Annotated in this window: 50 protein-coding genes and 3 pseudogenes (1 of these 53 running past the window's edge); 33 read left to right on the top strand and 20 right to left on the bottom strand. The window is 71.5% G+C overall.

Annotated features, from left to right (window positions below):
• From pabB to N8I84_RS04920, 4 genes and pseudogenes are all read left to right on the top strand, one after another.
• Positions 1 to 584, top strand: partial view of an aminodeoxychorismate synthase component I gene (gene pabB, locus N8I84_RS04935; RefSeq protein WP_263228374.1) — the final stretch only. It extends 1549 nt beyond the left edge of the window; 584 of the gene's 2133 nt are visible here — the last part of the coding sequence; the start codon falls outside the window, past its left edge; the stop codon is at positions 582 to 584.
• Positions 581 to 2107 carry an AMP-binding protein gene (locus tag N8I84_RS04930; RefSeq protein WP_263228373.1) on the top strand — a complete coding sequence of 509 codons (1527 nt, stop codon included), beginning with the start codon at positions 581 to 583 and terminating at the stop codon, positions 2105 to 2107. Before pabB ends, N8I84_RS04930 begins: the two co-directional genes overlap by 4 nt.
• 92 nt (positions 2108 to 2199) lie before the next feature.
• Positions 2200 to 2622: pseudogene (locus tag N8I84_RS04925) on the top strand (FAD-dependent monooxygenase); the annotation flags it as partial.
• Between the two features lie 13 nt (positions 2623 to 2635).
• Complete coding sequence (locus tag N8I84_RS04920; RefSeq protein WP_263228372.1) at positions 2636 to 3433, top strand: aminotransferase class IV; 798 nt, start codon at positions 2636 to 2638, stop codon at positions 3431 to 3433.
• Positions 3434 to 3500: 67 nt separating this feature from the next.
• Here the strand turns inward: N8I84_RS04920 and N8I84_RS04915 are convergent.
• From N8I84_RS04915 to N8I84_RS04905, 3 genes and pseudogenes are all read right to left on the bottom strand, one after another.
• Positions 3501 to 3985, bottom strand: a pseudogene (locus N8I84_RS04915) (carboxymuconolactone decarboxylase family protein).
• A gap of 55 nt (positions 3986 to 4040) precedes the next feature.
• Positions 4041 to 5357, bottom strand: coding sequence for a N,N-dimethylformamidase beta subunit family domain-containing protein (locus N8I84_RS04910; RefSeq protein ID WP_390898851.1), 1317 nt, complete (start codon positions 5355 to 5357; stop codon positions 4041 to 4043).
• Between the two features lie 341 nt (positions 5358 to 5698).
• On the bottom strand, positions 5699 to 6820 hold the full coding sequence (locus N8I84_RS04905; protein ID WP_390899020.1) for an AI-2E family transporter: 1122 nt from the start codon (positions 6818 to 6820) through the stop codon (positions 5699 to 5701).
• Between the two features lie 277 nt (positions 6821 to 7097).
• On the opposite strand from N8I84_RS04905, the gene N8I84_RS04900 reads away from it, so the two are divergent.
• Positions 7098 to 8843: a GAF domain-containing sensor histidine kinase gene (locus N8I84_RS04900; protein ID WP_313884233.1), complete on the top strand. Its 1746-nt coding sequence runs from the start codon at positions 7098 to 7100 to the stop codon at positions 8841 to 8843.
• Between the two features lie 37 nt (positions 8844 to 8880).
• On the opposite strand, the gene N8I84_RS04895 is transcribed toward N8I84_RS04900, so the two are convergent.
• Complete coding sequence (locus tag N8I84_RS04895; RefSeq protein WP_263228369.1) at positions 8881 to 9582, bottom strand: response regulator; 702 nt, start codon at positions 9580 to 9582, stop codon at positions 8881 to 8883.
• A 237-nt stretch (positions 9583 to 9819) separates the two neighbouring features.
• Positions 9820 to 10284 carry a cyclic nucleotide-binding domain-containing protein gene (locus tag N8I84_RS04890; RefSeq protein ID WP_263228368.1) on the bottom strand — a complete coding sequence of 155 codons (465 nt, stop codon included), beginning with the start codon at positions 10282 to 10284 and terminating at the stop codon, positions 9820 to 9822.
• 289 nt (positions 10285 to 10573) lie between these two features.
• Between N8I84_RS04890 and N8I84_RS04885 the strand changes: the two genes are divergently transcribed.
• The 6 genes from N8I84_RS04885 (at position 10574) to N8I84_RS04860 (ending at position 17470) form a co-directional block, all read left to right on the top strand.
• Complete coding sequence (locus N8I84_RS04885; protein WP_263228367.1) at positions 10574 to 11461, top strand: universal stress protein; 888 nt, start codon at positions 10574 to 10576, stop codon at positions 11459 to 11461.
• A gap of 159 nt (positions 11462 to 11620) precedes the next feature.
• Positions 11621 to 13999, top strand: coding sequence for a phosphoketolase family protein (locus N8I84_RS04880; RefSeq protein WP_263228366.1), 2379 nt, complete (start codon positions 11621 to 11623; stop codon positions 13997 to 13999).
• 320 nt (positions 14000 to 14319) lie between these two features.
• Complete coding sequence (locus N8I84_RS04875; protein WP_263228365.1) at positions 14320 to 15387, top strand: zinc-dependent alcohol dehydrogenase family protein; 1068 nt, start codon at positions 14320 to 14322, stop codon at positions 15385 to 15387.
• A gap of 19 nt (positions 15388 to 15406) precedes the next feature.
• Complete coding sequence (locus tag N8I84_RS04870; protein WP_263228364.1) at positions 15407 to 16093, top strand: helix-turn-helix domain-containing protein; 687 nt, start codon at positions 15407 to 15409, stop codon at positions 16091 to 16093.
• 51 nt (positions 16094 to 16144) lie between these two features.
• Entirely contained in the window at positions 16145 to 16867 is a 723-nt protein-coding gene (locus tag N8I84_RS04865) for a CBS domain-containing protein (protein WP_263228362.1), read from the top strand.
• A 24-nt stretch (positions 16868 to 16891) separates the two neighbouring features.
• Positions 16892 to 17470 (top strand): Rv1733c family protein, encoded by a 579-nt coding sequence (locus tag N8I84_RS04860; protein WP_263228361.1) that lies wholly within the window; start codon positions 16892 to 16894, stop codon positions 17468 to 17470.
• 67 nt (positions 17471 to 17537) lie between these two features.
• On the opposite strand, the gene N8I84_RS04855 is transcribed toward N8I84_RS04860, so the two are convergent.
• From N8I84_RS04855 to N8I84_RS04845, 3 genes are all read right to left on the bottom strand, one after another.
• Complete coding sequence (locus N8I84_RS04855; protein ID WP_390899019.1) at positions 17538 to 18158, bottom strand: CBS domain-containing protein; 621 nt, start codon at positions 18156 to 18158, stop codon at positions 17538 to 17540.
• Positions 18159 to 18239: 81 nt separating this feature from the next.
• A complete protein-coding gene (locus N8I84_RS04850) occupies positions 18240 to 18695 on the bottom strand; it encodes a Crp/Fnr family transcriptional regulator (protein WP_263228359.1) in 456 nt (151 codons plus the stop codon).
• A 273-nt stretch (positions 18696 to 18968) separates the two neighbouring features.
• The gene (locus tag N8I84_RS04845; protein ID WP_263228358.1) at positions 18969 to 19226 is read right to left on the bottom strand and encodes a DUF1876 domain-containing protein; all 258 of its coding nucleotides are present in this window, start codon (positions 19224 to 19226) and stop codon (positions 18969 to 18971) included.
• A gap of 196 nt (positions 19227 to 19422) precedes the next feature.
• On the opposite strand from N8I84_RS04845, the gene N8I84_RS04840 reads away from it, so the two are divergent.
• Positions 19423 to 19974: a hypothetical protein gene (locus N8I84_RS04840; protein ID WP_263228357.1), complete on the top strand. Its 552-nt coding sequence runs from the start codon at positions 19423 to 19425 to the stop codon at positions 19972 to 19974.
• A gap of 203 nt (positions 19975 to 20177) precedes the next feature.
• Here N8I84_RS04840 and N8I84_RS04835 read toward each other — a convergent pair whose 3' ends face one another.
• The 3 genes from N8I84_RS04835 to N8I84_RS04825 all read right to left on the bottom strand — a co-directional run bounded on the left by N8I84_RS04835 (position 20178) and on the right by N8I84_RS04825 (position 22238).
• On the bottom strand, positions 20178 to 20738 hold the full coding sequence (locus tag N8I84_RS04835; protein WP_263228356.1) for a hemerythrin domain-containing protein: 561 nt from the start codon (positions 20736 to 20738) through the stop codon (positions 20178 to 20180).
• Positions 20739 to 20916: 178 nt separating this feature from the next.
• Complete coding sequence (locus N8I84_RS04830; protein ID WP_263228355.1) at positions 20917 to 21537, bottom strand: L-threonylcarbamoyladenylate synthase; 621 nt, start codon at positions 21535 to 21537, stop codon at positions 20917 to 20919.
• 170 nt (positions 21538 to 21707) lie between these two features.
• Positions 21708 to 22238 (bottom strand): pep a2, encoded by a 531-nt coding sequence (locus N8I84_RS04825; RefSeq protein WP_263228354.1) that lies wholly within the window; start codon positions 22236 to 22238, stop codon positions 21708 to 21710.
• Between the two features lie 237 nt (positions 22239 to 22475).
• Between N8I84_RS04825 and N8I84_RS04820 the strand changes: the two genes are divergently transcribed.
• The 6 genes from N8I84_RS04820 (at position 22476) to N8I84_RS04795 (ending at position 31216) form a co-directional block, all read left to right on the top strand.
• Positions 22476 to 22721, top strand: coding sequence for a DUF5133 domain-containing protein (locus N8I84_RS04820; RefSeq protein ID WP_263228353.1), 246 nt, complete (start codon positions 22476 to 22478; stop codon positions 22719 to 22721).
• A gap of 84 nt (positions 22722 to 22805) precedes the next feature.
• Positions 22806 to 24851, top strand: a complete 2046-nt coding sequence (locus N8I84_RS04815) for an alpha-1,4-glucan--maltose-1-phosphate maltosyltransferase (protein WP_263228352.1) — start codon at positions 22806 to 22808, stop codon at positions 24849 to 24851.
• Positions 24848 to 26581, top strand: coding sequence for a maltose alpha-D-glucosyltransferase (gene treS, locus N8I84_RS04810; RefSeq protein WP_263228351.1), 1734 nt, complete (start codon positions 24848 to 24850; stop codon positions 26579 to 26581). The genes N8I84_RS04815 and treS overlap by 4 nt, the downstream gene beginning before the upstream one ends.
• 44 nt (positions 26582 to 26625) lie before the next feature.
• Positions 26626 to 28011 (top strand): maltokinase N-terminal cap-like domain-containing protein, encoded by a 1386-nt coding sequence (locus N8I84_RS04805; RefSeq protein WP_263228350.1) that lies wholly within the window; start codon positions 26626 to 26628, stop codon positions 28009 to 28011.
• Positions 28008 to 30227: a 1,4-alpha-glucan branching enzyme gene (glgB, locus tag N8I84_RS04800; protein ID WP_263228349.1), complete on the top strand. Its 2220-nt coding sequence runs from the start codon at positions 28008 to 28010 to the stop codon at positions 30225 to 30227. The genes N8I84_RS04805 and glgB overlap by 4 nt, the downstream gene beginning before the upstream one ends.
• A 194-nt stretch (positions 30228 to 30421) precedes the next feature.
• Positions 30422 to 31216 (top strand): SigB/SigF/SigG family RNA polymerase sigma factor, encoded by a 795-nt coding sequence (locus N8I84_RS04795; RefSeq protein ID WP_263228348.1) that lies wholly within the window; start codon positions 30422 to 30424, stop codon positions 31214 to 31216.
• A 232-nt stretch (positions 31217 to 31448) separates the two neighbouring features.
• On the opposite strand, the gene N8I84_RS04790 is transcribed toward N8I84_RS04795, so the two are convergent.
• The gene (locus N8I84_RS04790) at positions 31449 to 31802 is read right to left on the bottom strand and encodes an ANTAR domain-containing protein (RefSeq protein WP_263228347.1); all 354 of its coding nucleotides are present in this window, start codon (positions 31800 to 31802) and stop codon (positions 31449 to 31451) included.
• Positions 31803 to 31941: 139 nt separating this feature from the next.
• On the opposite strand from N8I84_RS04790, the gene N8I84_RS04785 reads away from it, so the two are divergent.
• From N8I84_RS04785 to N8I84_RS04760, 6 genes are all read left to right on the top strand, one after another.
• Positions 31942 to 32607, top strand: coding sequence for a UdgX family uracil-DNA binding protein (locus N8I84_RS04785; RefSeq protein ID WP_263228346.1), 666 nt, complete (start codon positions 31942 to 31944; stop codon positions 32605 to 32607).
• A gap of 84 nt (positions 32608 to 32691) precedes the next feature.
• Positions 32692 to 32901 carry a hypothetical protein gene (locus tag N8I84_RS04780; protein ID WP_263228345.1) on the top strand — a complete coding sequence of 70 codons (210 nt, stop codon included), beginning with the start codon at positions 32692 to 32694 and terminating at the stop codon, positions 32899 to 32901.
• Positions 32902 to 32931: 30 nt separating this feature from the next.
• A complete protein-coding gene (locus tag N8I84_RS04775; protein WP_263228344.1) occupies positions 32932 to 34392 on the top strand; it encodes an aminotransferase class I/II-fold pyridoxal phosphate-dependent enzyme in 1461 nt (486 codons plus the stop codon).
• A 193-nt stretch (positions 34393 to 34585) separates the two neighbouring features.
• Positions 34586 to 35266 carry an ABC transporter permease gene (locus N8I84_RS04770; protein ID WP_263228343.1) on the top strand — a complete coding sequence of 227 codons (681 nt, stop codon included), beginning with the start codon at positions 34586 to 34588 and terminating at the stop codon, positions 35264 to 35266.
• Entirely contained in the window at positions 35263 to 35934 is a 672-nt protein-coding gene (locus N8I84_RS04765) for an ABC transporter permease (protein WP_263228342.1), read from the top strand. The genes N8I84_RS04770 and N8I84_RS04765 overlap by 4 nt, the downstream gene beginning before the upstream one ends.
• Complete coding sequence (locus N8I84_RS04760; protein ID WP_263228341.1) at positions 35931 to 36866, top strand: ABC transporter substrate-binding protein; 936 nt, start codon at positions 35931 to 35933, stop codon at positions 36864 to 36866. Before N8I84_RS04765 ends, N8I84_RS04760 begins: the two co-directional genes overlap by 4 nt.
• 167 nt (positions 36867 to 37033) lie before the next feature.
• Here N8I84_RS04760 and N8I84_RS04755 read toward each other — a convergent pair whose 3' ends face one another.
• Complete coding sequence (locus N8I84_RS04755; RefSeq protein ID WP_263228340.1) at positions 37034 to 37489, bottom strand: MarR family winged helix-turn-helix transcriptional regulator; 456 nt, start codon at positions 37487 to 37489, stop codon at positions 37034 to 37036.
• Positions 37490 to 37557: 68 nt separating this feature from the next.
• On the opposite strand from N8I84_RS04755, the gene N8I84_RS04750 reads away from it, so the two are divergent.
• Entirely contained in the window at positions 37558 to 38022 is a 465-nt protein-coding gene (locus tag N8I84_RS04750; protein WP_263228339.1) for a hypothetical protein, read from the top strand.
• Complete coding sequence (locus N8I84_RS04745) at positions 38019 to 39632, top strand: multicopper oxidase family protein (protein WP_263228338.1); 1614 nt, start codon at positions 38019 to 38021, stop codon at positions 39630 to 39632. The genes N8I84_RS04750 and N8I84_RS04745 overlap by 4 nt, the downstream gene beginning before the upstream one ends.
• Here the strand turns inward: N8I84_RS04745 and N8I84_RS04740 are convergent.
• The 7 genes and pseudogenes from N8I84_RS04740 to rhaI form a co-directional block, all read right to left on the bottom strand.
• A complete protein-coding gene (locus tag N8I84_RS04740) occupies positions 39622 to 40731 on the bottom strand; it encodes an ABC transporter ATP-binding protein (protein ID WP_263228337.1) in 1110 nt (369 codons plus the stop codon). The genes N8I84_RS04745 and N8I84_RS04740 overlap by 11 nt on opposite strands.
• 22 nt (positions 40732 to 40753) lie before the next feature.
• The gene (locus N8I84_RS04735; RefSeq protein ID WP_263228336.1) at positions 40754 to 41395 is read right to left on the bottom strand and encodes a LutC/YkgG family protein; all 642 of its coding nucleotides are present in this window, start codon (positions 41393 to 41395) and stop codon (positions 40754 to 40756) included.
• Positions 41392 to 42876: a LutB/LldF family L-lactate oxidation iron-sulfur protein gene (locus N8I84_RS04730; protein WP_263228334.1), complete on the bottom strand. Its 1485-nt coding sequence runs from the start codon at positions 42874 to 42876 to the stop codon at positions 41392 to 41394. Before N8I84_RS04730 ends, N8I84_RS04735 begins: the two co-directional genes overlap by 4 nt.
• Positions 42873 to 43628 (bottom strand): (Fe-S)-binding protein, encoded by a 756-nt coding sequence (locus tag N8I84_RS04725; RefSeq protein WP_263228333.1) that lies wholly within the window; start codon positions 43626 to 43628, stop codon positions 42873 to 42875. Before N8I84_RS04725 ends, N8I84_RS04730 begins: the two co-directional genes overlap by 4 nt.
• A 74-nt stretch (positions 43629 to 43702) precedes the next feature.
• Positions 43703 to 45090 (bottom strand): annotated as a pseudogene (locus N8I84_RS04720) (rhamnulokinase).
• A gap of 53 nt (positions 45091 to 45143) precedes the next feature.
• Positions 45144 to 47183: a bifunctional aldolase/short-chain dehydrogenase gene (locus N8I84_RS04715; protein ID WP_263228331.1), complete on the bottom strand. Its 2040-nt coding sequence runs from the start codon at positions 47181 to 47183 to the stop codon at positions 45144 to 45146.
• Between the two features lie 149 nt (positions 47184 to 47332).
• Positions 47333 to 48493: an L-rhamnose isomerase gene (rhaI, locus tag N8I84_RS04710; protein ID WP_263228330.1), complete on the bottom strand. Its 1161-nt coding sequence runs from the start codon at positions 48491 to 48493 to the stop codon at positions 47333 to 47335.
• Positions 48494 to 48762: 269 nt separating this feature from the next.
• On the opposite strand from rhaI, the gene N8I84_RS04705 reads away from it, so the two are divergent.
• The 7 genes from N8I84_RS04705 (at position 48763) to N8I84_RS04675 (ending at position 56326) form a co-directional block, all read left to right on the top strand.
• On the top strand, positions 48763 to 50280 hold the full coding sequence (locus tag N8I84_RS04705; RefSeq protein ID WP_263228329.1) for a sugar ABC transporter ATP-binding protein: 1518 nt from the start codon (positions 48763 to 48765) through the stop codon (positions 50278 to 50280).
• Positions 50277 to 51347 carry an ABC transporter permease gene (locus tag N8I84_RS04700; protein ID WP_263228328.1) on the top strand — a complete coding sequence of 357 codons (1071 nt, stop codon included), beginning with the start codon at positions 50277 to 50279 and terminating at the stop codon, positions 51345 to 51347. Before N8I84_RS04705 ends, N8I84_RS04700 begins: the two co-directional genes overlap by 4 nt.
• Complete coding sequence (locus tag N8I84_RS04695) at positions 51340 to 52329, top strand: ABC transporter permease (protein WP_263228327.1); 990 nt, start codon at positions 51340 to 51342, stop codon at positions 52327 to 52329. The genes N8I84_RS04700 and N8I84_RS04695 overlap by 8 nt, the downstream gene beginning before the upstream one ends.
• A gap of 30 nt (positions 52330 to 52359) precedes the next feature.
• Positions 52360 to 53442: a rhamnose ABC transporter substrate-binding protein gene (gene rhaS / locus N8I84_RS04690; RefSeq protein ID WP_263228326.1), complete on the top strand. Its 1083-nt coding sequence runs from the start codon at positions 52360 to 52362 to the stop codon at positions 53440 to 53442.
• A 19-nt stretch (positions 53443 to 53461) separates the two neighbouring features.
• The gene (locus tag N8I84_RS04685; RefSeq protein WP_103845436.1) at positions 53462 to 53782 is read left to right on the top strand and encodes an L-rhamnose mutarotase; all 321 of its coding nucleotides are present in this window, start codon (positions 53462 to 53464) and stop codon (positions 53780 to 53782) included.
• Between the two features lie 17 nt (positions 53783 to 53799).
• The gene (locus tag N8I84_RS04680; RefSeq protein WP_263228325.1) at positions 53800 to 55212 is read left to right on the top strand and encodes a BNR repeat-containing protein; all 1413 of its coding nucleotides are present in this window, start codon (positions 53800 to 53802) and stop codon (positions 55210 to 55212) included.
• Between the two features lie 79 nt (positions 55213 to 55291).
• Positions 55292 to 56326, top strand: coding sequence for a LacI family DNA-binding transcriptional regulator (locus N8I84_RS04675; RefSeq protein ID WP_263228324.1), 1035 nt, complete (start codon positions 55292 to 55294; stop codon positions 56324 to 56326).
• The last annotated feature ends 14 nt before the right edge of the window (positions 56327 to 56340 follow it).

Below are 56340 nucleotides of genomic sequence, written 5' to 3'. Positions count from 1 at the left end.
TCAAGGGCACCGCCCCCCGCGGGGAGAACCCGGCGCAGGACGCACGGCTGCGGCACTCGCTGGCCGTGGACGACAAGACCCGCGCCGAGAACCTCATGATCGTCGACCTGCTCCGCAACGACCTCGGCCGGGTGTGCGAGACCGGATCCATACGGGTCACCCGGCTCATGGCCACCGAGACGTACGCCACCGTGCACCAGCTGGTCTCGACCGTCGAGGGGCGGCTGAGCGAGGGCACGGACGCCGTGGACTGCGTCCGCGCCTGCTTCCCGGGCGGCTCCATGACCGGCGCGCCCAAGCTGCGCACCATGGAGATCATCGACGGCCTGGAGACCGAGGCCCGCGGCGTGTACTCCGGCGCCCTCGGCTACTTCGGCTGCGGCGGTGGCGCCGACCTGAGCATCGTCATCCGCACCGCCGTCATCGCCGGCGACGAGCTGCACCTCGGCGCCGGCGGTGCGATCGTCCTCGGCTCCGACCCGGCCGCCGAGTACGACGAGATGCTGCTGAAGACCGCCGCCCCGATGCGCGCCTACCGGGAGCACACCGCCGCCCCGGCCACCGAGGAGGAGCCGGCCCGATGACGACACCCCAGGCCACGCTGATTCCCGCCGACGCCGAGGCGCCCGGCAACCTCGCGGCCCAGCTCGCCGCGCTCGCCGAGCGGCGCGCGTGGACCGACCGGCCCGCCTTCCACCAGGGTCACCGCACCTGGACCCACGGCCAGGTGCACGACCTCGCGGCCCGCGCGGCCACCGTTCTCGCGGACCGCGGGGTCGGCCCCGGCGACCGGGTGCTGCTCGCGCTGCCCGACTCCGTCGCCTGGGTGACGGCGTTCCTCGGCACCGCGCGACTCGGTGCCGTCGCGGTCCTGGTCAACCCGGAACTCACCCCGCCCGAACTGAAGTTCATGGCGGAGGACACCGATGCCGTGCTGTGCGTGACCGGGCCGGGCCTCGACGACCGGTTCCCGCGCCGCGTCCGGCTCGGCGCCGACCAACTCGTCGCGCTCACCCGGACCGCACCGCCCACGACCGCCGCCCACCAGGCCGACCGGCACACCCCGCTCTACATCCAGTACACCTCCGGAACCACCGGCCGCCCCAAGGGAGTTGTCCACGGCCACGGCGACCCCAAGGCGTACCACGACCTCATCGGCCGCCGGCTGCTGCGGATCACCCCCGACGACGTCACCCTCTCGGTGTCGAAGCTGTTCTTCGCCTACGGCTTCGGCAACGCCTTCGTCTTCCCGCTGTTCTCCGGCTCCTCGGCGGTCCTGGTGGACCGCCATCCGAACCCCGCCGTCGTGGACGAGCTCGTCGTACGCCACCGGGTGACCCTGCTCTACTCGGTGCCCTCCCAGTACGCGGCTCTGGTCGCGGAGCGGGCGGACGGGCACGAGGCGTGCTTCGCCTCCGTCCGGGCCGCAGTGTCGGCCGGGGAGGGCCTGCCCGCCGGTCTCGGCCGGCGCATCACCGATCTGCTCGGCGCCCCCGTCCTGGAGCAGATCGCGTCCACCGAGGCCGGACACGCCTTCTGCGCCAACAGCTTCGACCACGACCACCCCCGCACCGTCGGCCGGCCCGTGCCGGGCTTCGAGGTGGAGGTGCGCGACCACGCCGGACGCCCACTGCCCGACGGCGAGGAGGGTGAACTGTGGGTGCGCGGGCCGACGGTCACGCCCGGCTACCTGGGCCGGCCCGAGGAGACCGCCCGCACCCTCGTCGGCGGCTGGCTGGCCACCAGGGACCGGGCGCGCCGCAACCCCGACGGCACCTTCACGCATCTCGGCCGCGCGGACGACATGGAGATGGTCGGCGGCATCACCGTCTCCCCCTTGGAGGTGGAGGCACTGCTGCGCACGCACCCGGCGGTGAAGGAGGTCGCGGTCGCCGCCGTCACCGACCACCGGGGCGCGGGCCGGCTGCGCGCCTTCGTCGTCCCCGTCACCCCGATACCCGTCGGCCTGGAGGCCGACCTCATCTGCCTGGCCCGCGAGAACCTCGCCGCCTTCAAGGTGCCCCGCGGCGTCAGCTTCGTACCGTCGCTGCCCCGCACCCCCACCGGCAAGCTCCGCCGTCACCAGGTCCGCCGGGGAGCGTGGTGACCATGGCAGACGCACGCGCCTTTCACCTGGGCCCGGTGTTCCGGCGGGCGGCGAACCGCCATGGAGCGGTCTTCGTCACCCTGGACCGGCCGTACGAGGACCGCGTCCTGTGGGTGTCGACGTACCGCTTCCTGCGCAAGGTCGCGGCGGACTTCACCGACTCGCAGTACCGGGTGCTGCTCGCCGGTGAGGCGGCGCACCTCTTCCCGCCGTTCGGCGCCCGCGGCATGAACAGCGGCATCGCGGACGCGGCGGCGGCCGCCGAGGCCGTCGCCGCCGGAACTGTGGCGGCGGTCGCGGAGTACGCCGCCGCGCGGCGGACGGCGGCCCTGTTCCACAGCGCCGCCGCGGGCACGGCTCTGGCCCGTCTGCGGCCCGGGCGCCGGATCGTCCGGGTCGGACAGCGTGCCGCCGCCGCGCTCGCCCCCGTCCTGCCGTGGTGCGGCGCCTGGCTGGAGCACGCCCCGTACGGGCCCCGCAACGGCTCGCCGGCGAGCGCCGGCCGCAGGTACTGAGAAAGGAACCTCCATGATCCGACCGGCCATCGCCGAGGGCCTGCTCACGTGGACACCCGCCGACGGGCTGTCCGCCGGACCCGACACGGGCGAGCGGCTGCTCGTCGCCGACTCCTGGCTGCTGCGCGACGGACGTGTCCGGGGCTTCGAGCGCCACCGCGAGCGTTTCCTGCGCGCCTGCGCCGGCTGCGACGGGCCGCCGCTGCGCCGGCTCGTGGAGTTCTGGCAGGACATGACCGCCGCGCTGCCGCGCACGGGGGAGTGGTTCCCGCGGGTGGAACTCGCCGCTCAGCCGCCTCGGTTGAGGCTGCGGTTGCGTCAGGCCCCGCCGCTCGCGCCGGATGTGCGGGTGTGGGCGGTGGGTCAGCCCGACCCGCGGACCGTGCCTCGCCGCAAGGGCCCGGACCTGGACCGGCTGGCCAGGATCCGCAACCGGGCCTCGCTGCACGGCGCCGAGGAGGCCGTGCTGATCACCCCGTCCGGGGTGGTGCTGGAGGCCGCCCACTCCAGCGTGGTGTGGTGGGAGGAGGACACCTTGTGCCTGCCCTCACCGCACCTGCCCGTCCTTGCCGGGGTGACCGCCGCCCTCGTCCAGGAACGCGCCGCCCGGACCGGCGTCCGCGTGGCTCACCGCGAGCGCGCCGTCGAGGAACTCGACGGCCGCGAGGTGTGGCTGGTGAACGCCCTGCACGGCATCCGGCCCGTGACGGAGTGGACGGAACGGTCCATGACGGCGGGGGCCGCCGCACGCGCGCCGGAATGGCGGGGCTGGCTCGACGACGTCATGGAGCCGTTGCCGGAAAGCCACTGAATTCCATCAAGAGGCACCGGGACCCGATTTCGGGCCCCGGCGCCGCACAAGTCGTTTTCGGAGGAATTCACTTCCGGGTGGGCTGATAGGCCCCCGGGGCCATGCGGGTCGAAATCGCGATCCGGTTGTACGCATTGATGACGGTGGCCGCCCAGATCAGCGCCGCGGTCTGCGCCTCGTCGAAGACATCCGCCGCCTCGGCATGGACCCCGTCCGGGACGTGCCCGTCGTGCACCAGGGTCACCGCCTCGGTCAACGCCAGTGCGGCACGCTCCCGTTCGGTGAAGAACGGCGTCTCCCGCCAGGCGTTCAGCGCGTAGATCCGCTGCTCGCTCTCACCCTGGGCGCGGGCGTCCTTGGTGTGCATGTCGAGGCAGAACGCACAGCCGTTGATCTGCGAGGCCCGAATGCGGATCAGTTCCAGGATCTCCGGTCAACCTTGGCGTCGAGCGCCGCGGAAACTGCGGCCTGGTGCAGCGCGCCCATGGCACCCGACACCTCGGGAGTAACGCGCTTGAGGGAGACGCGGGAAGGAGATTCGCTTTTGACCATGGGGCGACTCTATCCTTGAAATGAGGACCGGCCGGCGGGAAACCCGGAATTCCTTTCACGTCGATCCCTTGTACACCTGCTTCACGTTCGGGCGCGGCGCGGGCCGATGGCGGGCGGCCGGGCCCAGCGCGAAGGCGTGCAGCAGGTTCTCCGTCGTCCGGGTGACGAAGGCGCGGGTGCGGGCGTCCATGCCGTGGTCGTGGCCCCCGTCCGGGGTGCCTGCCATCAGGGCCTCCACCCAGCGCATGGTGCCGGTGGCGAAGACCCCCGCCCCGCTCGGCACCGTGTAGTACGCCGAGTCGCTGGTGCTGCGCCGGCCGTTGCACACCAGCGACGAATGAGCCGTGATCTCCAAGGGCTCCGGGACGGGGGCGCCCGGGGTGACCCGGTCGTACTCCACACCGACCAGATGGCCGAAGCCGTCCCCGGGGCGTACACCCGTCCCCTCGTGCAGCCAGTGGTCAGCCGCGTGCACGACGTACGGCGCGTCCGTCGGATACCCCTCGTACAGCACGCCCGTCATCGACGACTCCGGGTCGGCCCCCGGGGCCTGACGGAAGTCCGTCGTCACCAGCGTGGGGTGGGTGCTGTAGCAGGGGTCGGCGCGGAAGGAGGACTTGTAGCAGACCACCGTACGGTCGGGGCGCGCCTCGCCCTGCTCCAGCCGGACCCGGCGGAAGCAGGTGTTGGCACCGAGGAAGGCCACGTTGGTGCCCGCGTCGCGGGCCTGGGTGACGTGCCGGCGCTGCTCCGGGGTCCAGTACTCGTCGTGACCGAGGCAGATGACGGCCCTCGCGCCCCGCAGCACCGCCGGGTCGCGGTGCACGTCCGTCCCGGTGGTGTAGGCGAGGGGAATCCCGAGCCGTTCGGCCAGCACCACCGCCGCCCGCTCGTACACCAGGAACTTCTCCGCGCCACTGGAGTCGTAGGGCCGGTCGAAGCTGACGGCTAGGGACCGGGCGGCATACGCACCGGAGGGACCCTCGTAGAGGCTGTAACCGCCCCACCGGTTGTACGCCTGCCAGGTCGCCGGGGCGTGCATCAGCACCGTCCGGCCCGCGCCCAGCGTGGAGCGCACGATCAGCGGGACGTACCGCTGGTGGCCGCCCTCCGCGTCCAGTCGCAGCAGATACGCGCCCTCCGGCCAGCCCGCCGTGCTGAAGGCGAGCGTGCGCTTCCAGTCGGTGCGGACGGTGCGGGTGCCGGACGTCAGGTGCGGCTCCGCCTGGACGCGGCCCGGTATGCGCCCGGAGGACCAGACCAGCCGGGCCTCGGCCCCGCCGTACCAGCCCACGCGGAAGGCCGAGACACGGAAGGAGGACGCGGTCGTCGACACATACAGGCCGCACTCCTCGCCCGGGGTCACGCTCACCCGGTCCGCATACCCGACGACGGCCGTCGCGGGACCTTGGGAGCGGATACGCCAATCGCGTGTCCCGGCGCGGTCCCGCTCCGCCTCGGGGCGGTACGAAGCGGCCGCCGGCGGATGGTCGTGTGCGGAAGGGGCCGGGTCGCAGGCGGCGGCCGACGCGGCGAGCCCGGCGCCCGTGCACGCTTGAAGGAAGGTCCTGCGCCGCAGCCACGGTGTGTGCTCCGTCCCGTGCCGCGGGATGTCTCGCCGGTCAGAGCCCACATCGCCTCCCCTGCGTCCGGCTCGGGTGCCCACCGCTGCCTCCGCGAGTCAGCGTGGCACAGCACGCGGGGGCGCGCGCCTCAAGGAGGCGCCGGGCGCAGCGCCTGCAGCACCGCCCAGGCGACGGACACGAACGGCACGGCCACCACGGCGCCGACCACGCCCGCGACGATGGAGCCCGCGAGGACGGAGACGGCGACGACCAGAGGGTGCAGGCGGACGGCCCAGCTCATCACGAGGGGATGCAGGACGTGCCCCTCGATCTCTCCGATGACGACGATGAGCAGCACCACGGCCGCCGCCGTGATCGGGCCGCGCCCGGCCAGGGCGACCACGGTGGCCACAGCGAGCGCGACAGGCGAGCCGACCAGCGGCACGAACGTGGCGAAGAACTCCAGCAGGGTGAGCGGCAGCGCGAGCGGCACCCGAAGCAACAGCAGGACGATGCCGACGAGGATGGCGTTGGTGCCGGCCACGATGATGATGCCCCGCGTGTACCCGGCGAAGGTCCGCCAGGCCGCGTGCCCCGCCCGGTCCCACGCCGGTCGGGCACCCCGGGGGAGGAGCTGGTCGCGTATCCAGGACCACAGGCGTTCGCCCGAGTGGATGAAGAAGACGGCGAAGAACAGCGCGAGGGCGAGCCCGGTGACCAGCTCGACGACCCGGCTCAGGCCGCTGAGTGCGCTGCTGAACACGGCCGCCCGGTGGGACGAGAGATACGAGCCGATCTGGTCCTGGAGATGCGAGAGACTCTTGTGACTGAGCCGGAACGGCGGGCCCTCGAGCCATCGTTCGATCCTGTTGATCCCTCCGCGGAACTCCCCGGTCAGTCTTCCCCACTCGCCCGCCACCGCCTCACCCACGAGGGCGAACAGGGCGAGCAGGAGCAGCAGGCTCCCGACGAGGGAGACCGCGACGGTCAGGGGCCGAGGCAACCAGCGGCCGAGCAGGTCGGCCAGGGGGCGCAGCACCGAGGTGATCACCAGTGCGAGGAACCACGAGACGGCGATGAGCTGGAAGCGGCCCAGAATGGTGAAGATGCCGTAGACGACGAGCCCGACGAGGACCAGGCGCCAGGCGTAGGCGGCGGCGACGCGCAACCAGGGGACGACACGCTCGGCCGCGGGCACCCGTTCGGCGGCCCGGGCGCGCGGAGGGAGGCGTACGGACGGGGACGGCCGGCTGCCCCGCACCCCACTCACCCCGCGCCGCCCCGGCCCCGTCCCGCCCGCGTCCGCCACCACACCTCCCGCGCGCCGACTGCCGGTCACCTGCTGAAGTCAGTAGGCACCAACCGCACACGGGCCGCCACACCACGCGCCCCTACGGCCGACGCGACGGCCGCGCCCCGCGCACACCGCCGACGAGTCACTCCGAGTGAGCGCAAGAGCCGCCGTCCGGGCGGAAAGTCAGTATCGTGAGGGCGGGAGAGTCGCCGTTGACCCGCACCCTGTCTGCGTGATCCGGTCGGAGGAATCGATGAGCGGGGAAGCGCGCGGGCGGTCCGAGCAGCACCTGCCCCAGCTCCGGCTCGACGAGCTGCTGGACGAACTGCAGGCCCGCATCGACGCGGCACGCGGCACCCAGGACCGGGTGCACCGCCTCCTTCAGGCCGTCCTGTCGGTCGGACGCGAACTCGATCTGGCGCAGGTGCTGCGCAGCATCGTCGAGGCGGCCGTGGTGCTCGTGGACGCCGAGTACGGCGCGCTGGGCGTCATCGGCGACGACCTCACGCTCTCCCAGTTCCTCACCGTGGGGGTCAGCGAGGACGCGCGGACCAGGATCGGAGCGCTGCCCAGTGGGCACGGCATCCTCGGCGAGCTGATCCGCCATCCGGAGCCGCTGCGCCTGTCCGAGATCTCCGACCACCCGGCCTCCTACGGCTTCCCGGCCCATCACCCGCCGATGCACTCGTTCCTCGGCGTGCCGATAAGGGTCCGCGACCAGGTGTTCGGCAACCTCTACCTCACCGAGAAGCGCGGCGCCGAGGAGTTCGACGCCGAGGACGAGGCCGTGCTCTCCGCACTGGCGGTGGCGGCCGGCGTCGCCATCGAGAACGCCCGGCTCTACGAGGAGACACGACTGCGTGAGCGCTGGGTGAGGGCCAGCTCCCAGGTCACGAGCGCCCTGTTGTCGGGTGCCCCGAGTGCGGACGTGCTGGAGCTGATCGTCGAGCAGGCGCGCCGGATCGCCTCCGCAGAGGTCGGCATGATCGCCGAACGGGTCCCCGGGGAGGACGTGCTGCGCCCGCTGCTCGCGGTCGGTTTCGAGGCCGACAGACGCCGCGGCCTCGTGATGTCCCGGCAGGACGGTTTCGTGGAGGCCGCGCTGAGCACCGCCGAACCGGTGGTCAGCCCCGACATCCGGCGCGATCCCCGGATCGACCCGGAATCGGCGCTGTGGGCCGGGCTCGGCCCCGTGGTCGGTGTACCGCTGGTGGCGAGCGGCAAGTCCATCGGCGTCCTGGTGCTCGGGCGCATCGCGGGGCGCACCCCGTTCACGGACACCGATGCCGGCCCCCTGCTCGGCTTCGCGGGGCAGGCGGCGCTGGCGCTGGAGCTGGCCGAGCGGCGCCGGGACGCCGAGCAGATCACCCTGCTCAAGGACCACGACCGTATCGCCCGCGATCTGCACGACCTCGCGATCCAGCGGCTGTTCGCGGCCGGCATGACCCTCCAGAGCACCCAGCGCTTCGTCGACCACCCCGAGGCCGCCGAACGGCTCTCGCGGACCGTCGACGACCTCGACGAGACCATCAAGATCATCCGTTCCACCATCTTCGGGCTGCGCGCACACGGCGACCGGAGGCAGGAGGAGTCCGGGCTGCGCAGACGGGTGTCGGAGGCGGTGACGGCGTCGGCCGACTCGCTGGGCTTCACGCCCGCGCTGCGCATCGAGGGCCTGGTGGACACCGACGTCCCGGGCGACGTCGCCGACGATGTGACCGCCGTGCTCGGGGAGGCCCTGAGCAACGTGGCCCGGCACTCCGGGGCACGGGCCGTGGACGTCCATCTGCGGCTCGGCGGGGGCGAGCTGACCCTCACGGTTGCCGACGACGGCTGTGGCGTGCCCGCCGGTGCCGTCCGCAGCGGCCTGCGGAACCTGGAGGAACGGGCCGTCGCCCTCGGCGGCACGCTCGGCGTGGGGGAACGCCCGCAGGGCGGCGGGACACGGCTGGTGTGGTGTGTTCCGGTGCGGGCGGGTGACGGGGCGGTCAGCGGGTGACTGGCGGTGCGGCGTCCCGAAGCGCCTACGGTACGGCTCAGCGGGCGGTGCGTTCCGCCGATTCGGACGGTTCCAGATGGGTGGCGAGGACTGCCGCCTGGACGCGGCGCTGCACGCCCAGCTTGGCCAGCAGCCTCGAGATGTGGTTCTTGACCGTCTTCTCCGACAGATAGAGCCTCTTGCCGATCTCCCGGTTGGTCAGCCCGTCCCCGATCAGCGCGAGGATGTCACGCTCGCGCGGGGACAGGCTCGCCAGTTCGGGTGACAGGGCCGGCTGCTCGGCGGGGTCGGCGCGCAGCGAGTGCATCAGCCGCGCGGTCGTCGCCGGGTCGAGCATCGACTGGCCGGAGGCGACGGTGCGGACCGCGGACACCAGGTCGGAGCCCCTGATCTGCTTCAGGACGTACCCTGAGGCGCCCGCCATGATCGCGTCGAGCAGCGCGTCCTCGTCGTCGAACGAGGTCAGCATCAGACAGGCCAGCTCCGGCATGTGGCTGCGCAGCTCACGGCAGACGGTGATGCCGTCGCCGTCCGGCAGGCGCACGTCGAGGACGGCCACATCCGGCCGCACCGCCGGGCCACGGGCGAGCGCGTGTTCGACGGTGTCGGCGTCCCCGACCACCGAGATGTCGGGTTCGGCGTCCAGCAGGTCGGCCAGGCCACGCCGCACGACCTCGTGGTCGTCCAGCAGGAACACCCGGATCGGGTCCTGCTCGCTGAAGGTGCGCGCCTCGGCCATGACGACTCCTCGTTCCCCTGTCGAACCTCTGCCGAAGGACGGACCGCCGGCCGCCCACTGTCGACGATCATCACGCGCCTCGCCCGCACGCACTAGGGCCGACCGGCCCAAGTCGCCGCCGTGCGCCCTTCTCGGCCCACACGCCGCGGACCGGCAGCCCAGCGGCGAGCCGTCCCCGGAGGGACCGCCGTCCCTCGGAGGGACCGTCCCCGTCACCACGCCCTTGCCGGGTCCTCGTCACCCGAAGCTGCCGCTGCCGTAGGGGGCGTACAGGTCCAGCAGCCGGGTGCGTTCCGAGCCGAGGCGGTGGGACAGGATGCCCCCCATCCACTGGGCGACCGCGAAGCCGAGCACCGGGTCGTCCTGGCACATCGAGCGGACCGCTGCGGCGTCGAACTCGTACGCCCGCACCGGTGTCGTCGTCTCGGCGCCCAGGTGCCAGGCGTGCGGCCCGAACAACCAGGACCATCCGAGGAGTTCGTCGTGTCCCAGGGTCTCGATGACCGCGGCGCGGCGGCCGGGCACGTGCAGATCGAGGTCCACGGTGCCGGAGCGGATGATCCAGAAACGGTCGGCGCGTCCGCCCTCCACGCACAGGCGGGTTCCCTGTGGGAAGGACACCTCACGGGCGCTGCGCATCAGCCGCTCGCGGTGCGCGAAGGGCAGCGCGCGCAGCATGCTGGTCGCGGGGGGAGCGTTCATCACGGCCTCCAGGGGGCGGCGTGGGGACCCGACGCTCCCAGCGTGACCCCGCCTCCCGTTTCCGGGCCATGGGCCACACGGCCCCCGGGCCGGGACGTCCGGCACCGCGTCGGCGACCCCGGCCACCTGGGGTCATGGGCCCGGCCGGGGCACCGGGAGGTGACGGGCCGGGCGTGGGGGCGTTGGGCCGTTGGGCCCCCTGATGGGTCCCTGCGGCCCCTGCGCGCGGCGCCGTTCCCGCGCCAGGCTCGACGCAGGAACAGCAGAGCCCGGACAGGAGGTGCGCGCCATGGTCCGGCCGGTCACCGCGGGAGTCGACGCGTCCGGCGAGAGCCTCGCGGCCGCCCACTGGGCCGCCCGGGAGGCACTGCGCCGGGGAGCGCCGCTCCACGTCGTCCACGCCTGGAGGCGGCAGCCGCTCCCGGCGCCGTCCGGCGGGTACGGGGACGACCGGCGCGAGCTGGGGGAGCAGATCCTGGAGCGGGCCGTGCGCAGCGTGCGCGCCGCGCATCCGGGGCTGGAGGTGGAGGCACTTCTGCCGGCCGAGTCCCCGGTGACCGCGTTGCTCGCCGCGGCCGGGGATGCGGAGATGCTGGTGCTCGGATCCCGTGGTCTGGGCCGCGTCGCCGGGTTCGTGGTCGGCTGGGTGTCCCAGCGTGTCGTCGCCAGGGCAGCGCGCCCCGTGGTGCTCGTACGCGCCGGTGAGGCCTCCGCCGATGAGCACCTTCCGGCCCTGGACGGCGTCTCGCCCGAGGAGATCCCCGAGATCCCCTACCGCGACGTCGTGCTCGGGCTGGACCCGCGGCACCGGCTCGACGAGCCGATCGAGTTCGCCTTCGACTCGGCCCGCCGCCGCGGCACCGCGCTGCACGTGGTGCACGCCGTCGGCGACGTCCATGCGCACGCGGCCGGGGGGCCGGAGGTGCTGGCCGAACAGGAACACCTCGTGAACGCAGCGCTGCGGCCCTGGCGCGAGAAGTTCCCCGGGGTCCCGGTGTCCGAGACCGTCTCCACGGGCCGCCCCGCCCCGCAGCTGGTGCGTGCCTCCACCCGCGCCTGTCTCGTCGTCGTGGGGCGCCGGACGCGGGACGGCGTGTTCGGCCCGCACATCGGCTCCGTCGCGCACGCCGTGCTCCACCATGTGGCCTGTCCGGTCGCCGTCGTCCCGCATGCCTGACACCGGCCTCGGGACGGCGGTCCACCCCGCTGCACCGTGCCGTCTGCCCGGTCGCCGTCGCCCCCCGGCGGACGGGACCGGCGGCGTTCGTATCCCCGCGCAACGGGTACCCCAGCCCGCCGCGCCCGATGAACACCCCGACGACGTGTGGAGTCACCGATGCCCGACGCCGAGCACCCCGGCACCGTACTGACCGACGAGGAACTGCGCACCCTTGACGCCCACTGGCGGGCCGCCAACTACCTGGCCGCCGGTCAGATCTACCTGATGTCCAACCCGCTGCTGACCGAGCCCCTCAGGCCCGAGCACATCAAACCCCGCCTCCTCGGCCACTGGGGCACCTCGCCCGGGCTCAACCTCGTGTACACCCACCTCAACCGGGTCATCAAGGCGCGCGACCTGAACGCCCTGTGCATCTGGGGGCCCGGGCACGGAGGGCCGTCCGTGTTCGCGGGCTCCTGGCTGGAGGGCAGCTACAGCGAGACCTACCCGGACGTGACACGGGACGCGGAGGGGATGGCGAAGCTGTTCAAACAGTTCTCCTTCCCGGGCGGCGTACCCAGCCATGTCGCACCGGACGTGCCGGGCTCCATCCACGAGGGCGGCGAACTCGGCTACTCGCTCGCCCACGCCTACGGAGCCGCCTTCGACAACCCGGACCTGGTGGTCGCCTGCGTGATCGGTGACGGCGAGGCGGAGACCGGTCCGCTTGCCGCCTCCTGGCACTCCAACAAGTTCCTCGACCCCGTCCACGACGGCGCCGTCCTGCCGATCCTCCACCTCAACGGCTACAAGATCGCCAACCCCACCGTCCTGGCCCGGCTCCCGGAACCCGAACTCGACGAACTTCTGCGGGGGTACGGCCACGAGCCGATCCACGTCACCAGCGACGACCCCCTCCAGGTGCACCGCGCCATGGCGGAGGCCTTCGACGCCGCCCTGGACCGCATCGCCGAACTGCAGCGCACGGCACGCGAGGACGAGGGGGCCGAGCGGCCGCACTGGCCGGTGATCGTGCTGCGCACCCCCAAGGGCTGGACCGGGCCCGCCGAGGTGGACGGCGAACCGGTCGCCGGGACCTGGCGCTCGCACCAGGTGCCGCTGGCGGGTGTCCGGGAGAACCCCGAGCATCTGCGCCAGCTGGAGGCCTGGCTGAAGTCGTACCGGCCCGAGGAACTCTTCGGCGCCGACGGCCGCCCGCGTGCCGACGTGCTCGCCTGCGTGCCCTCCGGTGCCCGCAGGCTCGGCGCCACCCCGCACGCCAACGGCGGGCTGCTCGTGCGGGGTCTGCCCATCCCGTCCCTTGACGACTTCGCGGTACCCGTCGAGAAGCCGGGCTCGGCCCTGCACGAACCCACCCGCGTCCTCGGCGCCCTGCTGCGACAGATCATGAAGGACACCGCGACGCGGCGGGACTTCCGCCTGGTCGGCCCGGACGAGACCGCCTCCAACCGGCTGCAGGCCGTCCTCGACGCCAGCGGCAAGGCCTGGCAGGCCCAGGTGCTCCAGGTCGACGAACACCTCGACCGGCACGGCCGTGTGATGGAGGTCCTGTCCGAACACCTCTGCCAGGGCTGGCTGGAGGGATACCTCCTCACCGGCCGCCACGGGCTGTTCTCCTGCTACGAGGCGTTCGTGCACATCGTCGACTCGATGGTCAACCAGCACATCAAGTGGCTGAAGACCTCCCGGCGGCTGCCCTGGCGCGCCCCCATCGCCTCCCTCAACTACCTGCTGACCTCGCACGTGTGGCGCCAGGACCACAACGGCTTCTCCCACCAGGACCCCGGCTTCGTCGACCACGTGCTCAACAAGAGCCCGGAGGTGGTCCGGGTCTATCTGCCGCCGGACGCCAACACACTGCTGTCCGTCGCGGACCACGCCCTGCGCAGCCGCGACTACGTCAACGTGATCGTGGCGGGCAAGCAGCCGTGCTTCGACTGGCTGTCCCTGGACCAGGCCCGCGCCCACTGTGCGCGCGGCGCCGGGATCTGGGAGTGGGCGGGCACCGAGAACGGCGCAGAGCCCGACGTGGTCCTCGCCTGCGCCGGAGACGTGCCGACGCAGGAGGTGCTGGCCGCCGCGCAACTACTGCGCAGGCACCTGCCCGAGCTCGCGGTCCGAGTGGTCAACGTGGTCGACATGGCCCGGCTGATGCCGCGCGAGGAACATCCGCACGGCATGTCGGACTTCGAGTACGACGGTCTGTTCACCGCCGACAAGCCCGTGATCTTCGCCTACCACGGCTACCCGTGGCTGATCCACCGCCTGGCCTACCGCCGCACCGGCCACCGGAACCTGCACGTGCGCGGCTACAAGGAGGCCGGGACCACGACCACGCCGTTCGACATGGTGGTCCGCAACGACCTCGACCGCTACCGCCTGGTCATGGACGTCATCGACCGCGTCCCCGGCCTCGCGGTGCGTGCCGCCGCCGTGCGCCAGCAGATGGCCGACGCCCGCACCCGCCACGAGGCGTGGATCCGCGATCACGGTACGGACATGCCGGAGGTCGCGGACTGGACCTGGGCGTCCTGACCCCACCCGTCCGGGACCGGGGACCTCCTGGGGGCAGGAGCGGCCTCCGGAGCGGCGGACGTGGCCTCCGGAGCAGCAGGCGTGACCTCCGGAGCGGCAGGGGCGCGCAGAGGGGTACTCGAAAGGCCCGTTCGCATCCAGTTCGTGCGGTCCGCCAGGGCCGGCCGGTGATCGGGGGCCGACCGGCCCAAGCAGAACCCCGCAAGGTGGGACAAGCTGGATGTGATGGGGAAGTCCGGCTCGACGCCGGATGTACCGCCGTACCGGCTTCCGGACGGTCCCCGGGCCCTGGCGCCCGGGGGGAGGAAGGAAGGATCGTCATGAAGGGCTTCGTCTTCCACGGCCCGGGAAAGTCCGCCTGGGAGGAGGTCCCGGACCCGGACATCAAGGAATCCACCGACGCGATCGTGCGCGTCGAGACCACCACCATCTGCGGGACGGATCTGCACATCCTCAAGGGCGACGTGCCCGAGGTGCGCCCCGGCACGGTGCTGGGGCACGAGGCGGTCGGCGAGATCGTGGAGGCCGGACGGGACCTGCACGCCGTGCAGCCGGGGGAGCGCGTCCTGGTCTCCTGCATCACGGCCTGCGGCCGGTGCGGCTACTGCTGGGAGCGGACGTACGGCCAGTGCCGCGGAGGCGGCGGCTGGACCCTCGGGCATGTCATCGACGGAACGCAGGCCGAGTACGTCCGGGTGCCCCACGCCGACCTGTCCGTGCACGCCATGCCCGGCACGGTCGACGGCAAGGACGCCGTGCTGCTCGCGGACATCTTCCCCACCGCCTACGAGGTGGGCGTGCTCAACGGACACGTCCGCCCCGGGGACAGCGTGGTCGTCGTCGGAGCCGGCCCCATCGGGCTCGCGGCGATCGCCACCGCCCGGCTGTTCGCCCCCGAGCGGATCGTCGCCGTGGACCCGGCCGCGATGCGGCTGGACGCCGCCAAGGGGCTCGGCGCCGACGCCCTGGCCGACCCCGTCGACGCCCAGGAGCTGATCGCCGACCTCACCGACGGACTGGGCGCGGACGTGGTCATCGAGGCGGTCGGCGTGCCGGAGAGCTTCGAGCTGTGCACACGCGTGGTGCGGCCCGGCGGGCACATCGCCAACGTCGGCGTGCACGGGCGGCCCGTGACCCTGCACCTGGAGGACCTGTGGAGCAGGAACGTCACCATCACCACCGGTCTGGTCGACACCTACTCCACGCCCACACTGCTGCGGATGGCGGCCGCCGGCCGGCTGCCCACCTCGTCGCTGGTCACGCACACCTTCCCGCTGGACCGGATGGAGGAGGCGTACGACGTCTTCGGCCGGGGCGCCGACACCGGCGCGCTCAAGGTCGTACTGGGCGGGGAGCAGCACGAAGTCGTCGCCGTCCGGGCGACCTGACCGAAGGAAGTGACGCGCCATGCCCACACACGCATCGCCGGACGCGGTGGAGGGTCACCAGGGTCACCACCCACCCGGCAATCTCGGACGCCGGATCGCCCTGCGGCGCGAGGAGCTCGGACTGTCCCGCAAGGAGGCGGCGTGCCGGGCCGGCATGGCCTCCAGCTATCTGCAGTACCTGGAGGAGCAGCCCACCGCGGCGCCCGGCGTCAGCACCCTGCTGAGGCTGGCCGGCGCACTGGAGACCACCGTGCTCGAACTCACCGGCGGGGACGTCGACCTTCCGCCCGGCCTCGGACAGGCCGGAGGGCACCCGAATTTCACCGAACTCAGCATCCGGGAGTGCCGGGACCTGCTGCGCACGCACGGCGTGGGGCGGCTCGCGGTGCCCACGGAGTCGGGGCCGGTGATCGTTCCCGTCAACTACGGCGTCGTCGGCGGCTCGATCGTCTTCAGGACCGCCCCCGAGGCGGTGCCCTCACAGGCCGCCGACTCCCAGGTGGCCTTCGAGGTCGACCGCATCGACGGATCGTTCAGCCAGGGCTGGAGTGTGCTGGTGTGCGGACACGCCCGCACCGTCACGGACCCCGACTCCGTACGGCGGTTGGAGGAGCAGGCGTACAGCACGCCGTGGGCGGGCGGGCAACGTGACCTGTGGATCCGTATCGATCCCCACAGAATCACCGGACGGCGCATCACCGTGTGACCGGGCCGGCGGCCCTCACCCGGACGCCTGTGGCACCGATCGGAGGACACCATGCACGGCACCCCCCACCTCGTCGGCGACGTCATGACCCGCAGGGTCGTCGCCGTCGGCCACGCGGCGACGTTCAAGGACATCGTCAAGGCCATGGGACAGTGGAAGGTCAGCGCCCTGCCCGTCCTGCGGGAGGGCGACCGGGTCGTCGGCGTCGTCTCCGAGGCCGACCTGCTGCGCAAGCAGGAGTTCCGCGACGGCGAACCCGGCCGGTACGCGTCGCTGGAGCGGGCGGCCGACCTCGCGAAGGCCGGCGCGGTGACCGCCGAGGAGCTCATGACCGCGCCCGCCGTCACGGTCCACGTGGAGGCGACCCTTGCCCAGGCCGCCCGGACCATGGCCCAGGCCAGGGTGAAACGTCTCCCGGTGGTCGACGACGGGGGCACGCTGCTCGGCATCGTCAGCCGCTCCGACCTGCTCAAGGTGTACCTGCGCGACGACGAGGACATCGCCGAGGAGATCCGCCGCGAGATCGTCGCCCGTCTGTTCCCCGCCCCGTTGGAGCCGATCCGCGTGGAGGTGCGGGACGGCGTCGTGCGGCTCACCGGCCGGGTCCGCGACACCGGTCTCGTGCCCGTCACCGCACGGCTGGTGCGGGGCGTCGAGGGCGTGGTGGACGTGGACTGCGTGCTCATGGGGCCGCCCCGGGTCCCGGACCTCGAGGCCGACTTCCCGCAGGACGAGGTGTCGCGGTGGCCCCGCAGAGCCGACAGCGTCACATGACGCGCCCCGAGAAGGTGACGACCGATGGCGACGACCTGTCGTACGGCGGGGACCAGGGTGTGGCTGTGGCGGTGGCGGCGCAATCCGCTGCTGCGGCGCAGCGACCGCTTCGAGGCCTGGATCGTCCTCGTCACCTGGTTGCTGGTCCTGCTGGCCGGGGTGCTCGCGGGGAGAGCGGGGGCGGGCGCCGTGGAACACGGTCTGGCCGTGCGGGCCGCCCACTCCCACCCCGTGCGGGCGGTGCTGACCCAGGACGCGGCGAGAACCACGGAAGACGTGCACGGCTACGGCGACGGCGGCGTGTGGGCGAACGTCCGCTGGAGCGCACCCGGAGGCCCGCACACGGGTCTGGCGAGGGTCGAGCCCGGGCTGAAGGCGGGAGACCCGGTCACCGTGTGGACGGATGGCGCCGGGAACCTGGTGTCCAAACCGGCCACCGGAGCCGAGACACGGTTGCAGGCGTCGCTCGTCGGCACGATCGTCGGGTGCGGTGCCGCGGGCGGGGTACTGGCCTGCGGGTGGCTGGTGCGCGGGCGCCTGGAGCGGCAGCGCATGGAGGAATGGGCCCGGGAGTGGGAGTGTGTCGGGCCGCAGTGGCGGTAGGGACCGGCTGAAGCGGGGGCGCCTGTTGCCGCGCGCGGCCCGCTGAAGCGGGCGGTCTGGTCGGTGGTCAGCCCGTCCCGGCTCCGGAGAGGTGGCAGTCCACGTCGACCACTCCCTCGACGGCACGCGCCAGCCGGACGGCCATGGGGATCATGGTCGTGTCGCTCACTTTCCCCGTGAGGGTGACGACACCCTCGGCGACCAGGACGTGGATCGGTTCCACGGGTGCGGGGAAGAGGACGTCGACCATGTCGCGGCGTATCTCGTCGGCGATGTCGTTGTCCTCCCGCAGGAACATCTTGAGCAGGTCGGCGCGGCTGACGACGCCCTCGAGCAGACCCTCGTCGTTGACCACGGGGAGCCGCTTCACCTTGCGCAGGGCCATGATGCGAGCGGCCTGGGCGAGGGTCGAGTCGGCGTGCACGGTGACCGCCGGAGCGGTCATCAGCTCGCCCGCGGTCAGCGCCCCGGCCTTGGCCGGGTCGGACAGGCGCCGCACCTGCCTGTACGGGTCCGGATCGCTGTCGCGGCACTCCTCCTTGGGCAGCAGGTCGGCCTCGGAGACCACGCCGACCACCCGGCCCTCGCCCTCCAGCACGGGCAGCGCGCTGACCTTCCACTGCTCCATGAGCTTGACGATGTCCTTGAACGGGGCGTCACGGCCGACGGCGACGACGGTGTGCGTCATCACGTCGCTGACGACATGCGGGCCGGCGGTCACGGTTCCTCCTCGGGCTCGGACGCGGTCCCCGGCGGTCGGGCCCGGCCCTCAGGGGCTGCCGCTGCCGTAGGGGCCGTACAGGTCGAGCAGCCGGATGCGGGCCGCGTTGAGCCGGTGGGCGAGGACCTGGCCCACCCAGACGGCAACGGCACGGCCGAACTCGGGGTCCTCGGCGCACATCGCCCGCACGGTCACCGCGTCGAACTCGTAGGCCCGCACCGGGGACATGGCCTCGGCACCCAACTGCCAGACATGCGGTTCGAAGTGCCAGGACCAGCCGACCAGTTCGCCGTGGCCCAGCGAGTCGATGACGGCGGGCCGTCGGCCCGGCACATGCACGTCCAGAGCCACGGTGCCGGTCCGTACGATCCAGAACCGGTCGGCCCGCCGGCCTTCCTCGAACAGCCGGGTCCCCTCGTCGAAGGAGACCTCGCGGGCGATCCGCATCAGCCGCTCGCGGTGCTCGGCGGGAAGGGCCGCGCCCACGGTGGTGACAGAGGCCATGGCTTCACTGTCCTTTCGTTCCTGCCGCCGCGAAGGCCGGGCAGGCCGCACTCGGCGCCGGGACTCACTCGGCGCCGGGACTCCACAGGACGCACGACGGGGCGGGAAGGACCCATCCGGTTCTCTCGGATCCTGATTGCGCGGTGCGCGGCCGCCGGCCGCTTCTCCGCGTCTTTCGCAGGTCCTTCCCGTCATCATCAGCACACCACGCACCCGCCGCGACCACCAGGGCCGATCGGCCCCATGGCCCTCCGGGTACGCGGAGGACACCCGTCACGGTTCGGCAGGGCCCGCCATCTGGACGATGTCCTCGGAGGCGACGTCGTGCAGCCGGATGGCCAGGTCCTCCAGCGCCCGGCTGGCGGCGAGCTCGTCGCCGATCTCGGGAATCGGCCGGTCGACGGGGTTGCGCCGGGCCGCGCCTCTGCCGGCGACGGTCGACGCGTCAGGCGCCCTCAGCACGGCGCGGGCATGGGTGTCGTCGCCGTCCTCGGTGATGTAGATGTCCACGGTCCACTGCTTGGCTTCCATTGGGATCACTTCCCCGCACCACGAGGTGTTCGTCCCTCTTCTTCGGCTTCTTCCAGCCTGCGCCTGTCTCCAGGCCCGGTCCACACCGGTGTGCCGCGGTCATGGGCCGCACCTGTGACGGAACACACCGTTTGGCGGGCTCCCCATGTGATTGGCGCCATTTCTCCGTTTCCGGCCGGCCGGTAGCGTGACGCCGATGTCAGCCGATCTGTCCCCCGTCATAGCCGCCACCACCCAGTGGCTGCTGCGCTCCTATCCCGGGACCGGAGGAGCCCTGGGCGCCGCCCTCGCCGAGGCCCAGGCGTCCCAGGCCGTCATGGTCGCCGCCTGGCTGCGCTACCCCACCGAGGCCGACGCGGCCCTCGTCGTGTTCGTCGGGCCCGGCGGCTCCGACCGCCTGGACTGGCTGGCCGGAGCGGAGGCGGCAGCCGTCGACGAGGCCGACGCCGGCTGGCGGACCTGGGTGGACGAGGTGGTCGCCAGCTGGGCGGCCTGCCTGCTGACCACGCCGTCCCTCGCCCGCGACGCCGTCTCGGCACTCGACGGCGGCGAGCACACCCGGGGGCTGGTGTTCGACTTCCGCAGGCTCACCGACCCCGGTGAGCAGGACCACCGGGCGGCGCCCCTGCTGCGCCACCCCGACCTGCTGGCGCCGCTCGTCGGCCTGCACCGGGACTCCCTCGTGCAGCGACTGCACGGCGAGCCCGTGGACGAGGGCGGCCCTGTCGGGGACCCGGTCGCAGGCTGACGCGGGTCCGGGGGCGGCTGCTCCCGTCGCGTCCAGGTCGGCGGTTCCGGTGCCCAGGCGGGCGGCTCGGTGTCCAGGCCGGCTGCGCTCCCGTGTTCAGGCGGGCTGCTCCCGTGTTCAGGCGGGCTGCTCCCGTGTTCTGGCGGGCCGCCCCGGCGTTCGTGTTCTGGCGGGCCGCCCCGGCGTTGAGGCTGCTTGCGCGTTCAGGACCGGCCGCGGCCGGTGACGAAGTCGCGGACCCGGTCGACCAGGCCCGTCCCGGGCGCGAGCAGCTTGTTGAGCGGAGGCGTGTCGGGAGCCGCCGGGTGGGGGCGCGTGGGGGCCATTTTCTTGGCGGTGCGGATCTTGTCGCCGAGCTGGTCGAGCATCTCCTGGCCGCAGGCCTGCCGCAGCCTGGGGAAGAGGTTGTTCTCCTCGTCCTGGACGTGCGAGGTCACCTCGTTCTTCACGGTCATGAACGTCCGGTCGAACTCGGGGTCCTCCACGGAGCACCCCTCCAGCTGTTTGAGGGCCTCCTCCACCCGCGCGTGGTCGGCGAGCTCCTTGTCGGCGATCGCGCCGCCGCCCTCGACGTGCTCCCGCACCGCCGGGTACAGGTACTGCTCCTCCGCGACGGAATGCCGTACGAGTTCGATCGTCATCTCGTCGGCCAGCTTGCGGCGGTCCTTGTGGCCGCTGGGCAGCGACTCGATCCGCTGGAAGAGGCTTTCCACCTCCCGGTGGTCGGTGGTGAGCTCGGCGATGACGTCGCCACCGTGTGCCATAGCGGCCTCCCTGTGACGTGGCTGATGTGTGGGGCGGACGGCTGTCCGGGCTGCTTGCGGCAGCCCTGAACCGCCCGGACATCATTTCCCCGGACAAACAGGGTGTTAACGACACCCGCCCGTAGTCCCCGGATCGGCCGAACGGCCACCTCACCGGTGCGGCTGGGGGAGCACGACGTCACTCGAAGCGCGAGGTGTCGCCCGCTCCCTTGCGTACGATCTCGGGCTCGCCCCCGGAGAAGTCGATGACCGTCGTCGGTTCGGTGCCGCAGTCCCCGGAGTCGACCACGGCGTCCACGACGTGGTCGAGGCGCTCCTTGATCTCCCAGCCCTGGGTCAGCGGCTCCTCCTCGCCCGGCAGGAGCAGGGTGCTCGACAGCAGCGGCTCGCCGAGCTCGGCCAGCAGCGCCTGCGCCACCACGTGGTCGGGGATGCGCACCCCGACCGTCTTCTTCTTGGGGTGCAGCAGCTTGCGCGGCACCTCGCGGGTCGCGGGCAGGATGAACGTGTAGCTGCCGGGCGTCGAGGCCTTGATCGCGCGGAACACGTCCTTGTCGACGTGCACGAACTGGCCGAGCTGCGCGAAGTCCCGGCAGACCAGTGTGAAGTGGTGGCGCTCGTCGAGTTGGCGGATCGCCCGGATACGCTCCATGCCGTCCCGGCTGCCCAGCCGGCACCCCAGCGCGAAGCAGGAGTCCGTCGGATACACCACGAGCGCACCGTCACGGATGCTGTCGGCGACCTGGCCGATCGTGCGCGGCTGAGGGTTGTCGGGATGAACGTCGAAGTACTTCGCCATCCGCCGAGTGTCGATCACGCGGGGGTGCGCTGTCCACGTGACCGGGCCTCGGGCGCGCACGTCCGTGGTCGGGAGCCCTTGACGGCGAGTCAGGCTCCCGGCTTCCGTCGGGTCCGAGGTCACCGGGCGGCGGGGTGTGCCGCCCGGCAGGGTCCGGCTTGCCGCGGTGGTCAGGCGGGGGCCGCGACCGGCTCGCGCCGGCCGTCCCTCGCGGCCTCCCGCTCCCGTCCCGTGGCGTCCGCCGTGAGCGGCAGTGCGCGCGGGAGGGGGCGCGTCTCGCGCAGACTCGGCGCGGGGGCCACCGGCACGAGCGCAGCGGGATCGCCGGCCCGGGCCCGTTGCGAGAACCAGATGATCTTTCCGCCGGCGTCGGTGGCGCAGCAGCCCCAGCCGTTGCTCAGCGCCGCGATCTGCGCCAGACAGCCGCTCGGCGCGTAGTGCGGCCGGATGTCGCGCTCGCTGTCCTGCACAGCGGTGATCAGGTGGTGACCGTTCCACCACATCTCGATGGTGGTGTTCTTGTCCGCGGCGTGGGCGTCGATCGTCCGCAGCAGCGCTTCGGCGCACTGGCAGACGGGTTCGACGAGGATCTCCAGATCCCAGTAGCGGAGGTGGGCGGCCAGGATCCGCCGGACGTGCCCGATCCGCTCCGGGCTGACCTCGACGTCGAGGTGGTAGTAGCAGGGCGCTGCGGTCTTCATTGTCGTTGGCTCCTCACCGGCGAAGCTCTCGCTCCTCCTCGCCCCTGCGGGCCGGGCCCCGATCACGAAGCGTGAGCGGTCGTCGCTCTCGAGTCAGTCCCAGAGTGCGAGCACTACTCCATTCGTGCAACAGGAAGCCCTCCAGCCCCAGTGGTTGAATACCGAACAGGACGCTGAGTGATGGGCCGTGCACCATAGGTGAAACACTCAGCGCTGAGAGCGGAGGTGACCGGTGCCATGCCCCTGCCGGCCAGAGCCGAGGTCGCCAGACATCTCGAGCGATATCGGGAGTGGGAGCGCCTGATGCTCGCGTCCCCCGACAACCGGGAGGTGCGCGGCACCTTCGAGAGCACCGGCTACAGCCTGTGCGTGCTCATGGGGAAGCGCTGCGCACGCGAGGCCGCCGACGCCGCCGAGCTGTATCTCCGCACACACAGTGAGCGAACCGCACGTCCATCCCCGGCAGCTTCGACGGACGGGTAGGCAGAGCGCCGTACGCAGCCCTGGACCCATGACCGCAGAGCCGGCGCCCACCGAGCTCGACGACGGCGAAGGAGGCGAAGACGGATGGAACCGCAGACCGCACACCGGGACGGGGCGAGCCCTGCCGCCGGGGGCGCGAGGGCCGCGATCGGACGCATACCGATCGCGGACGTCCGTCCGGCCGTCGACGGCGGCCGACGCCCCGCCAAAGCGGTGGAGGGGGAGACCTTCCAGGTCACCGCCACGGTCTTCGGTGAGGGGCAGGGTGCGATCGGCGCCAACGTCGTCCTCTGCGACCCCGAGGGCCGCCCGGGCCGGTGGACGCCGATGCGCGAGCTGGAGCCCGGCAGTGACCGCTGGGGCGCCGAGGTGACCCCGCTGTCGGCCGGTCACTGGACCTACGCCGTGGAGGCGTGGAGCGATCCGGTCACCACCTGGCGCCGGCACGCCCGGATCAAGATTCCGTCCCGCATCGACGTCGCCCTGGTCCTGGAGGAGGGCGCCGACCTCTACGAGCGCGCGGCCGGAGCGGTGCCGCAAGGACCGCTGCGGGACCTGCTGTGCGCGGCAGCCCGCGCCCTGCGCGACGAGTCCAGCGCACCGGTCGCCCGTCTCGCGGCTGCGCTGACTCCCGAGGTGGATGCGGTGTTGGCGCGGTATCCGCTGCGTGAACTGGTGACGTCTTCTGATGCGTTGCCGTTGGTGGTGGAGCGGGAGCGGGCGTTGTTCGGGTCGTGGTACGAGTTCTTCCCGCGTTCGGAGGGGACTTCGGAGCGGCCGCACGGGACGTTCCGTACGGCGGCGCGGCGGCTGCCGGTGATCGCGGGGATGGGTTTCGATGTGGTGTATCTGCCGCCGATCCATCCGATCGGGACGACGTTCCGCAAGGGGCCCAACAATTCTCTGTCGGCGGGGCCGGGGGATGTGGGGGTGCCGTGGGCGATCGGGTCGCCGGAGGGCGGTCATGACGCGGTGCATCCGGATCTGGGCTCGGTCGAGGATTTCGACTGGTTCGTGGGGCGGGCGCGGGAGGTGGGGCTGGAGGTGGCCCTGGATTTCGCGTTGCAGTGTTCGCCGGATCATCCGTGGGTGGACAAGCATCCGGAGTGGTTCCGGCATCGTCCGGACGGGTCGATCGCGTATGCGGAGAATCCGCCGAAGAAGTACCAGGACATCTATCCGGTCCATTTCGATGCGGACATGGACGGGTTGGTGGCGGAGACGCTGCGGGTGCTGCGGTTCTGGATGGGGCATGGGGTGCGGATCTTCCGGGTGGACAATCCGCACACCAAGCCGGTGGTGTTCTGGGAGCGGGTGATCGGGGACGTCAATGCCACGGATCCGGATGTGATCTTCCTGGCGGAGGCGTTCACGCGGCCGGCGATGATGCACACGCTGGCCAAGGTGGGGTTCCAGCAGTCCTACACGTATTTCACGTGGCGGAATTCGAAGCAGGAGCTGACGGAGTATCTGAGTGAGTTGTCGGGGGAGGCGGCGGCGTACATGCGGCCGAACTTCTTCGTGAACACTCCGGACATCCTGCATGCGTATCTGCAGCACGGGGGGCGGCCCGCGTTCGAGGTGCGGGCGGTGCTGGCGGCGACGCTGTCGCCGACGTGGGGGGTGTACTCGGGGTACGAGTTGTGTGAGAACGTGCCGCTGCGGGAGGGCAGTGAGGAGTATCTGGACTCGGAGAAGTACCAACTCAGGCCCCGGGACTGGGAAGCCGCCGAACGCGAGGGCCGCAGCATCGCGCCCCTCATCGCACAACTCAACGCGATCCGACGGCAGCACAGCGCCCTCCACCGGCTCAGGAACCTGCACTTCCACCAGACGGACAACGACGCGGTCATCGCGTACAGCAAGCGCGCGAGCGCCGACGCCGACACGGTCGTGGTCGTGGTCAATCTCGACCCTCACCACTCCCAGGAGGCGACGGTCTCGTTGGACATGCCGCGGCTCGGCCTCGACTGGCACGAGACCGTACCGGTGCGCGATGAGCTCACCGGTGTCATCTACCACTGGGGCAGGGCCAACTATGTACGTCTGACGCCGGGCGACAGCCCCGCGCACGTGCTGACCGTCCTGCGACCGTCCTCACCGCAGATCGGAGGGTCACCCACACGATGATCGTCAACGAGCCCGTTCCGGACACCTTCGAGGACACTCCCGCCGCGGAGCGCGACCCGGAGTGGTTCAAGCGTGCCGTCTTCTACGAGGTCCTGGTCAGGTCGTTCCAGGACAGCGATGGGGACGGCGTGGGCGACCTCAAGGGGCTGACCGCGAAGCTGGACTATCTGCAGTGGCTGGGCGTCGACTGCCTGTGGCTGCCGCCGTTCTTCAAGTCCCCGCTCCGGGACGGCGGTTACGACGTCTCCGACTACACGGCGGTGCTGCCGGAGTTCGGGGACCTGGCGGACTTCGTGGAGTTCGTCGACGCCGCCCACCAGCGGGGCATGCGCGTGATCATCGACTTCGTGATGAACCACACCAGCGACCAGCACCCGTGGTTCCAGGAGTCGCGCGCCAATCCCGACGGCCCCTACGGGGATTACTACGTCTGGGCCGACGACGACAAGCAGTTCCAGGACGCGCGGATCATCTTCGTCGACACCGAGGCCTCCAACTGGACCTTCGACCCGGTCCGCAAGCAGTACTACTGGCACCGGTTCTTCTCCCACCAGCCGGACCTCAACTATGAGAACCCGGCCGTGCAGGAGGAGATGATCTCCGCCCTGAAGTTCTGGCTGGACCTCGGCATCGACGGCTTCCGTCTGGACGCGGTGCCGTACCTCTACCAGCAGGAAGGCACCAACTGCGAAAACCTTCCGGCGACGCACGAGTTCCTGAAGCGGGTCCGCAAGGAGATCGACGCGCAGTACCCCGACAAGGTGCTGCTGGCGGAGGCGAACCAGTGGCCGGAGGACGTGGTCGACTACTTCGGCGACTACGCCGGCGGCGGCGACGAGTGCCACATGGCCTTCCACTTCCCGGTCATGCCGCGCATCTTCATGGCGGTGCGCCGTGAGTCCCGCTACCCGGTCTCGGAGATCCTGGCCAAGACCCCGTCGATCCCGTCGAGCTGCCAGTGGGGCATCTTCCTTCGCAACCACGACGAGCTGACCCTGGAGATGGTCACCGACGAGGAACGCGACTACATGTGGGCGGAGTACGCCAAGGACCCCCGCATGCGCGCCAACATCGGCATCCGCCGCCGGCTGGCCCCGCTGCTGGACAACGACCGCAACCAGATCGAACTGTTCACCGCGCTGCTGCTGTCCCTGCCCGGCAGCCCGATCCTGTACTACGGCGACGAGATCGGCATGGGCGACAACATCTGGCTCGGCGACCGGGACGCGGTACGCACCCCGATGCAGTGGACCCCGGACCGCAACGCCGGTTTCTCCTCCTGCGACCCGGGCCGCCTGTTCCTGCCCACGATCATGGACCCGGTCTACGGCTACCAGGTCACCAACGTGGAGGCGTCGATGTCGTCGCCGTCCTCGCTGCTGCACTGGACCCGGCGCATGATCGAGATCCGCAAACAGAACCCCGCGTTCGGCCTCGGCTCCTACACCGAACTGTCCTCCTCCAACCCGGCCGTGCTCGCCTTCCTGCGGGAGTACAAGGACGACCTGGTGATGTGCGTGCACAACTTCTCCCGGTTCGCGCAGCCCACCGAGCTGGACCTGCGCCAGTTCGCGGGCCGGCACCCGGTGGAACTGATCGGCGGGGTCCGCTTCCCCGCGATCGGAGAACTGCCCTACCTGCTCACCCTCGCAGGCCACGGCTTCTACTGGTTCCGCCTCCGCAAGAACGTCCCCCAGGCCACCAAGGTCAACGTGTTCGTGACCAGTTGAACCAGGGCCGCTGACGTCGGCCGGCACGGAAAGGACGCGAGGCCATGCCGAAGACCCAGACCGCAACGCTCAGCCAGGACGGCATCGGTCCCGCCTCGCTGCTGCCCTCGCTCTCCGGTCTGCTGCGGGAGTGGTTGCCGCGCCAGCGCTGGTTCGCCGGCAAGGGACGGCCCGTCACGGACCTGACCCTGCTGTCGGTGTCCGAACTGCACCCCGGCTGCCTGCACGTCCTGGTCCGCGCCGACTGCACCGGGCGCTCGCCGACCGGCGTGCCGGGGTACGACTGCTACCAACTGCTCCTCGGCACCGGAGAGTTCCTGTCGCCGCGGGTCTCCCCGGCGGTCCTCGGACGGGCGAGCGAGGGTCCTCTCGCGGGGCTGCTGGTGTACGACGCCCTCCAGGACCCGCGCTCGGCGTCCCTGCTCCTGGAACGGCTGCGCACGCCGGGCTCCGCGGGCGCCCTCCGCTTCGAACGCGACAGACGGGTGACCATACCCACCGGGCTCGCGCCCCGCCTCCTCGAAGCCGAGCAGTCCAACTCCTCCCTGGTGTACGGCGACGCCTACATCCTGAAGGTCTTCCGCCGGGTGCGACCCGGGATCAACCCCGACCTGGAGGTGCCCTGGGCCCTGGTCCGGCAGGGCTGCACCTGCGTTCCCGCGCCGGTGGCCTGGTTCCGCACCTCCAGCCCCTGGGACGCGACGCTCGGCGTGCTCCAGCCCTTCCTCCACGGTGCCGCCGACGGATGGACGCAGGCGCTCGCCGCCCTCGCCGCCGGGCGCGAGTTCACCGAGGAGGCGTACGAACTGGGGCGGGCCACAGCCGAGGTGCATCTGGCCCTCGCCGCCGCGTTCCCCGTCGACCCCCAGGGCCCGCCCGACACCGGACCCCTCACCGCCGGCATGGTCGAGCGGCTGCGGGACGCCACCCACTCCGTACCGGAACTGCTGCCGTACGCCCACGGGCTGCGCTCCGCCTTCACGGAACTGGCCGCGCTCGACAGACCCCGGCCCGCCCAGCGCATCCACGGCGATCTGCACCTCGGCCAGGTGCTGCGGGCCGAACGCCGTTGGCACGTGATCGACTTCGAAGGCGAACCGGCCCGCCCGCTCCCCGAACGGCGCCGCCCGCAGTCCCCGGTCCGGGATGTCGCGGGCATGCTCCGCTCCTTCGACTACGCCGCCCATGCCCGCCGGCCGTGGCAGCCCGAGTGGGCGCTGCGCTGCCGCGAGGCGTACTGCGCGGGCTACGCCGCCGAGGCGGGCTGGGACCCGCGGGCGGAACCGGCGCTGCTGCGTGCCTATGAGACGGACCGCGCCGTGTACGAGGTCGTGTATGAGGCCCGCCACCGGCCCGACTGGCTGCCGGTGCCCATGGCGGCGATCGCGCGCCTCGCCCGACGCCCCCGCGACAGGAGGCCCACGCCGTGACCACGCACACCGCATCCCCGCCCCCGCTCGCCTCGCCGCACCTCGGCACCCCGGCACCCGCACCCGTGCCCGCCGGCGACCGGGAGCGGCTGCTGGCCGGCACCCACCACGATCCGCATTCCGTGCTCGGCGCGCACCCGGTGCCGGGCGGGACGGTCTTCCGCGCGCTGCGACCGTGCGCCCTCTCGGTCACCGTCGTCAGCGGCGACGCCTGGGCCGAACTGCACGACGACGGCGACGGCTTCTTCTCGGCCCTGCTGCCGGTGCGGGACGTACCGGACCACAGGCTGCTCGTGGCGTACCCGGACACCGTCCAGGAGACCGACGACCCCTACCGTTTCCTGCCCACGCTCCGCGAGTTCGACCTCCACCTGATCGGTGAGGGACGCCACGAGGAGCTGTGGAAGGCGCTGGGCGCCCACCCCATGACCCACCAGGGCGTGACCGGCACCCGCTTCACGGTGTGGGCGCCGAACGCCCGAGGGGTCCGGCTGTGCGGGGACTTCTGCCACTGGGACGGCCGCGCGTACCCCATGCGCTCGCTCGGTTCCTCCGGGGTGTGGGAGCTGTTCGTGCCCGGCCTCGGTCCCGGGACGCGCTACAAGTTCGACATCGCGCGACCCGACGGCAGCCACACCGTACGCGCGGACCCCATGGCCCGCCGCACGGAAGTGCCGCCGGCGACCGCCTCGATCGTGACCGAGTCGGCGTACGAGTGGCACGACGAGGCATGGATGGCGCATCGCGGGGACACGCCGGTGCACGAGGCGCCGTTCTCGGTGTACGAGGTGCACCTGCCGTCCTGGCGGCCGGGGCTGTCGTACCGGCAACTGGCCGAACAACTCCCCGCCTACGTCAAGGAGCTGGGCTTCACCCACGTCGAGTTGATGCCGATCGCCGAGCACCCCTTCGGCGGGTCCTGGGGCTACCAGGTCACCGGCTTCTACGCGCCCACCGCCCGCCTGGGCACCCCCGACGACTTCAAGTACCTCGTCGACGCCCTGCACCGGGCCGGCATCGGCGTCCTCATGGACTGGGTACCGGCCCACTTCCCGCGCGACGACTGGGCGCTGGCCGAGTTCGACGGACGCCCGCTGTACGAGCACCAGGACCCGCTGCGCGCGGCCCACCCCGACTGGGGAACCCTGGAGTTCGACTACGGGCGGCGCGAGGTGCGCAACTTCCTGGTCGCCAACGCCGTGTACTGGTGCGAGGAGTTCCACATCGACGGCCTGCGCGTGGACGCCGTCGCCTCCATGCTCTACCTCGACTACTCCCGCGAGCCCGGCCAGTGGACCCCGAACGAGCACGGCGGCCGGGAGAACCTGGACGCGGTCGCCTTCCTCCAGGAGATGAACGCCACCGTCTACCGCCGCTGCCCGGGCGTGGTGACCATCGCCGAGGAGTCCACCGCCTGGGACGGCGTCACCAGACCCACCGACCAGGGCGGCCTCGGCTTCGGCCTGAAGTGGAACATGGGCTGGATGCACGACTCCCTCGTCTATGTGTCCAAGGACCCCATCCACCGCAGATACCACCACGACGAGATGACGTTCTCGATGGTGTACGCCTACAGCGAGAACTACGTCCTGCCGATCTCCCACGACGAGGTGGTGCACGGAAAGCAGGCCCTGGTGTCCAAGATGCCGGGCGACTGGTGGCAGCGGCGCGCCAACCACCGCGCCTACCTGGGCTTCATGTGGGCGCACCCGGGCAAGCAACTCCTCTTCATGGGCCAGGAGTTCGCCCAGGGCGGCGAGTGGTCACAGGCCCAAGGCCTCGACTGGTGGCTGCTGGATCCGGAGTACGGGGCGGAGGCGGACCACCGGGGCGTGCGGGACCTGGTCCGCGACCTCAACACGATCTACCGCCGCACCCCGGCCCTGTGGCAGCGCGACACCGACCCGTCCGGGTTCCGCTGGGTCGTCCCGGACGCCGCCGACGACAACGTGTTCGCGTTCCTGCGCCACGACGCGGAGGGCGGCCCTCTGCTGGCCGTGTCGAACTTCTCGCCGGTCGTCCGCCACGACTACCGCCTGGGCGTCCCGGACGACGTCCCCGCCTGGCAGGAGGTGCTGAACACGGACGCGGCGGCGTACGGCGGCAGCGGCGTCCGCAACCCGGCCCCCCTCGCCTCCGAACAGGGTCCCGGGCACGGTATCCGTCTGACCCTTCCGCCCCTGGCCACCGTATGGCTGCTTCCCGCAGTCGGGTGAGCGCCGACCGTCACTCTGTCCGAGAAATTGTTTGTCGTCCAGAAAGTCGGGAATGGGCTGATTAGTGCTTCGGACAGGAGGCACGTCCGTGGGAGCTGGCTCACCGGCCCCGGGTGTGTTCCTCGTGCCTGTTCCGTGAGTGCGCCCTCCCATGGTGACTGTCCAATCAGCCCCTCGAGGGAGTTGAAAAGCACATGCGCATCACGGTCAAGGCCAAGCAACACCCGCACGACGACGCCCCTGACACCACCGACGCCTTCGCTCAGCTGCGCGGGCTGCCCGACGGCCCAGAGCGGCAGGCGCTGCGCGACGAGATCGTCCGGTCGTGGCTGCCGATGGCCGAGCGCATCGCCCGGCGCTACAGAGGCAGGGGCGAGTCCGTCGAGGATCTGTGCCAGGTGGCCGCCCTCGGGCTGGTCAAGGCGGTCGACCGCTATGAGCCGGCGCGCGGCTACGCGTTCGAGAGTTATGCCATTCCCACCATCACCGGTGAGATCAAGCGGCACTTCCGGGACCACATGTGGGTCCTGCACGTACCGCGGCGTGTTCAGGACCTGCGCAACCGGGTGCGGGCGGCCGTCAAGGAGATCGGACAGGAGACCCCGGGGCACGGCCCGACCGTCGCAGAGATCGCCGAGCACGCGCACCTCAGCGAGGACGATGTTCGGGTGGGACTGGAAGCCATGGACAGCTTCACCGCGCTCTCCCTGGACGCGGAGGTCGCCGGCAGCGACGACGGCTACGCGCTCGGCGACGCCCTCGGCGACTCAGACGCCGGCTACGACCTGATCGTCGACCGGGAGGCCGTCAAGCCGTGTCTGCGCTCCCTGCCCGAGCGCGAGCGAACCATCCTCTATCTGCGCTATTTCCGGGGGATGACCCAGAGCCGCATCGCGAGCCAGCTCGGCATCTCCCAGATGCACGTCTCGCGCCTGCTCAGCGGATGCTGTGCGCGTGTGCGTGAGGAGGCCCTTTCCGACAGCGCCTGATGCCCGGACCCGGCCGATCCGTCCTGCCCGTTCCGCTCTGCCGATCCGCCCTGCCGATCCGCCGCGGCATCGGTTCGCATCGCATTCGGCCGCCCGAGCCGCTTGTCGACCGGACGGCCGTTTGCGGTGGGCTCACTGCCGAACCCTCCCGGGAACGGTTGGCCAGTGCGCCGACACCTTTCCGGACTATCCGCGAGAGGGTGTTTGAAACACGACGCCGGCACACGCGGCGTCAGTGCTGCGGCGGACCCTCCGGCAACTGCGTGGGGCCGTAGCGGTCGAGCGTGTCCTCCAGAAGGACGCGCAGGTCGTCCGGCAGATCCCCGTCGCGGCCCCAGATCAGTATCATCTCCGCGACATTGCGCAGTTTGATGTTCGCGTGCTGCGAGACCTCCCGCAGCACCTCCCATCCCTGGCCGGGCGTCACATGGCCCAGGGCGACGAGCATGCCGATGGCCTGGTCCACCGTCGCGTGCGAGGTGACGGCCTCCTTCAGCTGGCAGATCTCCTCCTCCAGCTGGAAGATCCGTTCCGCCTGGGAGGTGGTGTCCGGCTCGTCGTCTCCCGGACGGGCTTTCGAGGTCATCGTCCCCTCCGGGCTGCTGTGGTCTTCGCCGATGTCGGGCTTCCTCCATCGTCCCCACCGCGCCAGGGGTGTGCGAGCCGGGAGAAGGGGTACTGCGGGGACCGGGTCAGGACCGTGGGCCGGGGAGGTGAAGAAAGTCATGAGCCGTACCGAGGACGCCCGGGCGAGCGCGTACGACGCGACCCCGTTCCTGCCGGACGGCGGTGACCTCGCCGCATACCGGCGTGCCGCCGCCGACTGCCATGGCTGCCCCCTGTACGAGAACGCCACCCAGACCGTGTTCGGCCAGGGGGACGGCTCGGCGCGGGTCGTGCTGGTCGGCGAGCAGCCGGGCGACCAGGAGGACCGCCAGGGCGAACCCTTCGTGGGCCCGGCCGGACGCCTGCTGGACAAGGCGCTGACCGATGCCGGCATCGACCGCGGCACCGCGTACGTCACCAACGCGGTCAAGCACTTCAAGTTCACCGTCGTCCCCGAACGCGGCAAGCGGCGCATCCACAAGGCGCCCAGCCTCCGCGAGATGGGCGCCTGCAAGCCCTGGTTGCGCGCCGAACTGGAACTGATCCGGCCCGACGTGGTGGTTGCCCTGGGCGCGACGGCCGCCAAGTCGCTGCTGGGCGGCTCCTTCCGGGTGAGCAAGGACCGCGGGAGCCTGCTCCCGCTGCCCGGCTCCGAGGACGAGCGGTACGTCGTCGCGACGGTGCACCCCTCGGCGATCCTCCGCGCCGACGACCGGGAGGCGGCGTACGCCGGGCTCGTGTCCGACCTGAAGGTGGCGGCGCGGGCGCTGAACGGGCGGGCCTGAGCTGAAGCGGCGGTGCGGGCGCCGAATGCGTGAGCGGCGGCTCCGGCCCGCCTGATCGGGCGATCCGCGGGTACCCGGCCCGCCATGAGCACGATCCTGTCGCGCCTGCCGTGGCGCAAGAAGCCGACCCGTACCGCCACCGAGGAGGTTCTTCAGGAGGTGAAGGAGCAGGGCCGCGAGGACGACACCGACACCGGCGGGGGCACCGGGGGCGGCGCGGGCGACCCGATCACCCCGAGCCGCCAGGCCAACCGGAAGACCGCCGAGGGACGCCCCTCCGACCGAGAGCCGTGACCGACCGCTCGAACGAAGGAGGGAACACCCGTGGACCAGACCCGAGTGCCGATTCTCGAAGCCCTGCGCCGCTACCACGAGCGCGGGGAGCTCGCCTTCACCCCGCCCGGGCACAAACAGGCCCGCGGCGCCGACCCGGAGGCCAGAGAGCTTCTGAGCGACGTCTTCCGCTCCGATGTGCTCGCCTCGGGCGGTCTCGACGACCGCCGCATGACCGGCGACGTCCTGGTGCGGGCCGAGGAGCTGATGGCGGACGCCGTCCACGCCGAGCACACCTTCTTCACCACGTGCGGCAGTTCGCTGTCCGTGAAGGCCGCGATGCTCGCCGTGGCGGGGCCGCACGAGCAGCTCGTCGTGGGCCGTGACGCCCACAAGTCGGTGGTCTCCGGACTGATCCTGGCCGGCATCGAGCCCGTCTGGGCCGACCCCCAGTGGGACGAGCGGCAGCGCTTCGCGCACGCACCCTCACCGGAGGCCTTCGCCGAGGCCCTCGACCGCCACCCCGAGGCGCGCGGCGCCCTGGTCACCAGCCCGACCCCGTACGGCGGCTGCGCGGACCTGGCCGCGATCGCCGAGGTCTGCCAGGCACGCGGAGTGCCGCTCATCGTCGACGAGGCGTGGGGCGCGCACCTGCCCTTCCATCCGGATCTGCCGTCCTGGGCGATGGACGCCGGCGCGGACGTCTGCGTGACCAGCATCCACAAAATGGGCAGCGGCTTCGAACAGGGCTCTGTCTTCCATCTGCAGGGGCCTTTGATCGATCCCACGACCCTGAAGTCACGTGCCGACCTGCTGGGCACCACCAGCCCCTCCGTCCTCATCTTCGCGGGACTCGACGCCTGGCGTCGCCAGATGGCCCTGCGCGGCAAGGACCTGCTGGACGACGCCCTGCACCTGACCGAGCAGGTCCGGGCCGCCGTCGAGGAGATCCCGGGCCTGGAGGTCCTCGGGCGCGACGACCTGGTGGGCCCCGGCCTGTCCGCGGACTACGACCCGCTGCCCGTCACCATCGACGTCAGCGGCCTCGGCACGAGCGGCTACCGCGCCGCCGACTGGCTGCGCGCCGAACACCACATCGACATGCACCTCTCCGACCACCGCCGGATCAGCGCACAGCTCACCTTCGCCGACTCGCCCGACACCGTCCGGCCGCTGCTCCAGGCCCTGCGCGACCTCGCCGGGCACGCCGACGAGCTCTCGGCCGGTCTGACGCACCCCGAGGTGCCGACGGGAGACGGGATGCGCCTCGAACAGGTGCGCCTGCCGCGTGACGCGTACTTCGGGCCCAAGGAGTCCGTGCCCCTGGAGCAGGCGGCAGGCCGGATCTGCGCCGAGATGATCACGCCCTATCCGCCGGGCATCCCGGCCGTCCTGCCGGGCGAACGCCTCACCGAGCCAGTACTGCGCTATCTGCGTACGGGCCTGGAGTCGGGCATGAACCTCCCCGACGCCGACGACCCCCAGCTGGACACCATCAGCGTGAGCCGCTGAGCCGTCCCGCACGCGCACGAGGGGCGGCCCCGCCCTGGGGCTGCCCCTCGGGTCGTACGCAGCTCACGCGTGCCGCGGCTCCCCCCCCGCCCCGCACGCACGACGCCTCCGTCGCCACCGCGGTGCGGACGGCGACACCCCGACGGGCCACCACAACGAGCGGGGCCCCTCGCCCGCCCGGTCCCATGGACGTGTGACCACGCCCCCGGACGACTGCCTCGCCCGCAACGAGTGGATCTGCGGCGCCTACCTGCGCACCCGCCGCCACATCCTCCTCGACGCGGTGCTCCAGCATCTGCAGCTGGTCACGGCCTCCGTCGTCATCGGCCTGCTCGTCGCGGTCCCGCTCGCGGTCCTGGCGCGCCGCATGCGCCGGGCCGCCGCACCCGTCCTCGGCGTCACGACGGTCCTCTACACGATTCCGTCGCTGGCCATGTTCTCGCTGCTCCTGCCCCTGTACGGGCTGTCGGCGACCCTGGTCGTCACCGGACTCGCCCTGTACTCGCTCACCCTGCTCGTCCGGAACATCCTCGCCGGGCTGCGCGCCGTTCCCGAGGAGACCCGGCAGGCCGCCCTCGGCATGGGCTACGGGCCGATCCGGCTGCTGCTCACCGTGGAACTGCCGCTCGCCCTGCCCGCCGCCATGGCCGGCCTGCGCATCGCGACCGTCTCGTCGGTGTCCCTGGTCACGGTCGGGGCGGTCGTCGGCTTCGGCGGTCTCGGCAACCTCATCTACGCGGGCATGAACACCTACTTCAAGGCGCAGGTGCTGACCGCGTCCGTGCTGTGCGTGCTGATCGCGGTGGCCGCCGACGTGCTGCTGCTCGCTGTGCAACGGCTCGCCACCCCCTGGGCGAGGGCGAGAAGCCGATGAGGACCCTCGGAGACACCTGGGACTGGCTCACCGACCCGGCGCACTGGGCGGGCGACGACGGCATCGGGCACCGGCTGCAGCAGCACCTCGTCCTGACCGCCGTCTGTCTTCTCGTCAGCTGCCTGATCGCACTGCCCGTCGCCCTCGTCCTGGGTCACCTCGGCAAGGGCGGCGCACTCGCCGTCAACCTCTCCAACGTCGGCCGCGCCGTCCCCACCTTCGCCGTACTGGTGCTCCTGCTGCTCACCCCGATCGGCGCTTGGGGCGACGGCCCGACCGTCGTCGCTCTCGTGCTGTTCGCGGTGCCGCCGCTGCTGACCAACGCGTACGTCGGCATGCGGGAGGTCGACCCCGACGTGGTGCGGGCGGCGCGGGGGATGGGCATGACCGGCCGGCAGATGCTCCTTCACGTGGAACTGCCCCTGTCGCTCCCCATGGTGCTGGGCGGGGTGCGCATCGCCGCCGTCCAGCTCGTCGCCACCGCCACGATCGCCGCGCTGGCCGGGGGCGGCGGACTCGGCCGCATCATCACCGCGGGCTTCAACCTGGCCAGTACGCCGCAGGTCGTCGCGGGGGCGGTCCTGGTGGCCGCGTTCGCACTGGCGGTCGAGGGGATCTTCGAGGTCGTCGAGCGGCTGGCGTCGCGCCGGGCGGGGGGCCGGCGATGAGACGGTACGCGGCGCTCGCGTCCGTCCTGGTGGTCGCCGGCTGTATGACGGGCCCCTCCCTGGAGACCCGGGGCCGGGTCACCGCGCCGCCCGGCGACAGCAGGCACCTGACCGTCGGCTCAGCCGGCTTCACCGAGAGCGACCTGCTCGCCCACATGTACGCCCTGCTGCTGAACCGGGCCGGCTACACGACCTCCCTCATCACCGTCGCCAACCGCGAACTGTACGAACCCGCCCTGGAATCCGGGCAGATCGACGTGATTCCGGAGTACGCGGCCACCTTCGCGGACTGGCTCCAGGCAAGGTCCCACGGCGCCGGGGCCGCGCCCGTCGGCTCGCCGGACCTCGCCGCCACCATGAGAGCGCTGCGGAGACTGGCCGAGCCCCGCGGACTGACGGTGCTCGACCCGGGCCGCGCGGTCGACCGGAACGCCTTCGCGGTGACCCGCGCCTACGCCCGCGACCACCACCTGAGGACCCTGAGCGACCTCGGCCGCTCCGGCCTGAAGGTGCGGCTCGCTGCCGGGGACGAGTGCGTGCGCCGGCCGTACTGCGCTCCGGGGTTGAGGAAGGTCTACGGCATCGACGTCACCGGCGTCGACCCCAAGGGTGTCGGCACCACACAGGCCAAGCGGGCCGTCCAGGACGGACGGGACCAGATGGTGCTGACCACCACGACGGACGCCACCCTCGACGCGTTCGGGCTCGTCCTGCTCGCCGACGACAGACACCTGCAGAACGCGGACTACGTCGTCCCGGTCGTCAACCGCGCCCGGGCGGGCGGAGTCCGTGTCACCGAGGCCCTGGGCGCCCTCAACTCGGTCCTGACGACAGAAGACCTGACGTCCCTGAACCAGCGGGTGGACAGCTGGCGGCGGCTGCCGCAGGACGTGGCCCGCGCCTACCTCGAGGACAAGGGGCTCCTGAAGTGACGCGGCGGGTGGGCATCCTGTCCGCTCCGGAAGCCGATGAACGGCATCGCACAGCCACGCCTCAGCAGGACGACGCTACGCCCGACCGGGCGGTCCGTGGCTGCCGGGTCATGCCCGCCACTGTCCGCCGCCCGGTTGTGACGCACACGCCCTACGCCCCTGGTGCTCTACGTCTCTGGTGCTCTGACGAAGCGTTCCAGAAGTGAGCACAACAGTTCCTGGTCGTCCTCCTCCAGGCAGTCCAGGAGCCGGGCGCCCACCTCGTCGGCGATCCGCGAGGCCTCGGCGAACAGGGCTCTGCCCTCTTCGGTCAACTCCACCGCGTGGGCGCGCCGGTCGGCGGGCGAGGGCCGCCGCACGGCCAGACCGCGGGCCTCCAGGTCGTCGACCGTGCGCACCATCGAGGACTTGTCGCTGCCGGTGAGGTCGATGAGCCGGCGCTGGCTGAGCGCTCCGTGCCTGGTGAGGTTGAGCAACACCCCGTAGTGCCGGCCTTCGATGCCGAGCGGACGCAGCGCCTCGGTGAACGTCCGTGCGGCCCGTCGCTGCGCGAGACGGAGCAGCGGGCCGATGCGCGCGGGGCCGGCATCGGGCGCGGTGGAGGCGGAGCGGGGGGCGTTCATGGCCGTTCAGCATAGGGCAAGCCGAGATTGGTTCCCAAGAGATATTCTCATCTGGCACTATCTCATCCATGCCTAATCGGATCGTTCCTTCCCCGCGCCCGGTGGCGGATCCGCCCGCACCCGGCGACGGTGGCCGCCACTCGGTGCGGCCCTGGGCCCTCGTGCTCTTCCGGACCGTGGTGACATGCGAGGCCGTCCTGGCCGTCGGGCAGGCGGTACTGGCCGGGAGCTTCCTGTCCGGTCACTACGGAGCCCTCGACCTGCACGCCCTCAACGCGACCGCCACCGGGCTCGTCGCCGTGGCCCAGATCGTGGCTTCGGCGCTGCTGTGGCGGCCCGGCGGCGGGCCCGGCTGGCCGGCCCTGACCGGCATCGCGCTGTTCGGGGCGGAGGCCGGACAGATCGCCATGGGGTACGCGCGCGTGCTCGCCGTTCATGTCCCGCTGGGCGTGGCGATCATCGCCTGCACCTTGCTGATGCTGGTCTGGGCGTGGCGTCCGGACCGTTCCCGCCGTGCGGAGGGGCGCGCATGAGCCGGGGCATCGGCCGACGCCGCCTGCTCGCCGCGGCGGCCCTCGGCGGCGGTGCGCTCACCGTCGGCGGATGGACCATGGCCTCGGGCGCGCTGACGCCCGGTCAGCCGGGACTGCTGCTGCGCAGCCAGGCCCCCCTGCCGCCGCGGTACGCGGTGCCGCTGCCCGTGCCGTCCGTGCTCGCGCCGGTCCGCACCGACGGCACGACGGACGTGTACGAGATCACTCAGCGGACGGCGCGCCTGCGTATCCTGCCCGGTCCGGAGACCACCGCCTGGACCTACGGCGGAACCTTCCCCGGGCCTACGCTGCTCTCGCGCTCGGGACGCCGCACTGTGGTGCGGCACCGCAACGAACTGCCGCATCCGACCGTCGTCCACCTGCACGGAGGCCACACCCCGTACGGCAGCGACGGCTATCCGACCGCGCTGATCCTGCCGCGCGGCGGCACCGTGTCCGGGGCGGACGACATGGCGGCGATGCCGGGGACGGCGGCGATGCCGGGGACGACCGGCATGGCGGGGACCGCCGACTCCCACGACAGTGCGGCGGTCGTGCGGACGTACACGTATCCGATGGAGCAACGAGCCGCCACCCTCTGGTACCACGACCACCGCATGGGCTTCACCGGCCCGAACGTCTGGCACGGCCTCGCCGGGTTCCACCTCGTCCACGACGACGAGGAAGAGGCGCTGCCGCTGCCCCGCGGCGACCGCGACATCCCCCTGATGATCACCGACCGGTCCTTCGCGGCCGACGGCTCATTCCGGTACCCGGCCCTGGACGCGGCACAGCACACACCGGGCGTCCGTGCGCGCTACATGGACGGCGTCCTGGGCGACGTCATCCTGGTCAACGGGGCACCGTGGCCGGTGCTTCCGACCCGGCGGCTGCGCTACCGGCTGCGCCTGCTCAACGCCTCGAACGCCCGCCGCTACCGTCTGGCGCTCGACCCTCCGCCTCCGGGTGGCGGCGGTCTGGTGCAGATCGGCGGCGACGGCGGCCTGCTTCAGACGCCGCTCGCGCACGACTCGCTGGAGATCGCCCCGGCCGAACGCTTCGACGTGGTCGTCGACTTCTCCCGCTACCGGCCCGGCACCCGCGTACGGCTGGTCAACCAGCTGGGCAGCGGCGGCACGGCGGCCGTGATGCGGTTCGACGTCTCCACCGCCCGGCCACCGGCCGACGACTCACGCATACCGGCACGGCTGTCCGCGATACCCACGCCGCGCCCGGACCGGGCCACGGCGGTGCGGACGTTCCACTTCCAGCGACGCGCCGGATCCACCGGCTGGACCATCAACGGCCGCTCCTACGAGCCCGGCAGGCCCCTGGCCACCGTCCGGCTCGGCGCCACCGAGGTGTGGCGGTTCGTCACCGACTTCCACCACCCCGTCCATCTCCACCTCAACCACTTCCGGGTGACCGCCCGCAACGGCCGCTCGCCCGGGCCGTACGACGCGGGCTGGAAGGACACGGTCGACCTGCGCCCCGCCGAATCCGTGGAGATCGTCACCCGGTTCACCGACTACCCGGGCCGCTACATGCTGCACTGCCACAACCTGGAACACGAGGACATGGCGATGATGGCCGACTTCGTCACGGAGTGAACGCGTCCGCCGAGCGGCGGAGGGCCGAGTGGAGTCCGGCCGGGGTCAGGACGCCGAGGAAGTGCCTTCCGTCCAGAACGGCCACCCACCCGGCGTCGTACCGGAGCATCGCCTCGAACGCCTCCTTCAGCGAAGCGCCCACCGGAACCCAACAGTCCATCCGGTGGGCGTGGTCGCGTACGAGGCCGCCGCCGGCCAGCTCCTCGGTGCCGACCCAGCCGTGCAGATCGCCGCCAGCGGCGAGGACGACCGCCCGGAGTGCGCCCTCGGCTCGCAACCGGGCCTCGGCCCGCCGGGCGGGCTCGTCGAGGCGGGTGACCGGCGGCTGTTCGAGGTCGCCCGGCTGGACCTCCGTCACCGACAGGCGCTTCAGCCCACGGTCCGCGCCCACGAACGCGGCGACACACGGCGTGGCCGGCCTGCCCAGGACCGCTCCCGGCGTGTCGAACTGCTCGACGCGCCCCTGCCCGTACACCGCGATCCGATCGCCCAGCCGCACCGCTTCCTCGATGTCGTGCGTGACCAGCAGCACCGTCTTGCGCACCGCCGCCTGCATCCGCAGGAACTCGTCCTGCAACTGCTTCCGCACCACCGGGTCGACCGCCCCGAACGGCTCGTCCATGAGCAGCACGGGCGGATCGGCGGCCAGCGCCCGCGCCACCCCCACCCGCTGCCGCTGGCCGCCCGACAACTGGTCGGGGTAGCGCGGCCCGTACGTCCTCGGGTCCAGGCCCACCAGCTCCAGCAGCTCGGCGGCCCGCGCGCGCGCCCTCGCCCTCTTCCAGCCCAGCAGCAGTGGCACGGTCGCCGTGTTGTCGAGCACGGTCCGGTGCGGGAACAGCCCCACCTGCTGGATGACGTAGCCGATCCGGCGCCGCAACCGCACCGGATCGACGCCCGCGACGTCGTCACCGCCCACGAGGACCCGTCCGGAGGTCGGTTCCACCAGCCGGTTGACCAGCATCATCGTGGTCGTCTTGCCACACCCGGACGGCCCGACGAGCGTGACCAGTTCCCCCTCGGCGACCTCGAACGACAGGTCGCGCACGGCCGTCGTGCCGTCCGGATACCGCTTGGTGACCTGCTCGAACCGGATCATTCCCTCACGCTAACCGCGCCGGTCACTCACCGCTCACCAGCACCACCTCCAGGGTGCGCGGACCGTGCACCCCCTCGACCCGGTCCAGCTCGATGTCGCTCGTCGCGGACGGCCCGGAGATCCATGTCAGCGGGCGTGCCGGATCGAGCCGTTCGAGGGCCTGGGGGACGGAGGAGACCACCTGGTCGGGCACGCGCACCACACAGATGTGGTGGTCGGGGACGAGGGTGATACGGCGGCGGCCCTGGTCCGGTGCGCCGTCCAGCACGATGGTGCCGGTCTCGGCGATGGCGACGGCGCAGCCGGTGACCACGCTGTCGACGCCGTCCAGCTCGTGCGGGGTGCTCTCCGCCCGGTCGGGGACCTGCTCCACGCCCGTCAGCCAGTGCGACGGCAGTCCGGGCGGTACCAGGACGGTGCGCGCGCCGCGCGCGGCGAGCAGACCGGCCAGCACCGACGGCAGCGCGGCGGCATCGGTGCGGTGCACGATCGCCCGGTAGTCCGCCAGGTTCTCCGCCAGCAGATCGACCGTCTCCTCGACGGTGCGCTCGCCGTGCTCCCGCAGATAGTCACGCGAAACGGCCTGCTCGTACGCCGTGTCGTCCTTCGGTACGTCCGTCAGCGCGCGCCGCACCCGGCCCAGGATCTGCTCTCTGCTGTTCACTTTCCGTCGCCTCCGTCCTTGCCGCCCCGGGTCCGCTGCCACCAGTCGCGGAACGGCTCCGCCGGCACCTGCGGCAGGTCCCGGCTCGCGCTCCACGCCCGGCCCGGCCCCGGCAGCGTCCGGGGAAGGAAGCGGCGCGACCGCGACGCCAGCCGCTGACCCGTCCGCAGCACCCCGGGGTGGCCGAACGCCCAGCGCGACGCCCGCATCGCCGCCCGTTCGGCGGCATGCCCCTTCGCGGGCCTCAGCACGACCTTGTTCCCGCCCCGTGTCACCGGCCCGCCCTGCACGACCCGTTCCCGCAGGTGCACCAGCACCTCGGGGATGTCGATGGCGACCGGGCACACCTCGTAGCAGGCGCCGCACAGCGAGGACGCGTACGGCAGCGAGGCGTCGATCTCGCTCTGTGTGCCCCTCAGTTGGGGACTGAGGATCGCGCCGATCGGGCCCGGGTACACCGAGCCGTAGGCGTGTCCGCCCGCCCGCTCGTACACCGGGCACACATTGAGACACGCCGAACAGCGGATGCAGCGCAGCGCCTGGCGGCCCACCTGGTCGGCGAGCGTGTCGGTACGCCCGTTGTCGAGCAGGACCAGGTGGAAGGTATTCGGTCCGTCCTCGTCGGTCGTGCCGGTCCACGTACTGGTGTACGGGTTCATGCGTTCGGCCGTGGAGGAGCGCGGCAGGGTCTGCAGGAACACCTCCAGGTCCCGCCAGGTCGGCACGATCTTCTCGATGCCGACCACCGAGATCAGCGTCTCGGGGAGGGTGACGCACATCCGCCCGTTGCCCTCGGACTCCACCACGACCAGCGTGCCGGTCTCCGCGACCATGAAGTTCGCGCCGGAGATCCCGACCTTGGCGCGCAGGAACTTCTCCCGCAGGTGCAGCCGGGCCGCCTCGGCGAGTTCGGCGGGCGTGTCGGTCAGCCCCTCGGGCGCGGGGCGGCCCCACTCGGCCATCTCCGAGCGGAAGATGTCCCGGATCTCGCCGCGGTTCCGGTGGATCGCCGGGACGAGGATGTGGGAGGGCCGGTCCTTGCCCAACTGGACGATCAGCTCGGCGAGATCGGTCTCGTAGGCGCGGATGCCCTCCGCCTCCAAGGCCTCGTTGAGGCCGATCTCCTGGGTGGCCATCGACTTGACCTTGACGACTTCCGACTCGCCGGTCGCCCTGACCAGTTCGGCCACGATCCGGTTCGCCTCGTCCGCGTCGGCGGCCCAGTGCACCACGCCGCCCGCAGCCGTGACCGACTCCTCCAACTGGACCAGATACCGGTCGAGATGGCGCAGCGTGTGGTCCTTGATCTGCCGGCCCGCCTCTCGCAGCGCCGCCCAGTCGGACACCTCCGCGACCGCCTTGGCACGCTTGGCGCGGATGGTGTGGGTGGCGTGACGCAGATTGCCGCGCAGGGTCCGGTCGCGCACCGCCTCGTGCGCCGCCGCCGGGAAGGCGGGCATACCGAGATACGTTCCGCTCATGCCAGCGGCTCCTCTTCCGTGCTCGCCAGGATCTCCGCGATGTGCACCGGCCGCATCCCGACCCTCAGGCGTGCCATCGTCCCGCCGATGTGCATCAGACAGGAGTTGTCGGCCGCGCACAGCACCTCCGCGCCCGTCGACTCCGCGTTGCGCACCTTGTCGACGCCCATCGCCGCCGAGACATCGGAGTTCTTCAGGGCGAACGTACCGCCGAAGCCACAGCACTCCTCGGCCCCCGGCAGCTCGGCCAACTCCAGTCCCTTCACGGCCTGGAGCAGCCGCCTGGGGCGGTCGCCGAGGCCAAGGCCCCGCAGACCGTGGCAGGTCGGGTGGTAGGTCACCTTGTGCGGGTAGTACGCGCCGACATCGGTCACTCCCAGCACGTCCACCAGGAACTCCGTCAGCTCGTACGTCTTCGGGACCACGGGCGCCAGCGTGGCCGCGAGCGCGTCCCCGCGACCCTCCGCCCGTGCCCGCTCGCCCATCCGCGGATACAGCTCCCGCACCATCGCCCCGCACGAGCCCGACGGCGTCACGATCGCCTCGTAGTCCCTGAAGACATCGGAGAACTTTACGGCGAGCGGCTCGGCCTCATGCCGGTATCCGGTGTTGTAGTGGGCCTGCCCGCAGCACGTCTGCGCCATCGGGAAGTCCACCTCTACGCCCAGCCTGGTCAGCAGTTTCACCACGGCGCGGCCGGTGTCCGGATACAGCGTGTCGTTGACGCAGGTCAGGAACAGGGCGACACGCATCGCGGCTCCTAGGAGGGTCGGTCATCGGATGAATGCAGGGTAGTCGGCGGGGGTGACTTAGGGTAGACCCCGGCTCAGGGCGTGGCGAGCCGGGACTCCGCCGCACGCCACACGGCCGTGTCGCCGCGCGGTTCGTACCGCGTGAGCGACTGGGTGGCGGCGATCAGCCGGCGCATCTCGGCCCGGTCGCCGACGAGCCCGTGGGCGCGGGCCTGGACGAGGACGTTCCCGAGCGCGGCCGCCTCCGTCGGACCGGCCACCACCGGCAGCCCGCAGGCGTCGGCGGTCAGCTGGCACAGCAGGGCGTTTCGGGTGCCGCCCCCGACGATGTGGACCACGTCCACCGGGTGGTCGGCGAGCCGCTGGGCCTCGGACACGGCCCGGCGGTGGGCGAGTGCGAGGAGTCGAGGATGCACCGCGTGACCTCGGCGGGCGAGTCCGGCACCGGCTGCCCCGAGGCCCGGCACGCCTCGGCGATGCGCGCCGGCATCCGCCCGGGCGCCAGGAAAGCCGCGTCGCCGGCCTCCACCACGGACCGCAGCGCCGGGACCTCCGCGGCGGCCGACAGCAGCCCGGGCAGGTCCGGGTCGCCCCATTCCCGTACGCACTCCTGGAGCAGCCACAGCCCCATGATGTTCCGCAGATATCGGACCGTGCCGTCCAGGCCCAGCTCGTTGGTGAAGTTGGCGGCCCGGCTCTCCTCGGTCAGCACGGGTGCCCGGAGCTCCAGGCCGGCCAGCGACCAGGTGCCGGTGCAGATGTAGGCGAACCGCTCACCGACGGCCGGTACGGCGGCCACCGCGGACGCCGTGTCGTGCGAGCCCACGGTGGTCACCGGCACGGGACCCCGCAGACCCGTCTCTTCCAGCACCTCGGGCCGCAGCACACCGGCCGGGTCGCCGGGCCGGCGCAGCGGCGCGAACATGCTCAGGTCGATGTCCAGCCGGGCCGCGACGCCGTACGCCCAGTCGCGGGTGCGGGGGTCGATGAGCTGGGTGGTGGAGGCGTTGGTCAGCTCGGTGCCCTGCTCGCCCGTCAGCCAGTACGTCAGCAGGTCCGGAATGAGCAACAGGCGCTCGGCCTGGCCGAGTTGGGCGGTGGAGCGGGCCGCGGTCAGCTGGTACAGCGTGTTGAAGGGCGCGTACTGCAAGCCGGTGGCCGCGTACAGCTCGTCCGCGGGGACGGTCGCCCAGACCTTCTCCGCGATCCCCTCCGTCCGGGCGTCCCGGTAGTGCACCGGGTTGCCGAGCAGGGCCCCGTCCGCGTCCAGCAGGCCGTAGTCCACGGCCCAGCTGTCGATGCCGACCGAGTCGACCTGACCGGCCGCGCGCAGCCCGTCCAGGACGCCCGCGTACAGCGACAGGATGTCCCAGCGCAGCCCCTCGGGGACCCGCACGGGCCGGTTCGGGAAGCGGTGCGCCTCGGTCAGCTCCAGGATGCCGGGGCCGACGCGGCCGACCATGACGCGCCCGCTGGACGCGCCGAGGTCGACCGCTGCGTACGACTGCACGGCGCTCACCGCAGGAAGGCGGCCGCGACGCCCGCGTCGACCGGGACGTGCAGTCCCGTGGTGTGGGTGAGGTCCCCGCCGGTCAGCGCGAACACGGCGTTCGCGACGTGCTCCGGCAGCACCTCCCGCTTGAGGATGGTCCGCTGGGCGTAGAACTCCCCGAGCTTCTCCTCCGGCACCCCGTACACGGCCGCGCGCTGCGCACCCCAGCCGCCCGCGAAGATCCCGGACCCCCGTACCACTCCGTCCGGGTTGACCCCGTTCACGCGGATGCCGTGCTCACCCAGCTCGGCGGCCAGCAGCCGCACCTGGTGCGCCTGGTCGGCCTTGGTCGCGGAGTAGGCGATGTTGTTGGGCCCGGCGAAGACGGCGTTCTTGGAGGCGATGTAGACGATGTCGCCGCCCAGCTGCTGGGCGATCATCACGCGTGCGGCCTCGCGGGAGACGAGGAAGGAGCCGCGGGCCATGATGTCGTGCTGGAGGTCCCAGTCCTTCGCGGAGGTCTCCAGCAGCGGCTTGGAGATGGAGATGCCGGCGTTGTTGACGACGAGGTCGACCCCGCCGAAGGCCAGCACGGCGGCCTTGAAGGCGTCCGCGATCTGCTCCTCGGAGGTGACGTCGACCGTCACGGCGACGGCCTTGTCCGGCCCGCCCAGCTCCTCGGCCACGGCGGCCGCGTTCTCGGCGTCGAGGTCGGCGACGACGACGCAGGCGCCCTCGGCCACCAGCCGCCCGGCGATCGCCTTGCCGATGCCGCTGCCGGCCCCCGTCACCAGCGCCACCCGCGTGGCGAGCGGCTTGGGCTTCGGCATCCGCTGGAGCTTGGCCTCCTCCAGCGCCCAGTACTCGATGCGGAACTTCTCTGACTCCTCGATCGGCGCGTACGTCGACACGGCCTCGGCGCCGCGCATCACATTGATCGCGTTGACGTAGAACTCGCCGGCCACGCGGGCGGTCTGCTTGTCCTTGCCGAAGGAGAACATGCCGACACCGGGCACGAGCACGATCGCCGGGTCGGCCCCCCGCATGGCGGGGGAGTCGGGTCGAGCATGCCTCTCGTAGTAGGCGGCGTACTCCTCGCGGTAGGCGGCGTGCAGTTCCTTCAGCCGGGTGACGGCCTCCTCCAGCGGCGCCGTCGGCGGCAGGTCGAGGACCAGCGGACGGACCTTGGTGCGCAGGAAGTGGTCCGGGCAGGAGGTGCCGAGGGCGGCGAGCCGAGGGTGCTCGGCCCGCGCCACGAAGTCGAGGACGACCTCGGAGTCGGTGAAGTGCCCGACCTGCGGCTTGTCCTCGGAGGCGATCGCCCGGATGTGCGGAGCGAGGGCCGCGGCCCGCTCCCGGCGCTCGGCCTCGGGCAGGGCCTCGTACCCCTCGATCACCGGCCCGAACGGCTCGGGCCTGCCGCGCTCGGCGAGGAAGGCCTCGGCGGTGCGGATGATGTGCAGCGAGTTGCGCTCGCACTCCTGCGAGGTGGCTCCCCAGGCAGTGATCCCGTGCCCGCCCAGGATGCAGCCGATGGCCTGCGGGTTGGCCTCCTTGATCGCGGCGATGTCCAGCCCGAGCTGGAACCCGGGCCGCCGCCACGGCACCCACACCACGGTGTCGCCGAAGCACTCGGCGGTCAGCTTCTCCCCGTCGGCCGCGCAGGCGAGCGCGATACCGGAGTCGGGGTGGAGGTGGTCGACGTGCGGAGCGTCGACGAGACCGTGCATGGCGGTGTCGATGGAGGGGGCGGCCCCGCCCTTGCCGTGCAGACAGTAGTCGAACGCGGCGACCATCTCGTCCTCGCGTTCGACACCGGGGTAGACGCCGACGAGGGCCCGCAGCCGGTCGAGCCGCAGCACGGCCAGCCCGGCCTCGCTCAGGGTCCCGAGATCACCCCCGGACCCCTTGACCCACATCAGCTCGACATCACCCCCGGTCACGGGATCGGTGTCGGTGCCTTTGGCGGAGGCGTTGCCGCCGGCGTAGTTGGTGTTACGGGGATCGGAGCCCAGCCGATGGGAACGGGCGAGAAGAGCGGCGGCTTCGGGGTGGAGAGACATATCCAGTCCTTCATGGACGAGGGGTGAGTGGAGCGCGCCCCATAGGGGCGCGGGTCTGTATCGATGTGCGGCTCCGCCGCGCGGGCGCGACCAACCACATCCGGCCCGCAGTCTGTGAACGGTCTTACCCGGCAGACGCAGCGCAGCGCCTACGCACCCCAACCGGCCTGCTGACCGCCCATGCGCTCCTCAACGATCTTCTGAGCCCATCCGGACCGGGCGTACGCCCCCATGGGGTCGGGGTCCAGCCCCATCTCCTCCCGCACCTCACGGAGCAACGGACGAACGTCCGTGTTGTACGCGTCCATGAGCACCGCGTTGGCGCCCAGCACATCCCCCGCCCGCTGCGCGGCAGCCAGCGCGTCCGGGTCCACCAGCAGCGCCTTGGCCGTGGCCTCCTGGACGTTCATCACCGAGCGGATGATCGCCGGGATCTTGGCCTCGATGTTGTGGCACTGGTCGAGCATGAAGGCGACCTCGGAGGTGAACCCGCCCCCGCGTACCACCTCGTACATGATCCGGAACAGCTGGAACGGATCCGCTGCCCCGACCATCAGGTCGTCGTCGGCGTAGAACCGCGAGTTGAAGTCGAACCCGCCGAGCTTGCCCTCCCGCAGCAGCGTCGCCACGATGAACTCGATGTTGGTGCCCGGTGCGTGATGCCCCGTGTCCACCACGACCTGCGCCTTCGGCCCCAGCTTCAGGCAGTGCGCGTACGCCGTCCCCCAGTCCGGCACGTCCGTCGTGTAGAAGGCCGGCTCGAAGAACTTGTACTCCAGCAGCATCCGCTGCCCCTCGCCCAGCCGCTCGTACACCTCGGCGAGGCCCTCCGCGAGCCGGTCCTGCCGCTCACGGATGTCGTCCTGCCCGGGGTAGTTCGTGCCGTCCGCGAACCACAGCTTCAGGTCCCTCGACCCGGTGGCGTCCATGATGTCGACGCACTCCAGCAGATGATCGACGGCCTTGCGCCGCACCGCCGCGTCCGGATGGCAGATGCTGCCCAGCTTGTAGTCGTCGTCCTGGAAGGTGTTGGAGTTGATCGCGCCGAGCCTCACGCCGCGCTCCTGCGCGTACTTGGCCAGCGCCGCGTAGTCGTCCACCTTGTCCCACGGGATGTGCAGCGCCACGGTAGGCGCGACGCCCGTGAACTCGTGGACCTTCGCCGCGTCCTCCAGCTTCTCGCGGGGATCGCGGGGGACCCCGGCTTGCGCGAACACCTTGAAGCGCGTGCCCGAGTTCCCGTACGCCCATGACGGCGTCTCGACGGCCTGGGACTTCAGAGCGGCCTTCACCGCGGCGAGCTCGGTCACTTGGGGGCTCCTGTGGCATCGGTGGGCATCGGTGGGGGACACCGTGCGTGAAACGATTCAGGATGGGAAGCTAAGAGCCCCCACCTGGGGTGTCAAGGCCCGCGGCGGGTCGATCTTCCCGTGACCACGTCGTGACCTTTGGCTATCGAAATTTTTTCGAGGCGATCCCATTGACGTGACATGGCTGGCCCGCCTAACGTCCCGGCAACCAAGTTGAAACCTTTCACGACGCCGCGAGGACGACCTGCCGGCGTCGTCGAGGAGCCCCCATGACCCACCCGTCCGACACGGGTCCGGCCCCGGTGCTGGCGCTCAGGGACATCTCCAAGTCCTTCGGCGCGGTGCGCGCCCTGAGAGACGTGTCCCTGGAACTGTTCCCCGGCGAGGTGCACGCCCTCGCCGGCGAGAACGGCGCGGGCAAGTCGACCCTCATCAAGACGCTCGCCGGTGTGCACCGACCGGATGCCGGTCAGGTGCTGCTCGACGGTGAGCCGACCGTCTTCCACGGCCCGGCCGACGCCCGGGACGCCGGTATCGCCGTGATCTACCAGGAACCGACCCTCTTCCCCGACCTGTCGATCGCCGAGAACATCTTCATGGGCCGCCAGCCCCGCAAGGCCCTCGGCCGGATCGACCACAAGGCCACGAACGCGGCCACCGCGGCCCTGATGCGACGCCTGGGCGTCGACCTCGACCCCGAGCGCCCGGCGCGCGGCCTGTCCATCGCGGACCAGCAGATCGTGGAGATCGCCAAGGCGCTCTCCTTCGACGCCCGCGTCCTGATCATGGACGAGCCGACCGCGGCCCTCACCGGCAGCGAGGTGGCCCGGCTCTTCGGCGTCGTCCGCACCCTGCGCGAGCAGGGCGCGGCGGTGCTGTTCATCTCCCACCGGCTGGAGGAGATCTTCGAGATCTGCCAGCGGGTGACCACCCTGCGCGACGGCGCCTGGATCGCCAGCGAACCGCTGGAGGGGATGACCGAGGACGACCTCGTCCGCCGCATGGTCGGCCGCGACCTCGAGGAGCTGTACCCCAAGCAGGACGTGGAGCCTGGGGAGGTCGCGCTGAGCGTACGGCGGCTGACCAGGGAGGGCGTCTTCACGGACGTGTCGTTCGACGTGCGGCGCGGTGAGATCGTCGGCCTCGCCGGGCTCGTCGGCGCCGGCCGGACCGAGGTCGCGCGTGCCGTCTTCGGCATCGACCGCTGGGACGCGGGCGAGGTCGAGGTCGACGGCAGGACCCTCACCAACGGCGCGCCCTCCACCGCCATGGCCGCCGGGCTCGCCCTGGTCCCCGAGGACCGGCGCGCCCAGGGCCTGGTGATGGACATGTCCATCGAACGCAACATCGGTCTGACCGGTCTGCGCACGACCGTGAAGGCCGGACTCGTGGACCGCGGCGCCGAACGCAGCCGCTCCCTCGACTGGGCCGTCAAGCTCCAGGTGAAGTACGCCCGGATCGCGGACGCCGTCTCCACGCTGTCCGGCGGCAACCAGCAGAAGGTGGTCCTCGCCAAGTGGCTCGCCACCGGCCCGAAGGTGCTGATCGTCGACGAGCCGACCCGCGGCATCGACGTCGGCACGAAGGCCGAGGTGCACCGGCTGCTCAGCGAGCTGGCCGCGGACGGCGTGGCCGTCCTGATGATCTCCTCCGACCTGCCCGAGATCCTCGGCATGGCCGACCGCGTGCTCGTGATGCACGAGGGCCGGCTCACCGCCGAGATCCCGCGCTCCGAAGCCACCGAGGAAACCGTGATGGCCGCAGCCACCGGGAGGGCTGCCGCATGACGGTGACCGCACCCAACGAGGCCCCCGTGACCGATATGCCGAAGTCCAGCGGCACCCGGCTGGTCGACCGCGTGTTCAAGATGCGTGAACTCGCCATCCTGGTCGTCTTCCTGGTGATGATCATCGTCACCCAGCTCGGCAACAGCGACTTCCTCTCCGAGCAGGGCATCAAGGACCTGCTGCTGAACGCGACCATCCTGGTGCTGGTCGCGACCGGCCAGTCCCTGGTCGTCATCACCCGCAACGTCGACCTGTCGGTCGGCTCCACCCTCGGCATCAGCGCCTTCGCGACCGGCACGTATCTGCACGGCGGCGGCAACCCCGTCGTGGGGGTCGTGCTGGCGATCCTGCTCGGCGTCGGCTTCGGTCTGCTCAACGGGCTGCTCGTCAGCCTCGGCCAGGTGCCCGCGCTCGTCGTCACCCTCGGCACCCTCTACATCATCCGCGGCATCGACTCGATCTGGGTCGGCTCGCGGCAGATCACGGCGGCCGACCTGCCCGGCGGGTTCGTCGACTTCGGGTCCGGCGGCATCTCCGCCGTCCCCTGGCTGGCCCTCATCGCCCTGGTCGTCCTGGTCGCGACCGCGTACTACCTCAAGCACTTCGGCAGCGGACGCGAACTGTACGCGCTCGGCTCCAACCCGGAGGCCGCCCGCCTCGCCGGCATCCCGGTGCGCAAGCGGATCCTGACCGCGTACACCTTCTGCGGCGGCCTGGCCGGGCTCGCCGGCGCGCTGTACCTGGCCCGGTTCGGCAACGTCGACTCCGGCACCGGCAACGGCTACGAACTCACCGTCGTCAGCGCCGTCGTGGTCGGCGGCGTGGTCTTCACCGGCGGCTCCGGCAGCGTCTACGGCGCGGCCCTCGGCGCCCTGCTGCTGACCTCCATCAACAGCGTGCTGCCCGCCCTCGGCGTCAGCTCCGTATGGGTGCTCGCCATCAACGGCGTCCTGCTCCTGCTCGCCATCGCGGTCGACCGGATCGTCGCGCTGCGGGTGGCCTCCGCCCTGAAGAAGACGACCGCGAAGAAGACGGCCCTGAAGAAGGAGAACGCCCGCCATGCCTGACTCCTTGACGCGCGCGATCCGCTGGGACACGGTCGTCGGCGCCCTCCTCGTCGTCCTCCTGCTGCTGTCGTTCGGTTTCGTCGACGGCTTCGGCAACGCCCTCAACCTGTCGTTCCTGATCGGCAACACCCTGCCGATCGCGCTGATCGCGCTGCCCATGACCCTGCTCGTGGTCGCGGGCGAGATCGACCTGTCCGTCGCCTCCACGGCCGGGCTGTCGGGCGCGGTGATGGGCAAACTGTGGAACGACGGCATGGCGATCGAGACGATCATCCCGCTCTGCCTCCTCCTCGGCGTGGTGTGCGGGCTGGTCAACGGCCTGCTGGTCACCCGCCTCGGACTGCCCTCCCTGGCCGTCACCATCGGCACCCTCGCCGCCTACCGGGGCATCGCACAGATCGTGCTCGGCTCCGACGCGGTGACCGACTTCCCGACCCAGTACCTGAACTTCGCGGCCGGACGCATCGGCGAAAGCTTCCTCCCGCAGGCGTTCCTGCCCTTCCTGGTGCTGCTCGCGATCGCCGTGGTCGTCCTGCACGCCACCCCGTTCGGCCGCTCGCTGTTCGCCGTCGGCGCCAGCGAGGAGGCGGCACGGTTCGCCGGCATCCGGGTCAAGCGCGCCAAGCTGATCCTGTTCACGGCGACCGGCTTCATGGCCTCCCTCACCGGCGTCTTCTGGGCGCTGCACTACGCCAGCGCCCGCTACGACAACGCCACCGGACTCGAACTCTCCGTCGTCGCGGCCGTCCTGCTCGGCGGCATCGACTTCGACGGCGGCAAGGGCACGCTCGGCGGCGCCATCGCGGGAGTGTTCCTGCTGGGCGCCCTGCAGAACGTGATGAGTCTCGTCAACGTCTCCGCACAGTCGCAGATCGTCGTCACCGGCGTCCTGCTCGTCGTCTCCGTGCTCGGCCCCCGGGTCGCGCGCCAGATCTCGGTAGCGAGGGCGGGCCGCAGAGCCGCCTCGACTCCGGCCTCGTAACCTCCGCTCACCTCGTAAAGGAACCTCGCCATGCGCAAGTCATCCCTCCGCCGCACCTGCGCGGCGCTCGCCGCGGTCACCTCCCTCGCGCTCGCCGCGACCGCCTGCGGCGGCACCACCAAGAAGGACGTCGCGAGCGAGAGCGCCGCCCCCGCCGACTCGGGTGCCAAGGCGAACCCGAACGCCGCGACCAAGAAGGGCCTCACCGTCGGCTTCCTGCCCAAGCAGGTCAACAACCCGTACTTCACCTCCGCCGACAACGGCGGCAAGAAGGCCCTGGAGGAGCTGGGCTCGAAGTACAAGGAGGTCGGCCCGTCCAGCGCCACCGACACCAGCGGACAGGTCTCCTACGTCAACACGCTCACCCAGCAGCAGGTCAACGCGATGGCCGTGTCCGCGCAGGACCCGGGCGCCCTGTGCACCGCGCTCAAGCAGGCCATGAGCAACGGCATCAAGGTCGTCACCTACGACTCCGACACCAAGCCCGACTGCCGCAACGCCTTCGTCTCGCAGGCCTCCGCCGAGGACCTGGGCCGCACCGAGGTGCAGCTGCTCGCCCAGCAGATCGGCTACAAGGGCGAGATCGCGATTCTGTCCGCCGCGCAGACCGCGACGAACCAGAACACCTGGATCGGCTACATGAAGGACGAGCTGAAGGACCCCAAGTACAAGGACGTCAAGCTCGTCAAGATCGCCTACGGCAACGACGACGCCCAGCAGTCCTTCCAGCAGACCCAGGGCCTGCTCCAGCAGTACCCGAACCTGAAGGGGATCATCTCCCCGACCACCGTCGGCATCAAGGCGGCCGCTCAGTACCTGTCCGGCTCCAAGTACAAGGGCAAGGTCAAGCTGACCGGCCTCGGCACCCCGAACGACATGCGCCAGTACGTCAAGAACGGCACCGTCGAGGCGTTCGAGCTGTGGGACCCGGCCAAGCTCGGCGACCTGGCCGCCCGCACCGCGGTCGCCCTGGCCTCCGGCCAGATCACCGGCAAGGAGGGCGAGACCTTCAAGGCCGGCGACACCACGTACACCATCGGCAAGGACGGCGTGATCAACCTCGGCAAGCCGACCGTGTTCGACAGCAAGAACATCGACCAGTTCAACTTCTGACATCGGGGAGCGGTACTTCATGCAGCGCGTCTGTTTCCTGCTCAAGGTCCGTGAGGACCGGATCGCCGAGTACCGCGAACGCCACGCCGCCGTGTGGCCGGAGATGCTCCAAGCACTCTCGGCCACCGGCTGGCACAACTACTCCCTCTTCCTGAGGGACGACGGCCTGCTCGTCGGCTACCTGGAGACCGAGGACTTCGAAGCCGCCCTGGCCGGCATGGAGGCGACCGAGGTCAACGCCCGCTGGCAGGCCGAGATGGCGCCGTTCTTCGAGTCGCTGGACGGCGCCCGGCCCGACGAGGCCATGAAACCCCTCACCGAAGTGTTCCACCTCGCCTGAACCCGGGAGACGCACCCATGAGACGACGCACCGTGCTGGCGACCGCCCTGCTGAGCGCCGTGGTGGCTCCGGGGAGGGCGCAGGCGGCGACCCCCGGCCCCTCGGTCACCAGGACCGGCACCACCACACTCGACAGCCAGGCGATCTACTTCGTGTCGTACGACGGCCTGGTCAACAACAACTCCTTCCAGAAGAACGGCCTGCTCACCTACCAGGGCTACCAGTACGCCGCCTGGTACACCTCCACCCGCAACGCCGTGGTCGCCCGCCGCAAGCTCGGGGCGAGCACCTGGTCCACGGTCACCCTGTCCCACCAGCTCAAGAGCGACGACTCCCACAACGTCATCTCCCTGGGCGTCTCCGAGATCGACGGCCGTCTGCACCTCAACATGGACTCGCACAGTGACGGCTACTTCTACGTGAAGTCCGTCGCCGGGCTGATGGACAACCCCGGCACCACCGCCTGGACCTCGTCCGTCTTCGGTGCCGTCCAGACGTCCCTCGACGGACTCGCCCTCACCTCGCAGTTCACCTACCCGCAGTTCGTCTCCACCCCCGAGGGCAAGCTGCAACTGAGCTACCGGGTCGGGATTTCCGGCAACGGCCGCAACGCCCTCGCCGAGTACGACGGTTCGTCCTGGAAGGCGCTCGGTGAGTGGAGCAGCTCGACCGGCACCTACACCAGCTCGCACGGCTCCAGTACCGCCCGCAACATGTACCTGCACGGCATCGACTACGACGTGAACGGCCGCCTGCACGCCTTCTTCACCTGGCGCGAGCAGAACGCCGCCGTGATGTGCTCCAGCGGGGGCATCACCAACCACGACACCGGCTACGTCCACTCCACCGACCGCGGCCGCACCTGGCGCAACGACGCGGGCGCGCTCGTCGCCACCACCGGCACCTCCGACACGGTCGCCGTCACCGACGCAGGTCTCGTCGTGGACCCCCTCAACCCCGACCACTCCCTGATGAACCAGGAGAGCCAGTTCACCGACTCCACCGGCCTGCCGCACGCGATCATCAGCTACGTCCCCGGCCGCTTCGGCCAGTGCACCACGGACTACGTCGCCGACCGCACCGCGAACGGCCGCGCCTTCCACGTCCGCAAGAACTCCTCCGGCACCTGGCAGAAGACCGAGATCCCGGTCCCGCTGAACTCCAGCCAGCGCACCAAGCTGGTCCTCGACAAGTACGACAACGCCTACGCCGTCTTCCCCTACGGGCGCATCGCCGGCGCGTCGAAGTCCTCCGGCTACACGGACTGGACGCTGCTCTACGACGGCAGCGGCCTGAACGCCTTCGGCGAGGTCGTGATCGACGAGATGCGGGTGAAGGCGGACAACACCCTGTCCTTCATGTACCAGGAGAAGTCCAGTGGTACGACACCCTCGGCGCTCCACGTCGTCGACTTCGCCCTGCCCGCGTGACCGGATCCGCCGTGCGGGGCGGTGACGATAGTGTGAAGCCCGCCCCGCCGCCCCTCGTCTCCCTGGAGGTCCCCGCCTGATGGCCCAGTCGGTGGGTATCAAGGACGTCGCCCGCGCCGCCGGAGTCTCTGTGGGCACGGTCTCGAACGTCATCAACCGTCCCGAGTCCGTCGCCTCCGAGACGCGCGCCCGCGTGCTGTCCGTGATAGACCGGCTCGGCTACGTCCGCAGCGAGTCGGCACGGCAGCTGCGGGCCGGGCGGAGCCGGATCATGGGCCTGCTCGTCCTCGACATGGGCAACCCGTTCTTCGTGGACGTGGCCCGTGGCGCCGAGCGGGCCGCCCGGAACGCCGGGCTCGGCGTGATGGTCTGCAACAGTGCGCAGAGCGCCGCCGAGGAGGCCGAGTACCTGGCGCTCTTCGCCGAGCAACGGGTGCGCGGCGTGCTGCTCACCCCCGCCGACGCGACCGGACGGAACATCGAGACGTTCCGTCGCCACGGCATCCCGTTCGTGCTCGTGGACCGGGTCGCCGAGGGCACCACCGAGTGCTCGGTGTCGGTCGACGACGTGGCGGGCGGCGCCCTGGCCGTGCGGCACCTCCTCGACGCCGGGCACCGCTTCATCGCATACGTCAGCGGGCCGCCCGGCCTCAACCAGGTCAGGGACCGCCGCACCGGCGCCCTGAACGCGCTGGCCGAGGCCGGGCTGGGCCCCGAGGCGCTGCGGGAACTGCCGACCGAGCGGCTCGACGTCGCCGCGGGCCGGGACGCCGGTGCCCGGCTCCTCGGGCTCGCACACCGTCCGACGGCCGTCTTCTGCGCCAACGACCTGCTCGCCCTCGGTGTCCTGCAGGCCATGTTCGCAGCCGGGGTCAGCGTTCCCGACGACCTCGCGATCGTCGGCTACGACGACATCGAGTTCGCCGCGGCCGCCGCGGTGCCGCTCACCTCCGTACGGCAGCCGGCCGTCACCATGGGCGCCCTCGCCGCCGAACTCCTCCTGGAGGAGACCGAGGCCGAGGCGGCCGAGTCGACCGCTCGCCCGCACGAACACCGGCGGGTCGTGCTCCAGCCGGAGCTGGTGGTGCGCAACTCCAGCCTGTCCGCGCGCTGACCGGCACCGGGTGC

The sequence above is a fragment of the Streptomyces cynarae genome, assembly GCF_025642135.1.
GTDB lineage: Bacteria > Actinomycetota > Actinomycetes > Streptomycetales > Streptomycetaceae > Streptomyces > Streptomyces cynarae.
The sequence above is the reverse complement of the archived record's forward strand: the minus strand, read 5'-3'. Positions and strand labels throughout refer to the sequence as shown.

What these genes read in the sequence shown, in the direction of transcription:
- N8I84_RS04930 (WP_263228373.1), top strand. Translation starts at nt 581, where the DNA reads ATGACGACACCCCAGGCCACGCTGATTCCCGCCGACGCCGAGGCGCCC.
- N8I84_RS04920 (WP_263228372.1), top strand. Translation starts at nt 2,636, where the DNA reads ATGATCCGACCGGCCATCGCCGAGGGCCTGCTCACGTGGACACCCGCC.
- N8I84_RS04900 (WP_313884233.1), top strand. Translation starts at nt 7,098, where the DNA reads ATGAGCGGGGAAGCGCGCGGGCGGTCCGAGCAGCACCTGCCCCAGCTC.
- N8I84_RS04895 (WP_263228369.1), bottom strand. Translation starts at nt 9,582, where the DNA reads ATGGCCGAGGCGCGCACCTTCAGCGAGCAGGACCCGATCCGGGTGTTC.
- N8I84_RS04890 (WP_263228368.1), bottom strand. Translation starts at nt 10,284, where the DNA reads ATGAACGCTCCCCCCGCGACCAGCATGCTGCGCGCGCTGCCCTTCGCG.
- N8I84_RS04885 (WP_263228367.1), top strand. Translation starts at nt 10,574, where the DNA reads ATGGTCCGGCCGGTCACCGCGGGAGTCGACGCGTCCGGCGAGAGCCTC.
- N8I84_RS04880 (WP_263228366.1), top strand. Translation starts at nt 11,621, where the DNA reads ATGCCCGACGCCGAGCACCCCGGCACCGTACTGACCGACGAGGAACTG.
- N8I84_RS04875 (WP_263228365.1), top strand. Translation starts at nt 14,320, where the DNA reads ATGAAGGGCTTCGTCTTCCACGGCCCGGGAAAGTCCGCCTGGGAGGAG.
- N8I84_RS04870 (WP_263228364.1), top strand. Translation starts at nt 15,407, where the DNA reads ATGCCCACACACGCATCGCCGGACGCGGTGGAGGGTCACCAGGGTCAC.
- N8I84_RS04865 (WP_263228362.1), top strand. Translation starts at nt 16,145, where the DNA reads ATGCACGGCACCCCCCACCTCGTCGGCGACGTCATGACCCGCAGGGTC.
- N8I84_RS04860 (WP_263228361.1), top strand. Translation starts at nt 16,892, where the DNA reads ATGGCGACGACCTGTCGTACGGCGGGGACCAGGGTGTGGCTGTGGCGG.
- N8I84_RS04855 (WP_390899019.1), bottom strand. Translation starts at nt 18,158, where the DNA reads ATGACGCACACCGTCGTCGCCGTCGGCCGTGACGCCCCGTTCAAGGAC.
- N8I84_RS04850 (WP_263228359.1), bottom strand. Translation starts at nt 18,695, where the DNA reads ATGGCCTCTGTCACCACCGTGGGCGCGGCCCTTCCCGCCGAGCACCGC.
- N8I84_RS04845 (WP_263228358.1), bottom strand. Translation starts at nt 19,226, where the DNA reads ATGGAAGCCAAGCAGTGGACCGTGGACATCTACATCACCGAGGACGGC.
- N8I84_RS04840 (WP_263228357.1), top strand. Translation starts at nt 19,423, where the DNA reads ATGTCAGCCGATCTGTCCCCCGTCATAGCCGCCACCACCCAGTGGCTG.
- N8I84_RS04835 (WP_263228356.1), bottom strand. Translation starts at nt 20,738, where the DNA reads ATGGCACACGGTGGCGACGTCATCGCCGAGCTCACCACCGACCACCGG.
- N8I84_RS04830 (WP_263228355.1), bottom strand. Translation starts at nt 21,537, where the DNA reads ATGGCGAAGTACTTCGACGTTCATCCCGACAACCCTCAGCCGCGCACG.
- N8I84_RS04825 (WP_263228354.1), bottom strand. Translation starts at nt 22,238, where the DNA reads ATGAAGACCGCAGCGCCCTGCTACTACCACCTCGACGTCGAGGTCAGC.
- N8I84_RS04820 (WP_263228353.1), top strand. Translation starts at nt 22,476, where the DNA reads ATGCCCCTGCCGGCCAGAGCCGAGGTCGCCAGACATCTCGAGCGATAT.
- N8I84_RS04815 (WP_263228352.1), top strand. Translation starts at nt 22,806, where the DNA reads ATGGAACCGCAGACCGCACACCGGGACGGGGCGAGCCCTGCCGCCGGG.
- treS (WP_263228351.1), top strand. Translation starts at nt 24,848, where the DNA reads ATGATCGTCAACGAGCCCGTTCCGGACACCTTCGAGGACACTCCCGCC.
- N8I84_RS04805 (WP_263228350.1), top strand. Translation starts at nt 26,626, where the DNA reads ATGCCGAAGACCCAGACCGCAACGCTCAGCCAGGACGGCATCGGTCCC.
- N8I84_RS04795 (WP_263228348.1), top strand. Translation starts at nt 30,422, where the DNA reads ATGCGCATCACGGTCAAGGCCAAGCAACACCCGCACGACGACGCCCCT.
- N8I84_RS04790 (WP_263228347.1), bottom strand. Translation starts at nt 31,802, where the DNA reads ATGACCTCGAAAGCCCGTCCGGGAGACGACGAGCCGGACACCACCTCC.
- N8I84_RS04785 (WP_263228346.1), top strand. Translation starts at nt 31,942, where the DNA reads ATGAGCCGTACCGAGGACGCCCGGGCGAGCGCGTACGACGCGACCCCG.
- N8I84_RS04780 (WP_263228345.1), top strand. Translation starts at nt 32,692, where the DNA reads ATGAGCACGATCCTGTCGCGCCTGCCGTGGCGCAAGAAGCCGACCCGT.
- N8I84_RS04765 (WP_263228342.1), top strand. Translation starts at nt 35,263, where the DNA reads ATGAGGACCCTCGGAGACACCTGGGACTGGCTCACCGACCCGGCGCAC.
- N8I84_RS04760 (WP_263228341.1), top strand. Translation starts at nt 35,931, where the DNA reads ATGAGACGGTACGCGGCGCTCGCGTCCGTCCTGGTGGTCGCCGGCTGT.
- N8I84_RS04755 (WP_263228340.1), bottom strand. Translation starts at nt 37,489, where the DNA reads ATGAACGCCCCCCGCTCCGCCTCCACCGCGCCCGATGCCGGCCCCGCG.
- N8I84_RS04750 (WP_263228339.1), top strand. Translation starts at nt 37,558, where the DNA reads ATGCCTAATCGGATCGTTCCTTCCCCGCGCCCGGTGGCGGATCCGCCC.
- N8I84_RS04745 (WP_263228338.1), top strand. Translation starts at nt 38,019, where the DNA reads ATGAGCCGGGGCATCGGCCGACGCCGCCTGCTCGCCGCGGCGGCCCTC.
- N8I84_RS04740 (WP_263228337.1), bottom strand. Translation starts at nt 40,731, where the DNA reads ATGATCCGGTTCGAGCAGGTCACCAAGCGGTATCCGGACGGCACGACG.
- N8I84_RS04730 (WP_263228334.1), bottom strand. Translation starts at nt 42,876, where the DNA reads ATGAGCGGAACGTATCTCGGTATGCCCGCCTTCCCGGCGGCGGCGCAC.
- N8I84_RS04725 (WP_263228333.1), bottom strand. Translation starts at nt 43,628, where the DNA reads ATGCGTGTCGCCCTGTTCCTGACCTGCGTCAACGACACGCTGTATCCG.
- N8I84_RS04715 (WP_263228331.1), bottom strand. Translation starts at nt 47,183, where the DNA reads ATGTCTCTCCACCCCGAAGCCGCCGCTCTTCTCGCCCGTTCCCATCGG.
- N8I84_RS04705 (WP_263228329.1), top strand. Translation starts at nt 48,763, where the DNA reads ATGACCCACCCGTCCGACACGGGTCCGGCCCCGGTGCTGGCGCTCAGG.
- N8I84_RS04700 (WP_263228328.1), top strand. Translation starts at nt 50,277, where the DNA reads ATGACGGTGACCGCACCCAACGAGGCCCCCGTGACCGATATGCCGAAG.
- N8I84_RS04695 (WP_263228327.1), top strand. Translation starts at nt 51,340, where the DNA reads ATGCCTGACTCCTTGACGCGCGCGATCCGCTGGGACACGGTCGTCGGC.
- rhaS (WP_263228326.1), top strand. Translation starts at nt 52,360, where the DNA reads ATGCGCAAGTCATCCCTCCGCCGCACCTGCGCGGCGCTCGCCGCGGTC.
- N8I84_RS04685 (WP_103845436.1), top strand. Translation starts at nt 53,462, where the DNA reads ATGCAGCGCGTCTGTTTCCTGCTCAAGGTCCGTGAGGACCGGATCGCC.
- N8I84_RS04680 (WP_263228325.1), top strand. Translation starts at nt 53,800, where the DNA reads ATGAGACGACGCACCGTGCTGGCGACCGCCCTGCTGAGCGCCGTGGTG.
- N8I84_RS04675 (WP_263228324.1), top strand. Translation starts at nt 55,292, where the DNA reads ATGGCCCAGTCGGTGGGTATCAAGGACGTCGCCCGCGCCGCCGGAGTC.